The organism is Mycobacterium sp. (genome assembly GCF_039583805.1).
Lineage (GTDB): Bacteria > Actinomycetota > Actinomycetes > Mycobacteriales > Mycobacteriaceae > Mycobacterium.
This window is the reverse complement of sequence record NZ_JAVKSH010000010.1, coordinates 1-44,104: the sequence shown is the minus strand read 5'-3', so window position 1 is coordinate 44,104 and position 44,104 is coordinate 1. Positions and strand designations below refer to the sequence as shown.

Genomic DNA, 44,104 nt, shown 5'->3' with positions numbered 1-44,104 from the left:
AGTTATTCGTCGAGTGTGCGGTTTGCTACGCCAGCACCGGCGTGTCGCGTACGAAACCGCACACTCGACAGATTTTCCGGTGCTCACACCGGGGCGCAGCCCCTTGAACGCTCCGAGCGACAGCTGTGGCGGCGCGGTGCCGCGAAGGAGGTTGTCGCGCAGAGGCGGGCACTGCGCACATCGCCTCTTCCAGCGGCCGGTGGTGCTGATGTGGCCAGACAGCAATATCGGGATCGGGAGGTCTTCGGGTGCACGGCGCCGCGACAATGCCCCGGGTGCCGGTCGGCTCGGGACGGCACCAACGGGGTTTGAGGTGTGTTGCGCGGCAACGTAGTTACGACGCGTCGCTTCGCGTGCAGGTGCTGCCGGCTGATCGGCCGCCCAGCAGGCTCAACGGTGCGGTCATGCCCTTCGGCTCAGTGGGCTGCAGCTACCACCAACCGCGAATCGTGAGCCAAGTCAGGTTCCGCCGAGCCGCCTTTGGCGCCGTCGCAGCCGGCGGTGAGCACCAGCTCGCCGTTCCTGGCGATGAACCACGCCGGAGCCACCGGAGGTCGGCCGTCGGAGGCGGTGAATCCGAGCATGCCGGTACGGGTGCCCGCCGACAGGAACTCGACGACTTCGCGGGACAATTCCGCCGTATCTCTACAGGGTTATATCGCTACAGGGTCACGACGTCGTAGTCGCCGAGGCGGTTCATCAAGACGTGCAACTGGTCCTGCGACGAGCCCAGCGTGTGCTCGATCGCGGTCAGCCGGGCCGCGTAGTGGCCCACCGGATACTCGGCGGTCACGCCGATGCCGCCGTGCAGCTGGATCGCCTCCTGACTGATGTGGCGCGCCGAGCGGCCGATCTGCAGCTTGGCCCGTGCCGCGATCACCGGGTCGAAGGTGCCGTCGGCTATCGACATCGCGGCGTAGTCGCTCATGCTCTGCGCCAGCTCCAGCGACACGTACATGTCGGCGGCGCGTTGCGTCAGCGTCTGGAACTGGTTCAGCGTGACCCCGAACTGCTTGCGCGTCTTGAGGTATTCGGTGGTCAGCCGCAACGCTTCCGCCATCGCCCCGACGGCTTCGGCGCACAACGCCGACTGCACGCCGATGATCGCTGCCTGCACGGCCGCGGACGCGTCCACGGTCGTGCCGAGTGGTTCGGCCGGCGTGTTGTCCAGGTCGATCTGCGCGCCGCGCTGACCGTCGAAGGTCCGGTATCGGTGGCGGGTGACGGCGTCGGCGTCGACCAGAAACAGCCCGGTCCCGCCGTCGGGCAGCGCGGCGCTGACCACCAGCGTGTCGGCGCAGTCGCCGGCCAGCACCGGATTTTTGCGTCCGTTCACAGTCCACGAATCACCCTGTTGCACAGCGGTTGTCGCGACATTGGTCGCGGCGGCACGCATCCCGGGCTCGACGTGGGCGAAGGCCAGCAGCGTGTGGCCGGCGGCAACGTCGTCGAGCAGGCGCTGCTGGGCTGCGGTGCCCAGCCGGGCGATCAGCGCACCCGGTCCCAGCGCGGCGTGCAGCACGGGTTCGGGGGCCAACCGTCGCCCGAACTCGGCGAGCACCACCATGATCTCGATCTGACCTGACTCGGCCGGGTCGAATCCCAGGCCGAGAATACCGATATCGGCGAGCTGGCTCCACACGTCGCGGCTCCAGCCCAGATCGGTGGCGATCACTTTGTTGCGGCTCTCCGGGTCGTAGGTGCCGGCCAGTAGGTCACGGGTGGTGTCGCGAAGCAGCACCTGCTCGTCGGTCAACTGAAAGTCCATGGCGTTCCTCACAATCCCAGAATGGTCGACGCAATGATGCTGCGCTGTATTTCGTTGCTACCGCCGTAGATCGACGTCTTGCGGTAATTGAGGTAGTGCGGCGCGCTGTCTTGAGCCCACCGCGGCGAGACGATACCGTCGCCGGCGTCGACGGGCAGCGCGTCCGGTCCAGCCACCTCGACGAGCAGTTCGGTGACGGTCTGCTGCAGCTGGCTGCCCCGCAGCTTTAGCACCGACGAGGCCGGGTCGGGCTTACCGTTCTTGGAGCCGGACGCCACCCGCATCTGCGTGAGCTCCAACGCGAGCAGATCGTTTTCGGCCTCGGCGAGCCGAGCCGCGAACAGTGGATCGCCGAGCAGGCCGGAGTCGGTGGCACGCTGCTTGACTTCGGAGAGACGAACCTTGGTTCGGGCGACTCCCGCGATGCCGGTCCGCTCGTTGGCCAACAGGAACTTTGCGTACGTCCAGCCCTGATTCTCCTCTCCGACAAGCTGATCGGCGGGTACCCGGACGTCGGAGAAGAACACCTCGTTGACCTCGTAGCTGCCGTCGACCAGCTTGATCGGCCGCACGGTGATACCGGGGGTGTCCATGTCGATGAGCAGAAACGAAATGCCGGCCTGCCGTTTCGGCGCCTGCGGATCGGTACGGACCAGGCAGAAAATCCAGTCGGCGTACTGGCCCAGAGTGGTCCAGGTCTTTTGCCCGTTGACGACGTAGCTGTCCCCGTCGCGTACCGCGGCCGTGCGCAGCGAGGCCAGATCGGACCCGGCTTCCGGCTCGGAGAACCCTTGGCACCACCAGATGTCCAGCGCCGCCGTCGGCGGCAGGAATCGCTCCTTGATCTCCTGGGACCCGAACTCGGCGATCACCGGGCCGACCATCTTGGTGTTGAAGTTCAGCGGCTCGGGCACGCTGGCCAGTTGCAGCTCGTCGAGCCAGATCTGCTGCTGAGCTGCCGTCCAGTCCTTGCCGCCCCACTCCACCGGCCAGTTGGGCACCGCCAGTCCGTGGTCGTTGAGGATCTTTTGGCAGCGCACGACGTCCTCGCGGCTCAACCGCAGTTCCAGGCGGACTCGTTCCCGGACGTCGGCGGGAATCTGCGTCGTGAAGAACGTCCGCAACTCGTCCCGGAATGCTGCTTCGTCTGCGCTGAGCGCAAGTTGCATGACAGTGTCTCCTTGATGCCGATCCCAACGGTGCTGTCCTGCACGTTAGGCGCCGCCGGGGCGGCGGGTGGCAGGACCCCACCTGGAACGGATTTCCGGGGCGGGGCCGGCGCCCGCATAAGACGGCGATCGCACCGGCCCGCGGCGTTGTCCACAGTTGCGGGTTGCTCCACAGTCGGCCTCGGGACGTCATCCGATGGCTCCGCGATGGCCGGGGGCGCGGCTACGGTCGGCGCATGCGAACCGAACTGCCCGCCCGGCGGCTGCACCGACGGCTCGGGGCCCAACCGGAGTCCGACAGCGACGACGCCGGTGACCCGGACGGTGACCCGAACTCGCTGCTGCCGCGCTGGCTCCCCGATGCGCCGGCCCGGGACGGCGGCTGGCTGGCCAAGGTGCGTGCCGATCCGGGTCGCGCCGGCGCCGTCGCTTTGGCGGGGATCGCCCTGATCGCCGTGTTGGTGACGGTGTTCACCCTGGTGCGCGGCCAGCCCGCGCCGGTGGTGTCGGCCAAGCTGCCGCCGGTGCAGACGGCGTCGTCGGCAAGCCCCGGTCCGAGCCCGTCGGCGGCGCCCGGCCAGCCGGTGGTGGTCAGCGTGGTGGGCCTGGTGCGAAACCCGGGACTGGTCACCCTGGCACCCGGTGCGCGGATCGCCGACGCGCTGACGGCGGCGGGCGGCACGCTCAACGGCGCGGACACCATCGGGTTGAACATGGCCCGCCCGCTTGGCGACGGCGAACAGATCGTGGTGGGGGTCGCGCCGCCGCGAGGGCAGCCGACCGTGCTGGGCAGTTCGGTGACCTCCGGCGGCGCCTCCGCCGCCACACCTGGCCCGGTCGGGCCTGCACACCGCGAAGCGATCGACCTCAACAGGGCAACAGCGCAGCAGCTGGACGCCCTGCCCGGCGTCGGCCCGGTGACGGCGGCCGCGATCGTGGCATGGCGCGACGCCCACGGCAAGTTCACCAGCGTCGATCAGCTCGCGGAGGTGGACGGCATCGGCCCGGCGCGGCTGGACAAACTGCGCCCGCTGGTCCGTGTCTGAGACCGGTGTACCAGCCCAGTGGGGTCAAGCCCAGTGGGGTCAAGCCCAGTGGGGTCGAGCCCAGTGGGGTCAAGCCCAGTGAGGTCAAGCCCAGTGAGGTCAAGCCCAGTGAGGTCAAGCCCAGTGGGGTCAAGCCCAGTGGGGTCGAGCCCAGTGGGGTCGAACCGGCGGCGCCGCGGCTGGATGCCCGGCTGGTGCCCGCCGCCCTCGTCGGATGGGCGGTCACCGCGGCCGGAATCGTCTGGCCTATCGGTCACCTGCTCGGGGCGTCGTCGCTGGTGCTCGTCGTGTGTGGCGGGCTGGCGCGGTGCGGACGACACCGCCGGCCACAGCTCCGCGCGATCGGCGTCGGCCTGGTCGCCGTGGGTGTGGTGGGGGCGGGGTTCGGTTTCGCGATTGCGTTGCGCGCCCGCGCGACCGCGCACCACCCGGTCACGGCCGCCTTCGGAACCACCACGCCAGCAACGGTCACGCCCACCCAAAGCGCGGTGTCGGTGGGCCGCGGTCGGCTGATGTTCCGTGCCAGGCTGGTGCGGCTGGGGGACGACGGCGTATCAGGACGCGTCACGGTGTTCGCCCCGGCCCGCGATTTCGCCGGGCTGATGGCGGGTCAGCCGGTGCGGTTCCGTGCGCGGATCACCCGGCCCACCCGCCATGACCTGACCGTCGCGGTGCTCAACGCGACCGGCGCGCCCGCCCTGGGCGAGGCCGCTCCGACGTATCGAGCAGCCCACGCCGTTCGCGCCCGGTTCGCCGCCGCGGCTCGTCGGGTGCTGCCCGGCGAGCAGGCGGCGATGCTGCCCGCCCTGGTCCTCGGGGACACCTCGGCGGTCACCGCCGTCACCGGCCAGGAATTTCGAGCGGCCGGGCTGACGCACCTGACAGCGGTGTCGGGGGCGAATGTCACGATCGTCTGCGGGGCGGTGCTGTTCGTGTCGCGGCTGATCGGACTGCGGGCGGCCGCGGTGCTGGCGGCGATCGCCCTGGTGGTGTTCGTCGTCGTGGTGCAGCCGACGGCCAGTGTGCTGCGCGCCGCGGTGATGGGTGCGATCGCGCTGGCCGCTGTGGTGTCGTCGCGTCGGCGGCAGGCGATTCCGGCGTTGTCGGCCACCGTCCTGGTGCTGCTGGTGGCTGCTCCCCAGTTGGCTGTCGACGTCGGATTCGCGTTGTCGGTGGTGGCTACGGCAGCCCTGGTCGTCGTCGCACCGGTGTGGTCACGGCGCATGGTGTCGGTCGGCTGGCCCAGGCCGCTCGCCGACGCCGTCTGTGTGGCATGCGCGGCGCAGCTGGTGACGGCGCCGCTGATCGCCGGCATCTCCGGGCGCGTCAGCCTGGTCGCCGCCGCGGCCAACTGCGCGGTCGCGGGGCTGATTGCTCCGATCACCGTGTTGGGCAGCGCAGCGGCGGCACTGTGCTCGGTCTGGCCGGCGGCGGCGCACCTGTTGATCCGGTTCATCGGCCCCGAGCTGTGGTGGGTGCTCAGCGTCGCGCACTGGGCGGCCAAGGTGCCGGCCGCCGCCGCACCGGTTCCCTCGGGTGCTGCCGGCGTCATGTCGGTGGGAGCGGCCGCGGTGCTGGCGGCGGTGCTGTGGCGCCGGCGATGGTTCCGGGTGGTGTCGGCGGTGACCGTCGCCGTCCTGCTGGCCTGGTCGCTGTCGGGATTACTGGCGGGAGCAGCCGGAGTCCCCGGCGGGCCTGTCGGCCGCGCATGACACCATCGAACGGTGAGCCAACCGGTTCCGGCGTTGCACCTCGTGCTGGGCGATGAGGCGCTGCTGGTCGAGCGCGCCGTCGCCGACGTCGTGCGGTCGGCGCGACGGCGTGCGGGCACCACCGACATCCCGGTGAACCGGCTGCGGGCCGGCGACGTCAGTACCTACGAGCTCGCCGAACTGCTGAGTCCGTCGCTGTTCGCCGACGAGCGGATCGTCGTGCTGGAAGCCGCGGGTGAGGCCGGCAAAGAGGCGGCCGAGTTGATCGCCGCCACCGCCGCGGACATCCCGGCGGGCACTGAACTCGTCGTCGTGCATGCGGGCGGCGGACGCGCCAAAGCGCTGGCCGGCCAACTCCGAGCGCTGGGTGCGCAGGTGCACCTGTGCAGCGGGATCACCAAACCCGGCGAACGTGCCGACTTCGTCCGCGCCGAGTTTCGTTCGCTGCAGGTCACAGTCGACCAGGACACCGTCACTGCCCTGCTGGAAGCGGTGGGCTCCGATGTGCGTGAACTCGCCTCGGTGTGTGCCCAACTGGCGGCCGACACCAGCGGACGGGTCGACGCCGCCGCGGTGCGCCGCTATCACAGCGGCAAGGCTGACGTGAAGGGTTTCGAGATCGCCGACAAAGCCGTGGCCGGTGATCTCGAAGGTGCCGTGGAGGCGTTGCGTTGGGCGATGACGCGCGGCGAACCGCACGTGGTGCTCGCCGACGCGCTGGCCGAGGCGATTCACACGATCGGCCGGGTGGGCCCGATGCGGGGTGATCCGCACCGACTGGCCGGGGAGCTCGGGATGCCGCCCTGGCGGGTGCAGAAGGCGCAGAAGCAGGCCCGCGGCTGGTCGGCGGACATGGTGGCGACGGCGATGCGGGTGGCCGCGGCGCTGAACGCCGACGTCAAGGGCGCGGCGGCGGACGCGGACTACGCGCTGGAAGCCGCGGTCCGCACGGTCGCCGAGTTGGCCGCCGACGGCCGTTAGCGCAGGTCCGCAGGTCTCAGAGCGTGTTGAAGGCCCGCGCCAGCGCCGACTTCTTGTTCGCGGCCTGGTGTTTGTGGATCACGCCCTTGCCGGCGGCCTTGTCCAGCTTGCGGCTTGTCGATGCCAGCAGCTCCGCGGCCTTGTCCTTCTCACCGGACGCGGCGGCGTCCCGGAATGCCCGGACCGCGGTGCGAAGCGACGATTTGACCGCCTTGTTGCGCAGTCGACGGCGCTCGTTGGTGCGGTTGCGCTTCTGCTGGCTCTTGATGTTGGCCACGCGTGTCGTTCCTTCGTCGATTGGGTATCCCCGCGGCGCGGGCGTTTGGGCACCGGTTCGCGAACAGCGTGCCGGACGCTATACCGGGCAGTGATTGCCCAGGTTAGCAGCCTGTTACGTTTCCGCCCAAAGTGGCGCTTCCGGGCCGACGGGAACGGGCCGGTGGTGCAGCATGTGACAGGTGGCCCTCGGAACGATGCCCGGCGAGACCAAGAAGCGGTCGCACACCCGGTCGCGTCCGGCTACGCAGCACGGCCACATCTTCGGCGGATACGACAACTCGGACGTCTACTCGTCGGCGTTCGACGAGATGTTCGACGGTCAGGGCAATGTCCGCGGCCCCTACAAAGGCATCTACGCCGAGCTTGCTCCGTCGGATGCCTCCGAGCTCCAGGCCCGGGCTGAGGCGCTGGGCCGTGCGTTCATCGACCAGGGCATAACGTTCTCGCTGTCGGGTCAGGAGCGGCCGTTTCCGCTCGATCTGGTCCCGCGGGTCATCTCGGCCGCCGAGTGGAGCCGTTTGGAGCGGGGCATCATCCAGCGGGTCAAGGCCCTCGAGCTGTACCTCGACGATGTCTACGGCGATCAGGAGATCCTGCGCGACGGCGTGATCCCGCGCCGCTTGGTGACCTCGTGTGAGCACTTCTACCGCCAGGCCGCCGGCATCAATCCACCGAACGGCGTGCGCATCCACGTCGCGGGCATCGACGTGATCCGCGACGACCGGGGCAACTTCCGAGTCCTCGAGGACAACCTGCGCTCGCCGTCAGGGGTGTCATATGTGATGGAGAACCGGCGCACTATGGCGCGGGTTTTCCCGAACCTGTTCGCCACCCACCGGGTGCGCGCGGTCGACGACTACCCCGCTCACCTGCTGCGGGCGTTGCGCAACTGCGCGGCCACCAACGAGGCCGACCCGACGATCGTCGTGCTCACTCCCGGGCTGGCCAATTCGGCGTATTTCGAGCACTCGCTGCTGGCCCGCCAGATGGGTGTCGAGCTCGTCGAAGGCCGTGACCTGTTCTGCCGTGACAACCAGGTGTACATGCGCACCACCGAGGGGGAACGTCAGGTCGACGTCATCTACCGGCGCATCGACGACGCCTTTCTCGACCCGATGCAGTTCCGCGCGGACTCGGTGCTCGGGGTGGCCGGTCTGCTCAACGCGGCCCGCGCGGGCACTGTCGTCATCTCCAGCGCGGTCGGTAACGGTGTCGGCGACGACAAACTCGTCTACACCTATGTGCCGACCATGATCGAGTACTACCTCGGCGAGAAGCCGCTGCTGGCCAACGTCCAGACCTGGCGGTGCTGGCTGGACGACGACCGCGAAGAGGTGCTCGATCGGGTCCATGAGCTGGTTGTCAAGCCGGTCGAAGGCTCTGGCGGATACGGCATCGTCTTCGGCCCGGAAGCCTCGGACAAAGAACTCGCCGCGGTCCGCAACAAGATCCGCGACAATCCACGCAGCTGGATCGCGCAGCCGATGATGGAACTGTCGACCGTGCCGACCCAGGTCGGAAACACGTTGGCGCCCCGCTACGTCGACCTGCGGCCGTTCGCCGTCAACGACGGCGAGCACATATGGGTGCTGCCCGGCGGCCTGACCCGCGTGGCGCTGGACCAGGGGTCGCGGGTGGTCAATTCCAGCCAGGGCGGCGGCTCCAAGGACACCTGGGTGCTGGCGCCGCGCGCCTCGGCAGGCAACCGGGAGCTGGGTGCTGCTGAGATCGTGCGTTCGCGCCCCACGCCGATCCGGGCCGGCGACCCGGCGACCGACGGGTCATCGCAGCGACAACAGCAGCCGCAGGAGCAGCACCAGCAACAGGCGGGGATGCACTGATGTTGGCCCGCAACGCCGAGGCGCTGTATTGGATCGGCCGTTACGTCGAACGCGCCGACGACACGGCGCGCATTCTCGACATCGGCGTGCACCAGTTGCTCGAAGACTCCAGCGTGGACCCCGACCATGCCTCCCGGGTACTGCTGCACGTGCTGGGCATCGAGCCGCCCGACACCGAGTTGGACGTCTGGTCGCTGACCGACCTGGTGGCCTTCAGCCGGGGGGCTGCGGGCGGCTGCTCGATCGTCGACGCGATTTCGGCCGCACGCGAAAACGCGAGGTCGGCCCGGGAAGTGACGTCCACCGAGATGTGGGAGTCCCTCAACACCACCTACCATGCACTTGCCGAACGCGAACGTGCCGCGAAGCGCTTTGGGCCGCATGAATTTCTGTCCTTCATCGAAGGCCGGGCGGCGATGTTCGCCGGACTGGCCGACTCGACGCTCTCACGTGACGACGGCTACCGTTTCATGGTGCTGGGCCGCGCGATCGAGCGGGTCGATATGACGGTGCGGCTGTTGTTGTCGAGAGTCGGCGACAGCGCGTCCTCGCCGGCGTGGGTGACGGCGCTGCGCTCTGCCGGAGCACACGACACCTACCTGCGCACCTATCGCGGTGTGCTGGACGCCAATCGGGTGGTCGAGTTCATGCTGCTCGACCGGCTGTTCCCGCGCTCGATCTTCTACTCACTGAGGCTGGCCGAGCACAGCCTCGAAGAACTGCAGCTTAATCCGCACAGCCGGGTCGGGGCCACCGCGGAAGCCCAGCGGATGCTCGGCCGGGCTCGCAGTGAACTGGAATTCCTGCCGCCGGGCGCACTGCTCGAGTCGCTGGAGATCCGGCTGGCGGGTCTACAGAAAACCTGCCGGGATGTCGGAGAAGCGCTGGCGCTGCAGTACTTCCACGCTGCACCGTGGGTGGCGTGGTCGGGCGCCGGCCAGAACGGCTCATCGGTTGTCGAACAAGGGAAGACGTGATGTGGCGGATGCGGGTGGTGCATTTCACCGGATACGCCTACAAGTCACCGGTGACGGCTTCCTTCAACGAAGCCCGGCTGACTCCGCGATCGGATTCGCGACAGAACGTGATTCTCAGCCGTGTCGAGACGCAGCCTGCCACCCGCTCGTACCGCTACGTCGATTACTGGGGCACCGCGGTGACGGCGTTCGACTTGCACGCGCCGCACACCCAATTGGAGGTGACGTCCTCGTCGGTAGTCGAGACCGACCGGCCAGATCCGCCGGCAGCGAAGCTGACCTGGACCGACCTGCAAGCCGAGGCGGTGATCGATCGCTTCGCCGAAGTGCTCAGCCCGACGGGATACGCCCCGGCAAGCCGGCGCGTTGCGGCCGTGGGCAGGCGGATCGCCAGATACCACGAGCCCGCCGAAGCCGTCGCCGCCGCCGCACGGTGGGTGCGCGGCGAACTGGACTACGTTGTCGGCACCACCGGCGTCCACTCTTCAGGGCTGGATGCGCTGCGCAAAGGCAAAGGCGTCTGCCAGGACTTTGCCCACCTGACATTGATTGTGTTGCGCAGCATGGGAATTCCTGCACGCTACGTCTCCGGCTACCTGCATCCAAAACGCGCTGCGGTGGTCGGGAAAACCGTCTACGGCCATAGCCACGCCTGGATTCAGGCGTGGACCGGCAGTTGGTGGGACTACGACCCCACCACTGACACCGACATCAACGAGCGGTACGTCAGCGTGGGCGCCGGCCGCGACTACGCCGACGTGCCCCCGCTGAAAGGGATCTACTCCGGGGAAGGGTCGACGGACCTCGACGTGGCCGTAGAAGTTACCCGGCTGGCATAGCCGCGGTGCGGCGGTCCGGCGCTTGTGATGTGATCAGCTGTGATGGGTATCAAAGTCGGGCTGGAGCACCGCACCAACTACACCTTCGACCGGCTGGTCGAGGTGTATCCGCACGTCGTGCGGCTGCGCCCGGCGCCCCACTGCCGCACACCCATCGAGGCGTACTCGCTGCGGGTCGAGCCGGCCGAGCACTTCATCAACTGGCAGCAGGACGCGGTGGGCAACTTCCTGGCCCGGCTGGTCTTTCCGAATCGCACGCGCCGGCTGAGCATCACCGTCGGGCTCATCGCCGACCTCACGGTGATCAACCCGTTCGATTTCTTCATCGAGGACTGGGCGCAGACATGGCGTCCTCTCCCTCGCTCCGGTCCTCGCCCGAGCGGCACAGGCGGCGTCAGCCCCGGGTTCGCCTACCCTAAGGCGCTGGTCGATGACCTCGAGCCGTACCTGAGGCCGGTCGACGAGAACGGCCCCGGCTCTGCCGGTGCCGCCGGTGCCGGCGAGCTCGTCCAGGCGTGGGTGCGCGACTTCTCGGTGCCGGACGGCACCCGAACCATCGACTTCCTGGTGGCGCTCAACCGTGCGATCAACACCGACGTCCGCTATACCGTGCGCCTGGAACCCGGCGTGCAGACACCGGATTTCACCCTGCGCACCGGCATCGGATCGTGCCGGGACTCGGCGTGGCTGCTGGTGTCGATCCTGCGTGAAATGGGACTGGCCGCCCGATTTGTCTCCGGCTACCTGGTACAGCTGGCCACCGACGTCGAGGCCCTCGACGGGCCGTCCGGGCCCGCCGCCGACTTCACCGACCTGCACGCGTGGGCCGAGGTGTACATCCCGGGTGCTGGCTGGATCGGGCTGGACCCGACGTCGGGGCTGCTCGCCGGCGAGGGCCACATCCCGCTGGCGGCAACAGCGCACCCCGCGGGTGCGGCACCGATCAGCGGGGCCACCGAGGCCTGCCACACGGTGCTGGACTTCTCGAACACCGTCACCCGCGTCCACGAAGACCCGCGCGTCACGCTGCCCTATACCGCCGCGGCGTGGCAGGCGATCTGCGAGGTCGGCCGGGGAGTCGACGACCGGCTGGCCGCCGGCGACGTTCGGCTGACCGTCGGCGGCGAGCCGACCTTCGTGTCAGTGGACAACCAGGTCGACGAGCAATGGACGACGGCCGCCGACGGCCCGGACAAGCGCCAACGGGCATCCGACCTGGCCGCCCGGCTCAAAGCGGTGTGGGCGCCGCAGGGGCTGATCCAGCGCGAGCAGGGCAAGTGGTATCCAGGAGAGCCGTTGCCGCGCTGGCAGATTGGGCTGTACTGGCGCAGCGACGGGCAGCCGCTGTGGACCAATGACGCGCTGCTGGCCGACCCGTGGAGCGGCGAGACGACCGGCGTCGCCGCCGAGCCCGTCGACAGCGAGGCGGCCTACCGGGTGCTCGCCCGCATCGCCGACGGTCTCGGTCTGCCGCTCTCCCAGGTGCGGCCGGCCTACGAAGATCCACTGTCCCAGCTGGCCGCCGCAGTACGCATGCCCGGCGGTGACGCGGTGCAACCGGGTGACGACCTCGGCCCCGAAACCGGCCCCGAAACCGGCCGGGACACCGCGGCGGGCCGTGCCGCGCTGCTGGCGCGTCTCGACGAATCCGTCAGGTCCCCGGCGGCGTTCGTGCTGCCGCTGCACCGCCGCGACGACGACCTCGGCTGGGCCAGCGCGAACTGGCGGCTGCGCCGTGGCCGCATCGTGCTGACCGACGGGGATTCGCCTGCGGGCCTGCGGCTCCCGCTGGATTCGATCAGTTGGCGGCCGGCACGCGTCTCCTTCGACATCGACCCGACGTCCGTCGGGCATGCGCTGTCGGCGGAGCCCGGCACTGTCAAGCAAGCAGCGGCGGTGATCGAGGACCTCGAGACGGCGCCGAGAACCGCGATGGTCGCCGAGGTTCGCGATGGGCTGCTGCACATCTTCATGCCGCCCACCGAGGCGTTCGAGCACTTCGTCGACCTCGTCGACCGGGTCGAGGCCGCGGCCGCTGACGCCGACTGCCCGGTCGTTCTCGAGGGCTACGGCCCGCCGCCGGACCCGCGGCTGACCTCGGTGACGATCACCCCCGACCCCGGAGTCATCGAGGTCAACATCGCGCCCACCGCCACCTTCGCCGAACAGCGGCAGCAGCTGGAAACCCTCTACGAGCAGGCAAGGTTGGCCCGGCTCACGACCGAGTCGTTCGACATCGACGGCACCCACGGCGGCACCGGCGGCGGCAACCACATCACCCTCGGCGGCATTACGCCCGCCGACTCTCCGTTGCTGCGCCGCCCGGACCTGCTGGTTTCGCTGCTGACCTACTGGCAGCGCCACCCGTCGCTGTCCTACCTGTTCGCGGGGCGGTTCGTCGGCACCACGTCACAGGCGCCGCGAGTCGACGAGGGCCGCGCCGAGGCACTCTACGAACTCGAGATCGCGTTCGCCGAGATCGCCCGGCTGGCTCCGTCGTCCGGGGATGCGCGCCCACGGCCGTGGGTGGCCGACCGCGCGCTGCGGCACCTGCTGAGCGACATCACCGGGAACACGCACCGCGCCGAGTTCTGCATCGACAAGCTCTACAACCCCGACAGCGCCCGCGGCCGGCTGGGCCTGGTGGAGCTGCGCGGGTTCGAGATGCCCCCGCACCTGCGCATGGCGATGGTGCAGTCACTGTTGGTGCGCGCGCTGGTGGCGTGGCTGTGGGAGGAGCCGCTGCGCGCCCCGCTGATCCGCCACGGCGCGAACTTACACGGCCGATACCTGTTGCCGCACTTCGTGATCCAGGACATTGCCGAGGTGGCCGCCGACCTGCGCGCACACGGCATCGACTTCCGGACCAGCTGGCTGGACCCGTTCACCGAATTCCGCTTCCCGCGCATCGGCACCGCCGTCTTCGACGGCGTGGAAATCGAATTGCGCGGCGCGATCGAGCCGTGGAACACCCTCGGCGAGGAGTCCACCGCCGGCGGCACCGCCCGCTACGTCGACTCGTCGGTGGAGCGCCTCCAGGTTCGTACCATCGGCGCCGACCGGCACCGCCACGTGGTGACGTGCAACGGCCACCCGGTGCCGCTGCTGGCCACCGACAACCCCGACATCCAGGTGGGTGGCGTGCGATTTCGGGCCTGGCAGCCGCCCAGCGCGCTGCACCCGACCATCACCGTCGACGGCCCGCTGCGGTTCGAGCTCGTCGACGTCGGCACCGCCACGTCGCGCGGTGGCTGCACCTACCATGTCGCCCATCCCGGTGGCCGCGCCTATGACGATCCACCCGTCAACGCGGTCGAGGCCGAGGCGCGGCGCAGCCGCCGTTTCGAGGCCACCGGCTTCACCCCCGGCAAGCTCGACATGTCCGACATCCAAGAAAAGCAGGCCCGGCTGTGCACCGACGTCGGCGCGCCGGGCATCCTCGACCTGCGACGCGTGCGGACGGTGCTGCAGTAGTCGCAGAAGTTCATCTGGCCGTCGGTGAAGGGTTTCGCCGGCTACGCTGGATGCGACGTCACCTCGTCGATGACGGTGTGGATGAACTGCATCTTCTCCAGCACGGCGGCCGGCAGCACGAACGGGTACAGGTCGTCGTGGCCCATCGAACGGTTAATCATGTTCAGCGACCACGACAACGGCAGCCACATGTCGATGATGGTGGAAAACGCGCTGGGGCCCAGCACCCTCCGCTCGAATATCGCCGCGGCCGGCGCGATACCGCACGCAGCCGACGTGTCCAGGGCGTCGCGGATGTGCAAGTAGTGCGCGAAGGTCTCCGCCCAATCCTCGGCCGGGTGCATGGTCGCATACGACGACACGAACCCCTCCTCCCAGCCCGCCGGCGCGCCGTCGCGGTAATGACGGTCCAGCGCCTGCTGATAGTCGGCATCCGGGTCACCGAACAGTTCCCGAAATCGCGCGAGGTAATCCGGCGACGGCGCGATCAGCAGGTAGAAGTAGTAGTGCCCGATTTCGTGACGGAAGTGCCCGAGCAGCGTGCGGTACGGCTCCGCCATCGCCACCCGCAGCTGCGCGCGATGCACGTCGTCACCCTCGGCCAAATCCAAAGTGATGACGCCGTTGTGGTGTCCGGTGAAGACTTTCTCGCGCTCACTGGACAGCAGCTCGAATGCCAATCCGTAGTCGGGGTCCGCGTCGCGGCCGACGATCGGCAACTTCAGCTCACACAGCTCGGCGATCAGCCGCCGCTTGGCTCGTTCAGCCTGCGCGAACGCCGCCAATCCCTTGGTGTCGGCGTCGTCGGGCCTTTGCCGGGTGAGCCCGCACGATGCGCAGAGCTGACCAACCTGGCCCGTCTTGGCCAGCCAATTGCATTCGGCGAGATAGAGATTGGCACACAGCTGATAATCGCCCGCGCGAACCGCGCCGGCGTGGCCGGGCTCGGAGTCGGAGATCACCAGCAGCGCCATGTCGTCAAGCGAGAAACCCAGTGCGGCATCACAAGACAGACACACCGAGTTCTCGAACGCCAGACGCTGACCGCAGTTGGGACACAGGAAGTCACGCATGCAACACTTCGCCTTCACAGGGCGCCACGTCGACGGCGACGTCGATCACGCTGCTCTCGGAGTTGGTGTAGATGATGCCGCGCAGCGGCGGCACGTCGGCGTAGTCGCGGCCCCGGCCCACAACGATGTAGCGCTCGTCGACCATCTGGTCGTTGGTGGGGTCCAGCCCGAGCCACTGGTTCTGCGGTGTCCACACCGCCGCCCACGCGTGGCTGGCGTCGGCACCGATCATCCGGTGCTTACCCGGTGGCGGGTCGGTGGCCAGATAGCCGGACACATAGCTGGCGGCCAGGCCGTTGGCGCGTAGGCAAGCGATCGCCAGCCGGGCGAAATCTTGGCAGACGCCCGCACGGGCGGCCAGCACCTCGTGGACTGCGGTGGACACCGTCGTCGACCCGGAGCGGTAGGTGAAGTCGGCGTGGATGCGCGACGCCAGTTCGTGCAGCACCTCGATCAGCGGGCGCCCGGGAGTGAAGCTGGGCGCTGCGTAGTCACGCACCGCATCGGTGATTTCGGGCGGGTCGAGGTCGAGGGTGAACTCGGCGGCGAGCGCCCCGTGAGGGCCGGCGGGGCGCGCGTCCTCCCACGGGGCGCGTGCCGATCCGCTGCCGTAGAGCTCGGCGGGTGGCGGGTCCACCTCGACGATGGCGTCGCTGGTGATCGTCAGGCTGCGGTGTGGCTCGGTGACGTGAAAATAGGAGCTGACGTTGCCGTAGGTGTCGCGGCTGATGGAGCTGTCGGCGGCTGCCGGCTGGGTCCGCAACTCGTGGGCAAGACACCGCTGCCGCTCGCAGTCACACGGCGTGAGGAACCCGCGGCCGTAGGAGCTCGTCACGAAGTCAGAGTAGCGGTATTCGGTGCGGTGGGTGACGCGATAGCGGCGGGTCCGCGGCTGGCTGGAACAGTCGGTCATGGCGTCGTCCGGCGGCGGTCGAGTCCCCACAGCGGCTGCATCGCGCCGGGCACCGAAAGCTGGGTCGTGTTGATGATGCCGGACAGGTCGAGCAGCCCGTGGTGCACGGCATCCAGCAATTCGGTCAGCTCGGCGCGCTGCCCCGCCGAGCTGACAACGTCGAGTTCAGCCGGGTCGAGCCGGCGCAGCCGGGTGTTGAGCTCGTCGACCAACCGTTCGGCCTTCGACGAGCCGGACGCCCCCGGCAGCGCCTTCAGATCGGCGCCGAGCCGCTCCAGCTGGTACTCCAGCGACCGCGGGTTCTCGGCTTCGAACAGCACCAGTTCGGCCACCGCGGCCACGTTCCCCGCGCCCAGGTTGCGCCGCAGGTAGATCACCGACGACTCGCAGGCGACCAGTACGGACTCGATGATCGCCTGCTCGGCGTCAGGATCGCGCGCCTGCCCCAATGTGACGCGCAGCAGCGCGGTCAGCCACAGCCCGCGCTCGATCCGTTTGCCGATATCGGTCATGGTCCAGTCGACGTCACGCACCATCGATTCGGCGGCGACCCCGGACAACGCCAGCATTCCTGCCAGCGTCAGTGCGTGCGCGGAGCCCAAAGTGGTGTCGTCGGCCGGAGGTTCGGCACCCGGAGCCGGGCGTCGGCTCGCGAGCTGCGCCAGTGCCCGTTCGACGCCACCGATCACCATCCAGGTGTCCTTGGACATCTGGTCGCGCACCGCCCGGGCCGCCAAACCCAGCCGTTCCACCGATTGGGCCAGCGAACCGGGGCGCTCCCGGTCGACGGTCAGCGACCACAGGGTGCGCGGTGCGGCGGTGACCCTCTCGGCGTCGGAGCCCCCCGTGTCGGTGCCGGTGACCTGTTCGAGAGCGGCGAGCAGCACCGGCACGCATTCGCCGCCCGCCACCTCGTGGCCGTGGCGGAATTCGTGGTAGCGCTCGCGGGTGATGGTCAGCAGCCGGGCCATGCTCTCGGCGCGTTCGGCGTAGCGGCCCAGCCAGAAGAGGTCGGACAGCACCCGCGGCGAGCTGACACCGCGGGTGCCGCTGGGCCGCACCGCGGGCAGCTCCACGGCGGGCGCCGTGACCTGAGCCTGGGCCCGCGTCGGCGGTCTGACCCAGATATCTTTAGCGGCAACGGTATTCAGTGCGTACGCAGCATTTCCGGGAGCCAGGACATAGCCGAGCCCGCCGCTCATCGTCGCGTAGCCGCCCCGCTGTGCGACGGTGAACAACCGCATCCCGACGCCGGCGGCCGTCAGCCCGCCCGGGTAGTGGTCGGTCGGCGCCGACGAGAACTGAGGCAGCTCCTGGCCCACCCACTGCCACGGGGTTGCCTGGATGCATGCCGCCAGTTCCTCGCGTTGCCCCGACGCCAGCGACGGACCGACGATGGTCCGCCCACCGGTGATCGGCCGGACCAGCAGTGACGAGACTCGCGCGAGCAGGTGCGAACGCTCGGCCTCGATACCGCCCCAATACAGCGGAGCCGTTGGCAGCAAAGGGGTTTCGTCGAACAACTGCCGGGCCAGCTCGGGCAGGAACCTCAGCAGTCCCGGACTTTCCAGGATGCCGCTGCCGAGTGTGTTGACCACGGTCACCGCCCCGCGTCGGAGCACCTCGACCAGCCCGACCACGCCCAGCTGCGAATCGGCTCGCAGATCGAGCGGATCGGCATACTCGGCGTCGACGCGGCGCAACACGACATCGACCTGCTTGAGCGTGCCCAGCGACCGCATCCACAGCTTGCCGTCGCGGACCACTAAATCAGTGCTCTCCACCAGCGGGAACCCCAGCACCGACGCCAGATAGGCCTGGTCGAAGGCCGTCTCGGAGTGGATGCCGGCGCTGAGGACCACCACCACCGGATCCTCGGCGGCCTCGGGTGCCACGTTGATCAGCGCCAGCCGCAACGTCTGGGCGAACGGCGAGATCGGACGGGGCCCGAACCGCTCGTAGAGAACCGGTGCCGCGTGGGCGACCACGCGACGGCCGGCCAGCGCGTATCCGGCTCCCGACGGCGCCTGCGTCCAATCCGCGTTGACCAGAAACCCCCCCGAACGGTCCCGGCTGACGTCGCAGGCGTACAGGAAAAGCTGGTGCCGCCCGGGGATTTCGATCCCACTGGCCGCCCGGATATAGCCGGGATGGGCGAACAGCAGCTCAGGCGGTAACACCCCGCTGGTGATCGCCTGCCGTGGCCCGTAGATGTCGGCCAGCACCCCGTTGAGCAGCCGGCTGCGTTGTACCACACCGGATTCCAGAGTGTCCCAATCGTCCACCGATACGAGCAGCGGCAATCCGTCCAGGCGCCACGGGGTCGGGGCGGCCATGCCGTGACCGTCGGCGGCGACGTCGTCGCTGTGGTCGATGGCGATGTAGGTGATGCCGTCGTTGTCGACGAGCGCCCGCACCGTCTCACGCAGCCGGTCCAGACCCGCGCGTCCCCGCTCACCGACGACCTCGGCCAGCTGCGACCAGCCCGGCCGGATGTCACCGGCGTCGTCGACGAACTCGTCGTACCCCAGCGCAGTTGCCCGCCCGCCGCGGGGGTCGAACAGTGTTTCCTGGGCCCAGGCAGTGCGGTAGCCGGCGAGAAGCCGGTCGGGGTCGTCATGCGCGGTGGGCGGCACGGGACCGGACGGCGGCGGCGACAACGAGCTACCTCCTGAGGTCTACCACGGCCGGTGGCGTCTGATCTGGACGGTCTGCACCGGGCGCGAATCGAGGCTGGCCGATGTCCACACCACTGATCTCATCACAGTGACCCAAAGGACGGCACCCGAAGGACCGCAGCGCCGAGTGGTCGGGGTGGTTCCCGCGAGCTGAGCGCCACGAGCGGCATCGTCGACACCGACCTGGCGGGCCTGTTGAGCGGACTCGCGGGCGTCCTCCAGGTCTGAGCAGATGACGAGCGGGTCACAGTCGGTAGCGTTCATCCGGCCAAGTATTACGCCGCGGCCGTGTTACCCGTAGCCTAGGCTGGACCCGATCTCAACAGGCGGGAGGCCTCGATGCGCATTGCGGACGTGCTGCGGAACAAGGGCGCGGCGGTGGTGACGATCAACCCCGACGCGACGGTGGCCGAGCTACTCGCCGGTCTCGCGAAGCACAACATCGGCGCGATGGTGGTCGCCGAATCGGACGGCCCGGTGGGCATCGTCTCGGAGCGCGACGTGGTCCGGGCGCTGCATGCGCACGGCGCGGGTGTGCTGGCCCGGCCGGTTCGGAAAATCATGACCGCCGTCATCTCGACCTGCGTCAGAGCCGACACTGTGGACAGCATCAGCGTGCTGATGACCGAGAACCGGGTGCGGCACGTGCCGGTGGTCGAAAACGGGAAACTGCTCGGCATCGTCAGCATCGGCGACGTCGTCAAGACCCGCATGGAAGAACTCGAAGCCGAGCACAAACAGCTGCAGTCCTACATAAACCAGGGCTAGGCATAAACCAGGGCTAGGCATAAACCAGGGCTAGGCATCACCTAGGGCTGACGGCTCAACTCCACGAATAGTCGGCGCGCAGCCGGGCTGCCACCCGGTCGAAGATCTCCGGGTCCAGAATCGCTCCTTCGCGGCGGATGCCCTCCTCGGGGACGTCGAGCACTCGATCCAACCGCACCCAGCCGGGCCTGCCGCCGTCGTCCCAGCCGCCCGAGCCGATCCCGATCCAATCCCGGTCGTGATCGTCGCGCACCTGGCTGGACACCAGCAGACCGAGCAAGGTGCGACGGTCGCGTCCCACCACCAGCACGGGCCTGTCTTCACCGCGGGTGGGGTGGTCCTCGTAGACGACCCATGTCCACACGATCTCGCCCGGATCAGCCCGGCCGTCGAGGTCGGGCGCGTACACCAGTGTGCGCGCCCGGTGCGCGGTGGGGACGCTGCTGCGGGTCACCGGTCGCCCGGCGGTGATCTCCGCTTGTGGTGGCGACATGCCGCCGACGATGACGTCCAAACCGATCTGGATTCCCCGCTGCATCGTCGGCGAGTTCTGCAGCTGCCGGACGAACCGGGGCGCGTCGTGGAACACCAGGTTCGCGGCGAAGCGCTGCAACGTCTTCCACTGTGTCTTCCGCGGGGAAGCCATGGTCGCAGCATAGGCCCGGCGCGATGGTGTCCGGCCGACGCCGCCCCGATACCCTGGACGTACTCGCGGATACCTGGGTGCCGCGCAGCAGACGTCGACCAGGAGATTCCCATCAGCGCTGACCAGACCTTCACCGCACCGGCGCAGATTCGGAACTTCTGCATCATCGCCCACATCGACCACGGCAAGTCCACGCTGGCGGATCGGATGCTGCAGCTGACCGGCGTCGTCGACGAGCGGTCCATGCGCGCGCAGTACCTGGACCGGATGGACATCGAACGCGAACGCGGCATCACCATCAAGGCGCAGAACGTGCGGCTGCCCTGGCGAGCGGGGGAGTGTGACTACGTCCTGCACCTCATCGACACCCCGGGCCACGTCGACTTCACCTACGAGGTGTCCCGGGCACTGGCCGCCTGCGAGGGCGCGGTGCTGCTGGTCGACGCCGCGCAGGGTATCGAAGCTCAAACCCTGGCCAACCTGTATCTGGCGCTGGAGCGCGACCTGGCGATCATCCCGGTGCTCAACAAGATCGACCTGCCCGCCGCCGACCCGGACCGCTACGCCGGCGAGATCGCCCACATCATCGGCTGCGAGCCCGGCGACGTGCTGCGGGTGTCCGGCAAGACCGGCGAGGGGGTGGCCGACCTGCTCGACGAGGTGGTCAAGCAGGTGCCCTCGCCGACCGGAGATCCTGACGCGCCCACCCGGGCGATGATCTTCGACTCCGTCTACGACACCTACCGCGGTGTGGTGACCTACGTGCGCGTGATCGACGGCAAGATCACCCCCCGCGAGAAGATCGCAATGATGTCCACCGGCGCCACCCACGAGCTGCTGGAGGTGGGCGTCGTCTCCCCGGAGCCGAAGGCCGCCCCCGGATTGGGCGTCGGGGAGGTGGGCTACCTGATCACCGGCGTGAAGGACGTGCGCCAGTCGAAAGTCGGCGACACCGTGACCACCGCCCGCCACGGCGCCACCGAGCCGTTGATCGGCTATCGCGAACCCAAGCCGATGGTGTATTCCGGGCTGTATCCCGTCGACGGCTCGGACTACCCGGACCTGCGTGACGCGCTGGAGAAGCTCCAGCTCAACGACGCGGCGCTCACCTACGAGCCGGAAACCTCGGTGGCGCTGGGTTTCGGGTTCCGGTGCGGGTTTTTGGGCCTGCTGCACATGGAGATCACCCGCGAGCGCCTGGAGCGCGAATTCGACCTCGACCTGATCTCCACCTCACCCAACGTGGTTTACCGCGTGGTGTTGGAAGGCGGCGCGGCCGGGGGAATTATCGTCACCAACCCGTCGGACTGGCCGTCGGGCAAGATCGGCGCCGTCTACGAGCCCGTCGTCACAACCACCGTTATCGCGCCGAGCGAGTTCATCGGCACCATCATGGAGCTGTGCCAGTCGCGGCGCGGCGAGCTGGGCGGCATGGACTATCTTTCGCCGGAGCGGGTGGAGCTGCGCTACACCATGCCGCTGGGCGAGATCATCTTCGGCTTCTTCGATTCGCTGAAATCCCGCACCCGCGGCTACGCCAGCCTGGACTACGAGGCGGCCGGCGAGCAGGAGGCCGACCTGGTCAAGGTCGACATCCTGCTGCAGGGTGAGCCGGTCGACGCGTTCAGCGCGATCGTGCACCGCGAGGCCGCCGCCGCCTACGGCCACACCATGACCGCCAAACTCAAGGAGCTGATCCCGCGTCAGCAGTTCGAAGTGCCGGTGCAGGCCGCGATCGGCTCGAAAATCATTGCGCGGGAGAACATCCGGGCTATACGCAAAGATGTGCTGTCCAAGTGCTACGGCGGTGACATCACCCGCAAGCGCAAGCTGCTGGAAAAGCAGAAGGAAGGCAAGAAGCGGATGAAGACGATCGGGCGGGTCGAGGTGCCGCAGGAGGCGTTCGTCGCAGCGTTGTCCGCCGACAGCGGGGACAAGGCGAAGAAGTAGCGCCGGGCTACACCTGGTTGTTGGAGATCAGGTCGCCGGACGCCGCATTGATCGTGACTATGTGGTCGACCAGGTAGGTGTCCCACACGTCGGCCCGCCACGTGGTGACGTTGTCGGTGTCAACCAGGCTGAGCTTGGTGATCGAGCCATTCGGGACCGCTGCCAGCATCTTGCCCACGGCGGCCTGGTAGTCCAGGTGCGCGGCGTGCACCAGGGCCCGATGTTCGGCCTTGTCGGCGTCGCTGTCGTTGGTCGGGGTCGGCCCGACCATCACCGTGATGCCGTCGACGCCGATTTTCATCTCCTGCTCGGTGCCGTCCGGGGTGACCACCAAGACTTTCCAGGTTCCCGTGTCGTCGGTTTCGCTCTCGATGAAGATCAGGGTGCTGTCGGGTACCTGCCCGACCGCCGCGGCACCGGCGCGCACCAGCGTGCGCGGGTCGGGCGGGGCGTCCGGACGCTCCCACGAGGAATGGGACGTCGTGGTGGTCGGGGTGGCGCCGGGCGTTCCGCTGTGACCGCACCCGGTCAGGGCTGCGATCACCACACCGATCGACATGGTCAGAATCCACGAACGATTTGTCACAGTCGCCATCAGCCCACCGTAGCGTGCACGTCCTGGCTCGCTCTGCTGCGCTCCTGTGCGCCCGCTTTCGGCGTGGCGGGTGCCGGTCTGGACCGTCGACCCGGTCGCTGAAGTTATAAAGTGAGCGCGGTGGGCGGCTTCCTGGGCTGGTGGGACGGCGTCGAGCTGTGGTTGTCCGGGCTGGGCTTTGTGCTGCAGACCCTGGTGGTCATGCCGGTGGTGCTGGCGCTGGCGTTCCTCATCGCGGCCGCGCTGGACGCTCTGCTCGGCCGCGGCATCGGGCTGATGCGTCGTGTGCGCCACGACGACCAGGCCCCGCGGTGACCGGCATGCCGCGCTCGCAGGTGACGCTGGTGCTGGTCACGCTGCTGGTGCTGGTCCTCGTCAGCTGGCTGCTGACGCACTGAGGCGCGCAGGCCGCCAGCCGATTCTGTTACGCTCCGCCACATGCACGCGGCGTCCGGCAATCGGGAGCGGTATGTTCTGGCGCTCATTGCCGTGGGGAATTGCGCTGTGGCCGACGTGCACTGTCGCCGCTGACTGCGTGCCCGCGCGCGGTCTGGTGTCGGCGCCGGTGAAACTCGGCGGATACTGATTGATCGCCTTTCCGCAGCGACGGGATCTCGTTTCTGCCCGTCCACGGAAAGGTTCCTCATGTTCCTCATGCGAAACGATGCCGGCGGTGCGCCGCGGTGGCGACGCGTCGCCGCGTGCGCCGTCACCGCGGGCTCCGTCGCGGCATGTCACGGCGGCGCCAGCGACGTCGTCGGCGAGGGCGGGCCGGCCGGCTCCCACACCAGCATCACCCTGGTCGCGTACTCGGCTCCAGAACCGGGCTGGAGCACGGTGATTCCGGCGTTCAACGCCACCGAGCAAGGCAAAGGTGTGCAGGTCGTCACCTCCTACGGGGCTTCCAGCGACCAGTCGCGCAGCGTCGCCGACGGCAAGCCCGCCGACGTCGTGAACTTCTCCGTCGAACCCGACATCACCCGACTGGTCAAGGCCGGCAAGGTTTCCAAGGACTGGGACAAAGACGCCACCAAAGGCGTCCCTTTCAGTTCTGTTGTCACGTTGGTTGTACGACAAGGGAACCCGAAGAACATCCATGACTGGGAGGACCTACTGCGGCCCGGGGTAGAGGTCGTCACACCCAGTCCGCTCAGTTCGGGGTCGGCGAAATGGAATCTCCTCGCCCCCTACGCCGTCAAGAGCGACGGCGGCCGGAATCCTGCGGCGGGGATCGACTTCGTCAACCAGTTGGTGAGCCGGCACGTCACACTGCGTCCGGGTTCCGGGCGGGAGGCCACCGACGTCTTCGTCCAGGGCAGCGGCGACGTCTTGATCAGCTACGAGAACGAGGCCATCGCCACCGAACGGCAGGGCAAGCCGGTCACCCATGTCAATCCGGCGCACACCTTCAAAATCGAGAACCCGCTGGCGGTCGTGATCACCAGCGGCCAGCTGGCGACGGCTACCGCGTTCAGGAACTTCCAATACACCGCGCAGGCGCAGAAGTTGTGGGCGCAGGCCGGTTTTCGCCCTGTGGACCCGGCCGTTGCCGCCGGCGTCCGCGGGCGGTTCCCGGTACCGCAGAAGCTGTGGACCATCGCCGACCTGGGCGGCTGGGACACCGTGGACACGCGACTGTTCGACAAGAACACCGGCAGCATCACCAAGATCTACATGCAGGCCACCGGATGACGGCGGTGCTGACACCGGCCGAGGCGCGCCGCGGCACCGTGTCGCTGCGGGTCGGCGTCGCGATGAGCTGGCTGTCGGTGATCGTGCTGCTGCCGCTGGCCGCCATCGGGTGGCAGGCCGTCGGCGGCGGCTGGCGGGCGTTCTGGCTGGCGGTGACCTCGCGCGCGGCGCTGGAGTCGCTGCGGGTGACGCTGACGATTTCGGCGGGCATCACCGTGCTCAACCTGGTGTTCGGCCTGATGGTCGCCTGGGTGCTGGTGCGCGACGATTTCGCCGGCAAGCGGCTGATGGACACGATCATCGATCTGCCGTTCGCGTTGCCGACCATTGTCGCCAGCCTGGTGATGCTGGCCCTCTACGGGCCCGACAGCCCCGTCGGCCTGCATCTGCAACACACCGCGTGGGGTGTCGCGGTGGCGTTGGCCTTCGTCACGCTGCCCTTCGTGGTGCGCGCCGTGCAGCCGGTGCTGCTCGAAATCGACCGCGAGGCCGAAGAAGCGGCCGCGTCGCTGGGTGCCGACAACGCGACGATCTTCACCGCCGTGGTGCTGCCGTCGCTGACGCCGGCCTTGTTGTCCGGTGCCGGCCTGTCTTTTTCACGAGCCATCGGCGAGTTCGGGTCGGTGGTGCTGATTGGTGGGGCGGTGCCGGGCAGGACCGAAGTGTCCTCACAGTGGATCCGCACCTTGATCGAAAACGACGACCGCACCGGGGCCGCAGCGATTTCGGTTGTGTTGCTGGCTATCTCGTTCATGGTTCTGTTCGTCCTGCGCACGTTCGGATCGCGGGTGGCCAAGCGCGAGGAGCTGTCCGCATGACGACCGCGCCGGCGACGATGCAGAGCGAAGCGATGAGGAGGAGCGGCGCATGACGACCGCGCCGCGAGTGCGCTATCTCATCCGCTGGGTCGCGCTGGGATATGTCTTCGCTCTGCTCGCGGTCCCGGTGACGCTCATCGTGTGGCGGACGTTCTCGCCCGGGCTGCGCCAGTTCTTCGCCTACGTGAGCACCCCGGCAGCGGTGTCGGCGCTGAACCTGTCGCTGCTGGTGGTGGCGATCGTGGTGCCGCTGAACGTGATCTTCGGTATTCCGACGGCGTTGATGTTGGCGCGCAACCGGTTCCGCGGAAAAGGCGTGCTGCAGGCGATCGTCGACCTGCCGTTCGCGGTCTCCCCCGTCATCGTCGGGGTGGCACTGGTTGTGCTCTGGGGATCGGGCGGCGCCCTGGGATTCGTGGAGAAAGACTTCGGACTCAAGATCATCTTCGGCCTGCCGGGTATCGTGCTGGCGAGCATTTTCGTCACCCTGCCGTTCGTGGTCCGCGAGGTCGAACCGGTGCTGCACGAGCTGGGAACCGATCAGGAGGAGGCGGCGGCGACGCTGGGTTCGTCAGGGTGGCAAACGTTTTGGCGCATAACGCTGCCGTCGATTCGGTGGGGCCTGACGTACGGCATCGTGCTGACCATCGCGCGCACTCTCGGTGAGTACGGCGCGGTGCTGATCGTGTCGTCGAACCTGCCGGGCACCTCGCAGACGTTGACGCTGCTGGTCTCCGACCGCTACAACCGCGGCGACGAGTACGGCGCGTATGCGCTGTCGACGCTGCTGATGGCGGTATCAATGGTGGTTTTGGTCGTGCAGGTGGCGCTCGACGCGCGGCGGCCGCACAAGGAGGTGGTATGAGACCGAGGCAGATTGAGTCTGAGGCGATTATCGTGACCGGCGCCAACAAGCGCTACGGGGATTTCGTCGCGCTGGACAACGTCGACTTCTCGGTGCCGGCAGGCTCGTTGACGGCGTTGCTGGGGCCCAGCGGCTCGGGCAAGTCCACGCTGCTTCGGGCGATCGCGGGCCTGGATGAGCCAGACACCGGCTCCGTGACGATCTACGGCCGCGACGTCACCCGGGTGCCGCCGCAACGGCGCGGCATCGGCTTCGTGTTCCAGCACTACGCGGCGTTCAAACACCTGACCGTGCGCGACAATGTCGCGTTCGGGCTGAAGATCCGCCGCCGTCCCAAGCCCGAGATCGCCGCGAAGGTCGACAACCTGCTGGAGGTGATGGGGTTGAGCGGTTTTCAGAACCGCTACCCCAACCAGCTCTCCGGAGGCCAGCGCCAACGGATGGCGCTGGCCCGCGCGCTGGCGGTGGATCCCCAGGTGCTGCTGCTCGACGAGCCGTTCGGCGCGTTGGACGCCAAGGTGCGCGAGGAGCTGCGGGCCTGGCTGCGCCGGTTGCACGACGAGGTGCACGTCACCACCCTGCTGGTCACCCACGACCAGGCCGAAGCGCTGGACGTGGCGGACCGGATCGCCGTGCTCAACCAGGGACGTATCGAGCAAATCGGTTCTCCGACAGATGTTTACGACACACCCGCGAACGCTTTCGTGATGTCGTTCCTGGGCGCGGTGTCCTCGTTGAACGGAACCCTGGTCCGTCCGCACGACATCCGGGTGGGCCGTACGCCGGAGATGGCGACCGCCGCCGGCGACGTGACCGCGCAGTCCACCGGTGTGCTGCGCGCCACCGTCGAGCGGGTGGTGGTGCTGGGCTTCGAGGTGCGGGTGGAGCTGACCAGCGCGGCCACCCGCGGGTCGTTCACCGCCCAGATCACCCGCGGTGACGCTGCGGCGCTGGCCTTGCGCGAGGGGGACACCGTCTACGTGCGGGCCACCCAGGTGCCGCCGATGACCGGCGAAGTCAACGCACCGACAGCCGTCACGCAGATGTCGCCGGAGCCGACGACGCGGGGACGTTGATCACGCCCTGGCCGATCAGCGTCAGTGAGCAGTGCGAGTGGCCGGCTGGTGGGGACGAACCGGGCAGCACCAGGGAGCTCGCGGTCCCGGGTGCCTGCCACCGGTCGGCCGGCCTGTCGCCATCGCCAAGTGGTGTCGCGGGTAAGGCCGTCGGGGGTCATCCGGCGGGACCGGTCGACACCAGGTCACAGAAGCCACGCAGAAGCCACACGGATCACTTGTCGCTCACCATGAGGCGGTCACCACGACACCGGTTCTCCCGCGCGGACTGACGAGGCAGATGTGACCAGTGCGACGTGAGGTCCAACCGTGCCCACCCCACGCTCACCGAACGTGAAACTGTTGCGAGATTCGGCCCCGATTTTCGCAATGGCTTCACGTTCGGCGGGCGGACCCGGCGTACGACGACAATCCCCGACGAACGTGCCAGCACGACCATCGCTGAGCGGCGTGTTCCCCACCGGGGGATCACCGGGGGATCACCGGGGGATCACCGGGCGATGCCGAACTGGCTGCGGCGCGCGTAGGTCACCAAGCCCGTCGCCCGGTACAGCGTGTCGTTCCCCGGGCTCGTCGCCCGCGGGGAGGAAAATATGCGCGAGCTCACGGCGCCGGTCCGTGGGAACACAGCGCGAAAAGACAGGTGATCGAGTTGGATTCTCCCGCACATCCCACCTCGGGCGACGAGCGCGACGAGCGCAAGACGGAGGCCAGCGGCGGCAGGCCGCGCGGCCGCCGCATCCGTCGGCTCGCTGTCGCGGCGCTGATCGCTGTCCTGGCGACGACGGGGGCATACCTCGGCTGGCTGCACATCGAGCACCACCGCGAGGAAGTCGCCGCCGCGCAGGCGATCGACGCGGCCACGCGCTACGCTCTGACGCTGTCCAACATCGACGCCGGCACCATCGACAAGAACTTCGCGGACATCGCCAACGGCGCGACGGGCGAGTTCAAGAACCTGCACGCCAAGTCCGCCGGGCAGCTGCGCCAGATTCTGATCGACAACCAGGCGAGCGCGCGCGGGACTGTCGTAGACGCGGCGGCCAAGTCCGTCACGCCGGACAAAGTCGTGGTGTTGCTGGCGGTCACCCAGGCGGTGAACAACTCGTCCGACTCCAACCCCCACGTGGACCGCAGCCGACTCAGGATGACCATGGAAAAGGTCGACGGCCAGTGGCTGGCCAGCAAGGTGGAAGTGGTATGAGACGCGGTGTTGGTGTGGCGGCGGCAGGGGTCCCGATCGCGGCAAGGGTCCCGCTCGCGGCAGGGGTCGTGCTCGCGGCGATGGGCGTGGCGAGCGATGTCGCGACGGCGGACCCGATCAACTGGGAGGCGATCGCGCAATGCGAATCCGGGGGCAACTGGGCGGCCGACACCGGCAACGGTGACTACGGCGGCCTGCAGATCACCGAGGCGACGTGGCTCGCCAACGGCGGGCAGGGTTATCCCTTCCAGGCGTCCCCGGAGCAGCAGATAGCCGTGGGCAATCAGATCATGTCGACCCAGGGACCCGGCGCGTGGCCGACGTGCGCGTCGCGGGGCGATGGCGAGGCCCCGGTCGGGTCGCTGACCAACTTCCTGACCTTCCTGACCGATCACGCCTGACGACCGGTTGGGCGGGACTTGACCGGGCGCCCGTGGGATGATCCGTGGTCATGGCGGGGGTTACCGCGCCGGCCGTGCTGCCCGAGCTGCGGCTCGAACCCGGCGGCACGTTCGGGGTGTACGTGCACGTGCCGTTCTGCTTGACCCGCTGTGGGTATTGCGACTTCAACACCTACACCCCGGCCGAGCTGGGCGGCGTCAATCCCGACCGGTGGCTGCAGGTGCTGCGGTCGGAGCTGGAGCTGGCTGCCGCGCGTCTGGGCGGGCCGACGGTGCACACGGTGTTCGTCGGCGGGGGGACGCCGTCGCTGTTGGGTGGCGAGCGACTGGCCGCGTTGCTGGACATGGTGCGACAAGAGTTCGTGCTGGCGGCCGGCGCCGAAGTCACCTGCGAAGCCAACCCCGAGTCGACGTGGCCCGAGCTGTTCGAGGCGCTGCGTTCGGCGGGCTACACCCGGATCTCGCTGGGCATGCAGTCGGTGGCGCCGCGGGTGCTGGCCACCCTGGACCGGGTGCACTCGCCGGGCCGTTCGGCAGCCGCGGCCGCTGAGGCGCTGGCCGCCGGTTTCGAGCACGTCAACCTCGACTTGATCTACGGCACCCCGGGCGAGTCCGACGACGACGTGTGCCGCTCGGTGGACGCGGCGATCGGGGCCGGCGTCGACCACGTGTCGGCGTATGCGCTGATCGTCGAAGTAGGCACCGCTTTGGCGCGCCGGATTCGCAGCGGAGACCTGACCGTTCCCGACGACGACATGCTGGCGCAACGCTACGAGCTCGTCGACGCGCGGCTGCGCGCGGCGGGATTCGACTGGTACGAGGTGTCCAACTGGTGCCGCCCCGGGGGGTCGTGCCGGCACAACCTCGGCTACTGGGACGGCGGTCACTGGTGGGGAGCCGGCCCGGGAGCGCACAGCTTCGTCGGCGCGACGCGCTGGTGGAATGTCAAGCACCCCAACACCTATGCCCAGATGTTGGCGGCCGGCGCGCTTCCTGTGGCCGGCTGCGAACAGCTGGGGTCCGACCAACGTCACACCGAGGACGTCATGCTGGGCCTCCGGCTACGCCGAGGGCTGGCGGTGAGCATGCTCGACGCGGCCGAACGCCGGCGCGCCGAGGTCGCCGTCGACGACGGCGTGCTGAGGTGCGACGGCGACCGGCTGGTGCTGACCGACCGGGGTCGGTTGCTTGCTGACGGCGTGGTGTGCACGCTGCTGGGGTGACGACGCGGGTGCTTTCCCGGCGTCGTCGCACGGCCGGGCGCCGCCGCCGCCGGATATCGATGTAGCCGGGTTAGCAGCCGTGGCCGCCAGCGAAGCCGCGGCCGCCGGTGTGACGTCGATGGTGCGCCAACGCGTGACCACCCGCGGCTACGCCTGGTAGGCCACCGCGTCCATATCCAGCAGCCGCGCGTGCAGTACGGTCCGGTTGCGCAGCGCGGCGCGCACCGCCCGGTGCAGCCCGTCCTCGAGGTAGAGGACGCCCTTCCATTTCACCGCGTGCGGGAACAGGTCGCCGTAGAACGTCGAATCCTCCGACAGCAACCGATCCAGCGCCAGCACCGTCGTGGTGGTGACCAACTCGTCGAGCCGGATCTGCCGAGGCGGGATCTGCGACCAGTCGCGATAGGACAGGCCGTGCTCGGGATACGGCTTGCCGTCGCGGACGCCCTTGAAAATCAGCGGCCGACCGTCCCCGGTGCGTCGTGGGTGCCCGGCGTGAGCATGGTTGCCAAGGTTAGCGCGCCAACGCCGGTGGTGTGTCTGCCGATCCCCGTAAACTGGACCCGGCCAGGGAGGTGGACCGGATGGGAAGTGCTGACGAGCGGCGCTTCGAGGTGCTGCGCGCCATCGTCGCCGACTTCGTCGCCACCAAAGAGCCGATCGGCTCGAAGTTACTGGTCGAGCGTCACAACCTCGGCGTCTCGCCGGCCACGGTGCGCAACGACATGGCGGTGCTGGAGGCCGAGGGCTACATCGCCCAGCCGCACACCAGCTCCGGGCGGGTGCCCACCGAGAAGGGATATCGCGAGTTCGTCGACCGGCTCGACGACGTCAAGCCGCTGTCGGCGGCCGAACGGCGGGCCATCCAGCGCTTCCTGGAGTCCGGCGTCGATCTCGACGACGTGCTGCGCCGCGCGGTGCGGCTGCTGGCCCAGCTGACCCGTCAGGTGGCCGTCGTGCAATATCCGACGCTGTCGACGTCGACGGTCCGGCACCTGGAGGTGATCGCGCTGACCCCGGCGCGGCTGCTGATGGTGGTCATCACCGACTCCGGCCGGGTGGACCAGCGCATCGTCGAACTCGGCGACGTCATCGACGACCATCAGCTTTCCCAGCTGCGCGAGATGCTCGGCCAGGCGCTGGAGGGCAAGAAGCTGTCGGCCGCGTCGGTCGCGGTCGCCGAACTCGCCGGACATTTCGACGCGTGCACCAGCCTGTCCGACGCCGTGGGCCGCTCAGCGACGGTGCTGCTGGAGTCGCTGGTCGAGCACAGCGAGGAGCGGCTGCTGTTGGGCGGCACTGCTAACCTGACCCGCAACACCGCCGACTTCGGCGGTTCGCTGCGGTCGATCCTGGAAGCGCTCGAGGAGCAGGTCGTGGTGCTGCGGCTGCTGGCCGCCCAGCAGGAGGCGGGCAAGGTGACGGTGCGTATCGGGCACGAGACCCAGGCCGAGCAGATGGCGGGCACGTCGGTGGTGTCGACCGTGTACGGCACCAGCGACACCGTCTACGGCGGTATGGGTGTGCTGGGCCCCACCCGGATGGACTATCCGGGAACTATCGCCAGCGTCGCTGCGGTTGCGGTGTACATCGGCGAAGTGCTGGGTGCCCGATGACCGCGCACCCGCAGAGCGCGGCGCAAGAGGCACGCCCGCAGACCGCGGCGCAAGAGGCACGCCCGCAGACCGCGGCGCAAGAGGCATAAGAAAGGTCAGGCGTGGCACGCGACTACTACGGGCTGCTCGGTGTGGGCAAGAACGCCAGCGAGGCAGAGATCAAACGCGCCTACCGCAAGCTGGCGCGCGAGCTGCATCCCGACGTCAACCCCGACGAGGCGGCGCAGGCGAAGTTCGCGGAGATCAGCGCCGCTTACGAGGTGCTGTCCGACCCGGAGAAGCGCCGCATCGTCGACCTGGGCGGGGACCCGCTGGAAGGCGCTGCGTCGGCCAACGGGTTTCCCGGCTTCGGTGGTCTCGGCGACGTGTTCGAGGCATTCTTCGGCGGCGGTTTCGGCGGCGGCTCGGGGTCACGGGGTCCGGTCGGCCGGGTGCGGCCCGGCTCGGATTCGCTGCTGCGGATGCGGCTGGATCTTGCCGAGTGCGCCAGCGGCGTCACCAAGCAGGTCACCGTCGACACCGCGGTGCTGTGCGACCGCTGCCAGGGCCGGGGCACGAACGGCACGTCCACCCCGGTGGCCTGCGACACGTGCGGTGGCCGCGGCGAGGTGCAAACCGTGCAGCGCTCGCTGCTGGGCCAGGTGATGACGTCGCGGCCGTGCCCGGTGTGCCGCGGCGTCGGCGAGGTCATCCCCGACCCCTGTTACCAGTGCGGCGGCGACGGCCGGGTGCGTGCCCGCCGGGACATCAGCGTGAAGATCCCGGCCGGCGTCGGAGACGGCATGCGTGTCCGGCTGGCCGCGCAGGGCGAGGTCGGGCCGGGCGGTGGGCCGGCCGGCGACCTGTACGTCGAGGTGCACGAACAACCACACGACTTCTTCGTCCGCGACGGCGACGACCTGCACTGCACGATTTCGGTGCCGATGGTCGACGCGGCCCTGGGCACCACGGTGACGGTGGAGGCGATCCTCGACGGGCTCGTCGAGATCACGGTTCCGCCCGGAACCCAACCCGGTTCGGTGGTCACGATGCGCGGCCACGGCATGCCGCACCTGCGCTCCGGGGTGCGCGGCGACCTGCACGTGCACGTCGAGGTGGTGGTGCCGGAGCGGCTCGACCACCGCGACGCCGAGTTGTTGCGGGAATTGAAGAAGCGCCGCACCCGCGACGTTGCCGAGGTCCGCTCGACGCACGCGGCAGCCGCCGCGGGCGGGCTGTTCAGTCGGTTACGCGAGACGTTCACCGGGCGCTGACGGGCCCTCGTTGCGGTGGCCGGCTTGTTCTACGTCGACGCGCTGCCCGATCCCGGCGGGCTCGCCGTCGTCGGCGGTGACGACGGCTTCCACGCCGCGACCGTTCGGCGCATCCGCCCCGGGGAGCAGGTGACGCTCGGCGACGGCGCGGGCGGGCTCGCCCGCGCCGTCGCCGAGCAGGCCAGCCGCGCCGGGGTGCGGGCCCGGGTGCTGGACCGCTGGAGCGTCGCACCCGTACAGCCGCCGGTGACCGTGGTGCAGGCGCTGCCCAAAGCCGAGCGTTCCGAGTTGGCGATCGAGCTGGCCACCGAGGCCGGAGCCGACGCGTTCGTGGCCTGGCAGGCGGCGCGTTGCGTGGCGCGCTGGGACGACGCCCCCCGCGCCGAGAAGGGGCTGCGCCGCTGGCGGGCGGCCGCACGGGCGGCGGCGGCGCAATCCCGTCGCGCGCACATCCCCGGCGTCGACGGCGTGGTATCGACGCCGGGCCTCGCGCAGCTGATCCGCAGCGAGTCGGCAGCCGGCGCCGTGGCCTTGGCCCTGCACGAGTCGGCGACCGATCAACTGGCGGATATCGCTGAGCCGCAAGCGAAGTCGCTGATGCTGATCGTCGGCCCGGAAGGTGGTGTCGCCGAGGACGAGCTTGCTTTGTTGGCCGACGCCGGCGCGGTCGCGGTCCGGCTGGGTCCAACCGTGCTGCGCACGTCCAGCGCGGCGGCGGTCGCGCTGGGCGCGCTGGGGGTGCTGACGCCGCGGTGGGACGCGTGACCGGTCGCGAGCGCGCCCCGGCGGCCAAGCGTCGTTGAGATTGCGCCCAAGGCTGTTGATCCACAGCGGTGATCCACAACCCTGCGCGCAATCTCACTGCGGTACCGCAAGCAATTCCTGCTCGCGACGGTAGCCAGCATGCCAATCTCGACGTGACGCGTCGGAAGGATCGGGCACTGGCTCGACGACACCGCGATCATCCCCGTCTGCCGCACCGTCTGCGCCGACCGGACGGGCGGTCCTGCTCGCGGTCGTGGTGGTCACGGGTATCCAGGCCGGCAAAGTCGCCTACGAGCGGATCTACCGGGACCAGGCGTCGTTGCCGGCCCAAATCGGTCTGCTCGACGACGCCACGCTGCCGATCACCGGCACGGCACAGGCGCAGAAAGTACTCGATCAGCAGCTGCCGGCGAACATCGTGCCGCAGCGTTGACCGTGAAACTCCACCCGGCGGTAGACTGAGCCTCCGAACACCGTCGCCCGAGCACTCAGAAAGCAGGCACCAGAGACCACGTGACGCCCCGCGAGACCAACGCTGCCGATCCTGTTCGCTGCAGCATCGACGTTCCGCCCGACCTCGTGGTGGGTCTGTTGGGTTCCGCTGACGAAAACCTGCGCACCCTCGAGGGCGTGCTGGCCGCCGACGTGCATGTTCGCGGCAACGCCGTCACCCTCTCGGGCGAGCCCGGCGACGTCGCACTGGGCGAACGGGTGCTCTCCGAACTGATCGCCATCGTGGCCAGCGGGCAGCCTCTGACATCCGAGTCGGTGCGCCACAGTGTGGCCATGATTGTCGGCACCGGCAACGAATCACCGGCCGAGGTGCTCACCCTCGACATCTTGTCGCGGCGCGGCAAGACGATCCGGCCCAAGACGCTCAACCAGAAGCACTACGTCGACGCCATCGACGCCAACACGATCGTCTTCGGCATCGGCCCGGCCGGCACCGGCAAGACGTATCTGGCGATGGCCAAAGCCGTCAACGCGCTGCAGACCAAACAGGTCAACCGGATCATCTTGACCCGGCCCGCGGTGGAAGCCGGTGAGCGCCTTGGTTTTCTGCCCGGCACGCTGAGCGAGAAGATCGACCCGTATCTGCGCCCGCTCTACGACGCGCTCTACGACATGATGGATCCCGAGCTGATCCCCAAGCTGATGGCGTCGGGTGTGATCGAGGTCGCGCCGCTGGCGTATATGCGGGGGCGCACCCTCAACGACGCCTTCATCATTCTCGACGAGGCGCAGAACACCACCGTCGAGCAGATGAAGATGTTCCTGACTCGGCTTGGCTTCGGGTCGAAAGTCGTTGTCACCGGCGATGTTACGCAGATCGACCTGCCGGGCGGCGCACGTTCCGGGCTGCGTGCCGTCGTCGAGATCCTGGAGGGCATCGACGACATCCACTTTGCGGAGCTCACCAGCGTGGACGTGGTGCGCCATCGGCTGGTGTCCGAGATCGTGGACGCCTATGAGCGACACGAGGCCCGATACACCGAGCCCGGGCTGGCCATGAACCGGGCCGGTCGGCGGGCGTCGGGTGTCCGTCATCGCCGGTGAGCGCGCCATGAGTATCGAGGTCGCCAACGAGTCGGGCGTCGACGTCTCCGAAGCCGAATTGATCAGCGTCGCAAGGTTCGTCCTCGCCGAGATGGACGTCAACCCGGCTGCCGAGCTGTCGATGGTGTTGCTGGACATCGCCGCAATGGCCGACCTGCACATGCGCTGGATGGATCTGCCCGGACCGACCGACGTGATGAGCTTCCCGATCGACGAGCTAGAACCGGGCGGCCGCCCCGACGCCCCCGAGCCCGGGCCGGCGATGCTCGGCGACATCGTGCTGTGCCCGGAATTCGCCGCCGAGCAGGCCACCGCGGCGGGGCACAGCCTGGGCCACGAGCTGGCGCTGCTGACCATCCACGGTGTGCTGCACCTGCTGGGCTACGACCACGCCGAGCCGGACGAGGAAAAGGAGATGTTCGCCCTGCAGCGACGGCTGCTCGAAGATTGGGTCGCCGATCAGGTCGAGGTCTACCGGCAGGACCGGCAGAGCGAGAAAGACCGCCGATTGCTCGACAAGTCAAGGTTTTTCGACAATTGAGCAGCTTCATTCCGCTGCTGTGCGCGATCGTGCTGGTATGTCTGGGCGGGTTGTTCGCGGCGGTCGACGCTGCCATCAACACGGTGTCGACGGCCAGGGTGCAGGAGTTGGTGCGCGATGAGCGGCCCGGCGCGGTGCGGCTGGCAGCGCTGGTGGCCGAACGGCCCCGCTACATCAACTTGGTTGTGCTGCTGCGGATCACCTGCGAGATCAGCGCGACGGTGTGCCTGGTGGCTTTCCTGCACGGCGAACTCGGATGGGAGTGGGGGCGTTACGTCACCGCAGCGATCATGGTGGTGAGCAGCTTCGTCGTGGTCGGCGTGGGTCCACGCACCCTCGGCCGCCAACACGCCTACTCCATCTCGTTGGCGGCGGCCTTTCCGCTGCAGCTCATTTCGTGGTTGTTGATGCCGATCAGCCGGCTGCTCGTGGTCGTCGGCAACGCGCTGACGCCGGGTCGCGGATTTCGCAACGGGCCGTTCGCGTCCGAGATCGAGCTACGCGAAATGGTGGACCTGGCGCAGCAGCGGGGCGTGGTGGCTCCAGACGAGCGCCGGATGATCCAGTCGGTCTTCGAACTCGGCGACACCCCGGCTCGTGAGGTGATGGTGCCGCGCACCGAGATGATCTGGATCGAGCGTGACAAATCGGCCGGCCAGGCGACCTCGCTGGCGGTGCGCAGCGGGCATTCCCGCATCCCGGTGATCGGTGACAACGTCGACGACGTCGTCGGCGTGGTATACCTGAAAGACCTTGTGCAGCAGACGTATTACTCTGTCAACGGTGGTCGCGACACCACGGTGGTGCAGGTGATGCGGCCGCCCGTGTTCGTGCCGGACTCCAAACCGCTGGACGCGCTGCTGGCGGAAATGCAGCGCGACCGCTACCACATGGCGCTGCTGGTCGACGAGTACGGCGCGATCGCGGGGCTGGTGACCATCGAGGACGTGTTGGAGGAGATCGTCGGCGAGATCGCCGACGAGTACGACGAAGCGGAGGTGGCCCCGGTCGAGGATCTGGGCGACGGCAGGTTTCGGGTGTCGGCGCGGCTCCCGATTGAGCACGCCGGCGAACTGTGCGGCGTGGAATTCGACAAGGACTTCGACGTCGACACCGTGGGCGGCCTGCTGGCGCTGGAACTGGGCCGGGTTCCGCTGCCCGGCGCCGAGGTGATCTCGCACGGGTTGTTGTTGCACGCGGAGGGTGGCCCCGACCAACGCGGGCGGCTGCGCATCGGCACGGTCCTTTTGAGCCGCGTCGCCGCCGGCGGGCACAAGGAGGCCACTCGTGCCGGCTGAGCAACTCGACGACGAGGACGCCAAGCTGGTGGTGCTGGCGCGTTCGGCGATGGCCCGCGCCGACGCCACGAGCGGCGCGGCCGTTCGGGACGTCGACGGGCGCACCTACGCCGGAGCCCCGGTGGGTTTGGCGGCGCTGCAGTTGACTGCCCTCCAGACGGCGGTGGCGGCGGCGGTGTCCAGCGGCGCGGCCGGGTTGGAGGCGGCGGTGCTGGTGGCCGGCTCCGCCGACGACGCCGGGATCGCCGCCGTCCGCGAGCTCGCTCCGACGGCGGCCGTCATCGTGACCGACGTGGCAGGCCGCCCCCTGTGACCGCGCCGAGCGTGAACCCATTGCGAAAAATCACCGGAAATCTCGCAACAGTTTCACGTTCGGCGACCCGACGCATATGACCGAATTCCGTTCCGGCTTCGTGTGTTTGGTCGGCCGCCCCAATACCGGGAAGTCGACCCTGACCAACGCAATGGTCGGCGCCAAGGTGGCGATCACCTCGAATCGGCCCCAGACCACTCGGCACGCGATTCGCGGCATGGTAAATCGGGAGAACGCCCAGATCGTCCTGGTCGACACGCCGGGGCTGCACCGGCCGCGCACTCTGCTGGGTCAACGGCTGGGCGACGTGGTCCGCGACGCCTACAGCGGGGTCGACGTCATCGGGCTGTGCATCCCCGCCGACGAGAAGATCGGCCCGGGGGACACCTGGATCGTGGGCCAGATCCGCTCCGTCGCGCCCACCACGACACTGGTGGTCGTCGTCACCAAAATCGACACGGTGCGCAAGGACCACCTGGCGACACAGCTTGTCGCTGTCAGCGAATTGGCACCCGACGCGGAGGTCGTCCCGGTGTCGGCGGTCACCGGGGAGCAGATCGACGTGCTGACCGCTGTGCTCGCCGCGGCGCTGCCGCCCGGGCCCGCGCTCTATCCCGACGGCGAGCTGACTGACGAGCCCGAGGAGGTGCTGATGGCCGAGTTCATCCGCGAGGCGGCGCTGGAAGGGGTGCGCGACGAGCTGCCGCATTCGCTGGCGGTGGTGATCGACGAGGTCAGCCCGCGCGAGGGGCGCGACGACCTGATCGACGTTCACGCCGTCCTCTACGTCGAGCGTGACAGCCAGAAGGGCATTGTGATCGGCCGCAACGGCGCCCGGCTGCGCGAGGTGGGCACCGCCGCGCGCAGCCAGATCGAGCAGTTACTGGGCGCCAAGGTGTACCTCGACCTGAGGGTCAAGGTCGCCAAGAACTGGCAGCGAGACCCCAAACAGCTTGACCGCCTGGGCTTTTGAGCTATCGAGCCGGCCGCGTGTCGGTGCGGGTGTTCCACCAGATCTCGGGCTGCTTGGCCGCCCAGCCGCTGACCCCCTCCAGTTCGGCGGCCAGCGACACCAGCAGGGGTTCGCTGTTGGCCGGCCCCATCAGCTGCACCCCGATCGGCAGGCCCTGCGAGGTGAAGCCCGCCGGGACGTTGATCGAGGGCCAGCCCAGCAGGTTCCACGGCCAGGTGACCGGGCAGGCTGCGATCATCGTGCGGTCGGTGGCCAGGCCGCCCAGCTGGTCGAAGGTGTGCAGCAGCGGCGGCGGCTGGGCGGTCGTCGGCGCCAGCACCACGTCGACGATGGAAAAGATCGACCCCACCCGGCGCTGGTCGGCGGCCTCGTGCGCGCGGGCGGCCTTCAGTGGCGACTGCGCGAGCACTCGCCCCATCCGCATGTTGGACAGCGTGCGCGGATCCCAATCGACGTCGTCGCCCAGCCGGTCCGCCCAGTCCACCAGGCCGGAAGTGGACCGGGCCAGGAAGTTCCACGACAACCGCAGCCCGTAGTCCGGGTTGCCCGGCACCACGGTGTGGCCGAGCAGCCGAAGCTGTTCGGCCACCGCCTCCAGCGCCGCCCTGATCTCCGGGTGCAGCCGGGCGCGGAACGCGGTGAACGGAAACCGGGTCGACATCGCGATCGTCAGCGGCCCGGGTGCGGCGCCGACGTGGTCGGACACCGTCACCGGCGGGGGTTTGTGCCGGTCGCCGTCGGCGTTGCCGGAGACGGCGTCGAGCACCAGGGCGGCATCGGCGACGGTGCGGGCCAGCACGCCGTTGACGGTGATGCCGTTGAACGCCTCCGGCAACGGCCAGGTCGAGATGCGGCCGCGTTGCGGCTTGATGCCCACCAGATGGGTCCAGGCTGCCGGGATGCGGACGCTGCCGGCCCCGTCCGAGCCGATCGCGGCCGCGACCAGGCCGGCGGCCACCGCTGCCGCGCTGCCGCCCGACGACCCGCCCGGTGTGTGTTTGCGTGACCACGGGTTGCGGGTGTGCCCGAACCCGGGCCCGCTGGTGAACGGCCACTGCCCCAGCTCGCAGGCGTTGGTCTTGCCGACGATCACCGCCCCGGCGGCCTTCAGCCGGCGCACCAGCTCGCAGTCGGCGGCGGCGGGCCTGACCGGCCCGGACGTGCCGAACGCCGTTGGCACTCCGGCGACGTCGACGTCGTCTTTGACGGCGATCGGGATTCCCAACAGCGGCGCCTCCTGCCCGGCGGCCCGGCGGCGGTCGGCCTCGGCGGCGTCGGCCAGCGCCGACTCGGTGAGCACCACCCGGAAGGCGTTCAGCGTGGACTGGCTGAGGTCGATGGCGTGCAGCGAGCGGCGGACCAGCTGCTGCGACGTCACCTCGCCGCTGGCCAGCTGGTAGAGCTGGTCGGTCAGGGTGGGGAAGCGAGATGCGGGAGATGATGCGGGAGATTCAGTCATCGGTCACGAGCCTATCGGCGCGCATGAAAGGTGATGTCGCGGCGTGATGCCACACTGATGTCATGCGGCTGTACCGGGACCGGGCGGTGGTGCTGCGCCAGCACAAGCTCGGCGAAGCCGACCGGATCGTCACCCTTCTGACCCGCGAGCACGGGCTGGTCCGCGCGGTGGCCAAGGGGGTGCGCCGCACCCGCAGCCGCTTCGGCGCGCGGCTGGAGCCGTTCGCCCACGTCGACGTGCAGCTGCACCCGGGCCGCAACCTCGACATCGTCACCCAGGTCGTCGCGATCGACGCGTTCGCCACCGACATCGTCAGCGACTACGGCCGCTACACCTGCGCGTGCGCGATGCTGGAAACCGCCGAACGCCTCGCCGGTGAGGAGCGGGCGCCGGCCCCGGAGCTGCATCGGCTCACGGTGGCCGCGTTGCGGGCGGTGGCCGACGGGCAGCGGCCCCGCGAGCTGGTGCTGGACGCGTATCTGTTGCGCGCCATGACCATCGCCGGCTGGGCGCCGGCGCTGACCGAGTGCGCCCGCTGCGCCAACCCCGGTCCGCACCGCGCGTTTCATGTCGCCGCCGGCGGCAGCGTGTGCGCGTACTGCCGCCCGGCCGGTGCGACGACACCGCCGCTGGGTGTGCTGGAGTTGATGTCGGCGTTGCGCGACGGCGACTGGGCGGCCGCGGAGGCCGCACCGGTGTCGGCCCGCAGCCGCGCCAGCGGGTTGGTGGCCGCCCACCTGCAGTGGCATCTGGAGCGCCAGCTGCGGACGCTGCCGTTGGTCGAGCGCAGGCAGGAGGTGGCCCATGGTGCGCACCCGCAAGTCGGCTGACTTTCGGCAGCCGGCCCCGGCGCCGCGCGACTACCCGACGTTTCCCGACACGTCGACGTGGCCGGCGGTCTTCCCCGAGCTGCCGCCGTCGCCCGGCGGCGGTCCGCGCCGTCCACCGCAGCACCCGTCGAAAGCGGCCGCGCCGCGGATACCGGCCGACCAGCTGCCCGCCCATGTCGCCATCGTGATGGACGGCAACGGGCGCTGGGCGACCCAGCGCGGGCTTCCCCGCACCGAGGGGCACAAGATGGGCGAGGCTGTTGTGATCGATATCGCCTGCGGTGCAATAGAACTCGGTATCAAATGGCTCAGCCTGTACGCTTTTTCCACCGAGAACTGGAAACGCTCGGCCGACGAAGTGCGCTTCCTGATGGGGTTCAACCGCGACGTGGTGCGCCGGCGACGGGACAGCCTCAACGCGATGGGGGTGCGGATCCGGTGGGTGGGTGCCCGGCAACGCCTGTGGCGCAGTGTCATCAAGGAACTCGAGATCGCCGAGCAGATGACGGCGGGCAACGACGTCATCACGGTGAACTACTGCGTCAACTACGGCGGCCGCACCGAAATCGCTGAAGCGGCAAGGAGTATCGCCCGCAAAGCAGCGGCGGGCACACTGGACCCCGACCGGGTCGGCGAGGCGACCGTGGCCCGGCACCTGTACCGTCCCGACATCCCCGACGTCGACCTGTTCCTGCGCACCTCGGGCGAGCAGCGGTCCAGCAACTTCATGCTGTGGCAGGCGGCCTACGCGGAGTACATCTTCTCCGAGAAGCTGTGGCCCGACTGCGACCGCCGCGACCTGTGGTCGGCCTGCGCGGAGTACGCGTCGCGGCACCGACGGTTCGGGACGGCGTGATGCCGTCGTTGCAGGATCGGCTGGCGTCGGTGCTCGGCGAGGTGCTGCCGGTGCAGACGGAGCCCGACGGCTCGCTGATGGTGCGTCATGACGACACGTTCGTCTCGCTGCGGGTGGTGACCATCGTCGAGGACCTCGACCTGGTGTCGCTCACCCAAATCCTGGCGTGGGATCTGCCGCTGAGCAAGAAGATTCGCGACCTGGTCGCCGACCAGGCGCGCACCAGCCTGATCGGGGCGGTGGCGCTGGTGGAGAAGCCCGGCGCCGGGACGTCGGGACGCAACTCCGGCAAAACCGCGGACGTGATGCTGCGCTATAACTTTCCCGGCGCCGGCCTGACCGACGACGCGCTGCGCACCCTGATCTTGATGGTGCTCGACACGGGTGCCGAGATCCGCCGCGCGCTGATCGGCTGCGGCTAGAACGCCGATCCGACCACGTCCGCCAGCGAGGTCAGCCACGACGGGTCCACCAGCTCGGACGCTGCGGCCGGCGACGCCGCCCCGGCGACGTCGGCGACGGCGGCCACCTCGGCCACCGAGTTCACCGCGGGGTAGGTGGTGGCCAGGTCGGTCGAGGGCAGCAGCCCGATCTGCACCAGGAAGTCCTGCACTCCCTGGACGGCGCCGGTGGCCAGCTGCGCAAGTATGACCAGCAGGTTGAAGTCCGGGCCGGGGACGCTGGGGTACTGCGGCAGGTAGACGCCGAGCCCGTTGAGCAGCGGCTGGGCCAGCTTCAAAAGGTCCTGAAACGGGGCGAAGCCGGGCAACAGCTGCGCCGGGGTGGGCACGTTGGCGTACCCGTTGGGGTTGTAGCCCAAGTTAACCAGCACGGTCAGGTCCGGCTGCAGCAGCGCGGCCAGCGGATTGCCGACGAGCGGAATCGCCCGCAGCGGTTCCAGCAGCGGCAGGTTCTGGGTCGGGATCATGAAGTAGTGCGTGACGCCGCCGTCCTCGTAGTATCCCGGCGACGTTGCCAGCGGCACCGCGTCTTTGACCTCGGCGGCGGTGAGCTTGGGGTACGAGGTGTGCACATAATCGGCGCCGAGCACGGCGTTCAGGTCGGCCAGCAGGTTGGCCGGGTACTGCGGGAAGTCGGCGACCCCGTCGTACTGGCCGCTGTAGATGTCGGTGGGATAGGGCGTGTCCGGCGGGGTCGGCCCGTAGAACGGGATACCCACGATCGGGATGTTCAGCGCGAAGCGTTCGAAGAGGCCGCCGTCGGGGTTGTCCAGGTCGCCGATCATCATGAAGGACAGGTCGCTGGGGCTGGGCCGCTCGTCGGCGGGCAGGGCGTCCAGCGCGTTCATTTCCAGGGTGACGATCGCCGCGCTCTGGGAGTAGCCGAACGCCAGGGTGTCAGCGCCCGCGGGCCGACCCAGAATCGCGTTGTTCAGGATGATCTCGCCCTGGGTGACCGACTCCGAGAGGGTCAGGCCGTTGATGCCGGGGATGTTGACGCCCTCGGGGGTGTAGAGGCCGAACGGGGTGTAGCCCGTGAACGCGGGGTTGGGCTGGATGTAGGCGTCGTTGATGGCCGTGACGTAGCTGGGGTCGGGTTGCGGGTTCAACGTGCCGCCCATGATGAACGCCAGGCCGCCGTCGTCACCGTGCGCGAGCGCTGCCGTCGTCGCCGAGGTCGCGGCCAGGAACGCGGCGCCGGCGGTTGCCAGCAGTGCGACGCCGAGCCGACGGTGGTTGCGGTGTGTCATAGAAGTCTCCCCGAGGTGCTGCAGACCAGGGCTCAACATATCCTGCGCGCGCCACGACGGCGACAGCTGGGAGCGTCAGCCGATCCGACACGCCCTGGTAACGGCGTGTCGGATGTCCGAAGCGAGGTGGCTGTGGTGCCTGGTCAGGGCAGGGGAACGCCGAAGACACCGGCGAAGATGGCAGCGATGTCGGTGACGTTTTGTTCGATTCCGGCTGGGATTATCTGGGTGAGGTCGACGGTGAGCACATCGAGTTGGTTCGTCAGGGAGCCGGGGTCGGCGGCCAGGGTTTTATCGGCGTTGGCCAAGTCGGTGTAGGCGGTGAGCAGCTCCTGGTCGGCGGCGAGCACCCCGGGGCTGGTTTGTTCCACCGGCTTCAACATGTCCTGGAGGGGTTCGGCCCCGTCGACAAGATGCGAGGATAATTCCTGGAAGAATGATTGTTCGCCGGTGAAGAACAATATCTCGGGCGAGTCGGCCTGAACCGAGTTTTCTCCGGCCGCGTGGACATAGTCCAATGCGTCGGTAGCCTCTGTGGAGGCGCCGTTGAGTAGATCGCTGTAGGTGTCGGCGTCGGCGTGGGCAGGGAAGCCGCTGATCGTCGCGAGTGCGGCGGCCGCGACTGCACCGCCCACGGTGATGCCGATACCGGCAACCCATTTGCGGCCGACTGGGCGTGTGATCCGGTGGGTCGTGGTCATGTCGATTTCCTCATCTTTGATGCTGTCCGGCTGCAGTTGGCGGAACCGGGGCGGCCGCGTCGTAGCACTGTCACCGGCGCGGTTCGTCGGCGTATTTTACTGGCACTGTGCGCAGGTGCCGAAGATTTCGATGGTGTGGCCGACATCGGAGAACCCGTGCTCGGCGGCGACTTTGGCGGCCCAGGTCTCGACTTGGCGGCCGCCCACCTCGACGGTGGTGCCGCAGTTGCGGCACACCAGGTG

General features: G+C 68.9%; 42 protein-coding genes and 1 pseudogene. 29 read left to right on the top strand and 14 right to left on the bottom strand.

Features of this window, described 5'->3' with window-relative positions; translation table 11 throughout:
- Positions 1–509: 509 nt before the first annotated feature.
- The 3 genes and pseudogenes from ABDW21_RS02460 to ABDW21_RS02450 all read right to left on the bottom strand — a co-directional run.
- Positions 510–584, bottom strand: a pseudogene (locus tag ABDW21_RS02460) (PPOX class F420-dependent oxidoreductase); the annotation flags it as partial.
- A gap of 77 nt (positions 585–661) precedes the next feature.
- Positions 662–1,768 carry an acyl-CoA dehydrogenase family protein gene (locus ABDW21_RS02455; RefSeq protein WP_343710022.1) on the bottom strand — a complete coding sequence of 369 codons (1,107 nt, stop codon included), beginning with the start codon at positions 1,766–1,768 and terminating at the stop codon, positions 662–664.
- A gap of 8 nt (positions 1,769–1,776) precedes the next feature.
- A complete protein-coding gene (locus ABDW21_RS02450; RefSeq protein ID WP_343601514.1) occupies positions 1,777–2,937 on the bottom strand; it encodes an acyl-CoA dehydrogenase family protein in 1,161 nt (386 codons plus the stop codon).
- Between the two features lie 236 nt (positions 2,938–3,173).
- On the opposite strand from ABDW21_RS02450, the gene ABDW21_RS02445 reads away from it, so the two are divergent.
- The 3 genes from ABDW21_RS02445 to holA all read left to right on the top strand — a co-directional run bounded on the left by ABDW21_RS02445 (position 3,174) and on the right by holA (position 6,676).
- The gene (locus tag ABDW21_RS02445; protein WP_343601513.1) at positions 3,174–3,983 is read left to right on the top strand and encodes a ComEA family DNA-binding protein; all 810 of its coding nucleotides are present in this window, start codon (positions 3,174–3,176) and stop codon (positions 3,981–3,983) included.
- A 179-nt stretch (positions 3,984–4,162) separates the two neighbouring features.
- Entirely contained in the window at positions 4,163–5,695 is a 1,533-nt protein-coding gene (locus tag ABDW21_RS02440) for a ComEC/Rec2 family competence protein (protein ID WP_343710021.1), read from the top strand.
- A 33-nt stretch (positions 5,696–5,728) separates the two neighbouring features.
- Complete coding sequence (gene holA, locus ABDW21_RS02435) at positions 5,729–6,676, top strand: DNA polymerase III subunit delta (protein WP_343601517.1); 948 nt, start codon at positions 5,729–5,731, stop codon at positions 6,674–6,676.
- Positions 6,677–6,692: 16 nt separating this feature from the next.
- Here holA and rpsT read toward each other — a convergent pair whose 3' ends face one another.
- Positions 6,693–6,953: a 30S ribosomal protein S20 gene (rpsT, locus tag ABDW21_RS02430; protein ID WP_343601509.1), complete on the bottom strand. Its 261-nt coding sequence runs from the start codon at positions 6,951–6,953 to the stop codon at positions 6,693–6,695.
- A 196-nt stretch (positions 6,954–7,149) separates the two neighbouring features.
- On the opposite strand from rpsT, the gene ABDW21_RS02425 reads away from it, so the two are divergent.
- Genes ABDW21_RS02425 through ABDW21_RS02410 form a run of 4 tightly spaced genes read left to right on the top strand, consistent with a single transcriptional unit; the run spans position 7,150 to position 14,086 of the window.
- On the top strand, positions 7,150–8,796 hold the full coding sequence (locus ABDW21_RS02425; protein ID WP_343601515.1) for a circularly permuted type 2 ATP-grasp protein: 1,647 nt from the start codon (positions 7,150–7,152) through the stop codon (positions 8,794–8,796).
- The gene (locus ABDW21_RS02420) at positions 8,796–9,773 is read left to right on the top strand and encodes an alpha-E domain-containing protein (RefSeq protein WP_343601508.1); all 978 of its coding nucleotides are present in this window, start codon (positions 8,796–8,798) and stop codon (positions 9,771–9,773) included. Before ABDW21_RS02425 ends, ABDW21_RS02420 begins: the two co-directional genes overlap by 1 nt.
- Positions 9,773–10,612, top strand: a complete 840-nt coding sequence (locus tag ABDW21_RS02415) for a transglutaminase family protein (RefSeq protein WP_343601507.1) — start codon at positions 9,773–9,775, stop codon at positions 10,610–10,612. Before ABDW21_RS02420 ends, ABDW21_RS02415 begins: the two co-directional genes overlap by 1 nt.
- Before the next feature lie 42 nt (positions 10,613–10,654).
- Positions 10,655–14,086, top strand: a complete 3,432-nt coding sequence (locus ABDW21_RS02410; RefSeq protein ID WP_343710019.1) for a transglutaminase family protein — start codon at positions 10,655–10,657, stop codon at positions 14,084–14,086.
- Positions 14,087–14,127: 41 nt separating this feature from the next.
- Here ABDW21_RS02410 and ABDW21_RS02405 read toward each other — a convergent pair whose 3' ends face one another.
- From ABDW21_RS02405 to ABDW21_RS02395, 3 genes are read right to left on the bottom strand one after another with little or no spacing between them, the layout of a single operon-like run.
- Positions 14,128–15,159 (bottom strand): putative zinc-binding metallopeptidase, encoded by a 1,032-nt coding sequence (locus tag ABDW21_RS02405; RefSeq protein WP_343601503.1) that lies wholly within the window; start codon positions 15,157–15,159, stop codon positions 14,128–14,130.
- Complete coding sequence (locus tag ABDW21_RS02400; RefSeq protein ID WP_343601501.1) at positions 15,152–16,072, bottom strand: transglutaminase family protein; 921 nt, start codon at positions 16,070–16,072, stop codon at positions 15,152–15,154. Before ABDW21_RS02400 ends, ABDW21_RS02405 begins: the two co-directional genes overlap by 8 nt.
- Positions 16,069–18,732 carry a circularly permuted type 2 ATP-grasp protein gene (locus ABDW21_RS02395; protein ID WP_343601499.1) on the bottom strand — a complete coding sequence of 888 codons (2,664 nt, stop codon included), beginning with the start codon at positions 18,730–18,732 and terminating at the stop codon, positions 16,069–16,071. Before ABDW21_RS02395 ends, ABDW21_RS02400 begins: the two co-directional genes overlap by 4 nt.
- A gap of 357 nt (positions 18,733–19,089) precedes the next feature.
- Here ABDW21_RS02395 and ABDW21_RS02390 point away from each other — a divergent pair, with 357 nt between their 5' ends.
- Positions 19,090–19,518 (top strand): CBS domain-containing protein, encoded by a 429-nt coding sequence (locus tag ABDW21_RS02390; RefSeq protein ID WP_343601498.1) that lies wholly within the window; start codon positions 19,090–19,092, stop codon positions 19,516–19,518.
- Positions 19,519–19,573: 55 nt separating this feature from the next.
- Here ABDW21_RS02390 and ABDW21_RS02385 read toward each other — a convergent pair whose 3' ends face one another.
- On the bottom strand, positions 19,574–20,164 hold the full coding sequence (locus tag ABDW21_RS02385) for a type II toxin-antitoxin system PemK/MazF family toxin (RefSeq protein ID WP_343601496.1): 591 nt from the start codon (positions 20,162–20,164) through the stop codon (positions 19,574–19,576).
- 48 nt (positions 20,165–20,212) lie between these two features.
- Here ABDW21_RS02385 and lepA point away from each other — a divergent pair, with 48 nt between their 5' ends.
- Positions 20,213–22,114 carry a translation elongation factor 4 gene (gene lepA / locus ABDW21_RS02380; RefSeq protein WP_343602359.1) on the top strand — a complete coding sequence of 634 codons (1,902 nt, stop codon included), beginning with the start codon at positions 20,213–20,215 and terminating at the stop codon, positions 22,112–22,114.
- 7 nt (positions 22,115–22,121) lie between these two features.
- Here the strand turns inward: lepA and ABDW21_RS02375 are convergent, their stop codons facing one another.
- Positions 22,122–22,709, bottom strand: coding sequence for a metallopeptidase (locus ABDW21_RS02375; protein WP_343602345.1), 588 nt, complete (start codon positions 22,707–22,709; stop codon positions 22,122–22,124).
- 111 nt (positions 22,710–22,820) lie between these two features.
- Between ABDW21_RS02375 and ABDW21_RS02370 the strand changes: the two genes are divergently transcribed.
- From ABDW21_RS02370 to hemW, 8 genes are all read left to right on the top strand, one after another.
- Positions 22,821–23,024: a hypothetical protein gene (locus ABDW21_RS02370; RefSeq protein ID WP_343602347.1), complete on the top strand. Its 204-nt coding sequence runs from the start codon at positions 22,821–22,823 to the stop codon at positions 23,022–23,024.
- A gap of 330 nt (positions 23,025–23,354) precedes the next feature.
- Positions 23,355–24,401, top strand: a complete 1,047-nt coding sequence (locus ABDW21_RS02365) for a sulfate ABC transporter substrate-binding protein (RefSeq protein WP_343602349.1) — start codon at positions 23,355–23,357, stop codon at positions 24,399–24,401.
- Positions 24,398–25,219 (top strand): sulfate ABC transporter permease subunit CysT, encoded by an 822-nt coding sequence (cysT, locus tag ABDW21_RS02360; protein WP_343602351.1) that lies wholly within the window; start codon positions 24,398–24,400, stop codon positions 25,217–25,219. Before ABDW21_RS02365 ends, cysT begins: the two co-directional genes overlap by 4 nt.
- A gap of 49 nt (positions 25,220–25,268) precedes the next feature.
- Positions 25,269–26,084, top strand: coding sequence for a sulfate ABC transporter permease subunit CysW (gene cysW, locus ABDW21_RS02355; RefSeq protein WP_343602352.1), 816 nt, complete (start codon positions 25,269–25,271; stop codon positions 26,082–26,084).
- The gene (locus ABDW21_RS02350; RefSeq protein ID WP_343602353.1) at positions 26,081–27,160 is read left to right on the top strand and encodes a TOBE-like domain-containing protein; all 1,080 of its coding nucleotides are present in this window, start codon (positions 26,081–26,083) and stop codon (positions 27,158–27,160) included. The genes cysW and ABDW21_RS02350 overlap by 4 nt, the downstream gene beginning before the upstream one ends.
- A gap of 652 nt (positions 27,161–27,812) precedes the next feature.
- Positions 27,813–28,364, top strand: a complete 552-nt coding sequence (locus ABDW21_RS02345) for an Mce protein (RefSeq protein ID WP_343602355.1) — start codon at positions 27,813–27,815, stop codon at positions 28,362–28,364.
- Between the two features lie 80 nt (positions 28,365–28,444).
- Positions 28,445–28,765 (top strand): transglycosylase family protein, encoded by a 321-nt coding sequence (locus ABDW21_RS02340; RefSeq protein WP_343602361.1) that lies wholly within the window; start codon positions 28,445–28,447, stop codon positions 28,763–28,765.
- Positions 28,766–28,815: 50 nt separating this feature from the next.
- On the top strand, positions 28,816–29,988 hold the full coding sequence (gene hemW, locus ABDW21_RS02335; RefSeq protein WP_343602356.1) for a radical SAM family heme chaperone HemW: 1,173 nt from the start codon (positions 28,816–28,818) through the stop codon (positions 29,986–29,988).
- 147 nt (positions 29,989–30,135) lie between these two features.
- Here the strand turns inward: hemW and ABDW21_RS02330 are convergent, their stop codons facing one another.
- Positions 30,136–30,447, bottom strand: a complete 312-nt coding sequence (locus tag ABDW21_RS02330; protein ID WP_343602362.1) for a type II toxin-antitoxin system VapB family antitoxin — start codon at positions 30,445–30,447, stop codon at positions 30,136–30,138.
- 125 nt (positions 30,448–30,572) lie between these two features.
- On the opposite strand from ABDW21_RS02330, the gene hrcA reads away from it, so the two are divergent.
- From hrcA to era, 9 genes are all read left to right on the top strand, one after another.
- Positions 30,573–31,604, top strand: coding sequence for a heat-inducible transcriptional repressor HrcA (gene hrcA / locus ABDW21_RS02325; protein ID WP_343602357.1), 1,032 nt, complete (start codon positions 30,573–30,575; stop codon positions 31,602–31,604).
- Positions 31,605–31,705: 101 nt separating this feature from the next.
- On the top strand, positions 31,706–32,857 hold the full coding sequence (gene dnaJ, locus ABDW21_RS02320; RefSeq protein ID WP_343602358.1) for a molecular chaperone DnaJ: 1,152 nt from the start codon (positions 31,706–31,708) through the stop codon (positions 32,855–32,857).
- Between the two features lie 15 nt (positions 32,858–32,872).
- On the top strand, positions 32,873–33,622 hold the full coding sequence (locus ABDW21_RS02315) for a 16S rRNA (uracil(1498)-N(3))-methyltransferase (RefSeq protein ID WP_343710018.1): 750 nt from the start codon (positions 32,873–32,875) through the stop codon (positions 33,620–33,622).
- Between the two features lie 253 nt (positions 33,623–33,875).
- Positions 33,876–34,055 (top strand): hypothetical protein, encoded by a 180-nt coding sequence (locus tag ABDW21_RS02310; protein ID WP_343600493.1) that lies wholly within the window; start codon positions 33,876–33,878, stop codon positions 34,053–34,055.
- An 80-nt stretch (positions 34,056–34,135) separates the two neighbouring features.
- Positions 34,136–35,179, top strand: a complete 1,044-nt coding sequence (locus ABDW21_RS02305) for a PhoH family protein (RefSeq protein ID WP_343600492.1) — start codon at positions 34,136–34,138, stop codon at positions 35,177–35,179.
- Between the two features lie 7 nt (positions 35,180–35,186).
- Positions 35,187–35,720, top strand: a complete 534-nt coding sequence (gene ybeY / locus ABDW21_RS02300; RefSeq protein WP_343600491.1) for an rRNA maturation RNase YbeY — start codon at positions 35,187–35,189, stop codon at positions 35,718–35,720.
- A complete protein-coding gene (locus ABDW21_RS02295; RefSeq protein ID WP_343600490.1) occupies positions 35,717–37,018 on the top strand; it encodes a hemolysin family protein in 1,302 nt (433 codons plus the stop codon). The genes ybeY and ABDW21_RS02295 overlap by 4 nt, the downstream gene beginning before the upstream one ends.
- Positions 37,019–37,067: 49 nt before the next feature.
- Positions 37,068–37,331 (top strand): cytidine deaminase, encoded by a 264-nt coding sequence (locus ABDW21_RS02290; protein WP_343600495.1) that lies wholly within the window; start codon positions 37,068–37,070, stop codon positions 37,329–37,331.
- A gap of 76 nt (positions 37,332–37,407) precedes the next feature.
- Entirely contained in the window at positions 37,408–38,304 is an 897-nt protein-coding gene (era, locus tag ABDW21_RS02285; protein ID WP_343600489.1) for a GTPase Era, read from the top strand.
- A 1-nt stretch (position 38,305) separates the two neighbouring features.
- Here the strand turns inward: era and ABDW21_RS02280 are convergent, their stop codons facing one another.
- The gene (locus ABDW21_RS02280; protein ID WP_343600488.1) at positions 38,306–39,763 is read right to left on the bottom strand and encodes an amidase; all 1,458 of its coding nucleotides are present in this window, start codon (positions 39,761–39,763) and stop codon (positions 38,306–38,308) included.
- A 62-nt stretch (positions 39,764–39,825) separates the two neighbouring features.
- Here ABDW21_RS02280 and recO point away from each other — a divergent pair, with 62 nt between their 5' ends.
- Genes recO through ABDW21_RS02265 form a run of 3 tightly spaced genes read left to right on the top strand, consistent with a single transcriptional unit; the run spans position 39,826 to position 41,871 of the window.
- Entirely contained in the window at positions 39,826–40,593 is a 768-nt protein-coding gene (gene recO, locus ABDW21_RS02275; protein ID WP_343600487.1) for a DNA repair protein RecO, read from the top strand.
- Positions 40,568–41,449, top strand: a complete 882-nt coding sequence (locus ABDW21_RS02270) for a decaprenyl diphosphate synthase (RefSeq protein WP_343600486.1) — start codon at positions 40,568–40,570, stop codon at positions 41,447–41,449. The genes recO and ABDW21_RS02270 overlap by 26 nt, the downstream gene beginning before the upstream one ends.
- Positions 41,449–41,871: a hypothetical protein gene (locus ABDW21_RS02265; RefSeq protein WP_343600485.1), complete on the top strand. Its 423-nt coding sequence runs from the start codon at positions 41,449–41,451 to the stop codon at positions 41,869–41,871. Before ABDW21_RS02270 ends, ABDW21_RS02265 begins: the two co-directional genes overlap by 1 nt.
- Here ABDW21_RS02265 and ABDW21_RS02260 read toward each other — a convergent pair.
- From ABDW21_RS02260 to ABDW21_RS02250, 3 genes are all read right to left on the bottom strand, one after another.
- Positions 41,868–43,160 carry a PE-PPE domain-containing protein gene (locus ABDW21_RS02260; RefSeq protein ID WP_343600484.1) on the bottom strand — a complete coding sequence of 431 codons (1,293 nt, stop codon included), beginning with the start codon at positions 43,158–43,160 and terminating at the stop codon, positions 41,868–41,870. The genes ABDW21_RS02265 and ABDW21_RS02260 overlap by 4 nt on opposite strands.
- Positions 43,161–43,303: 143 nt before the next feature.
- Entirely contained in the window at positions 43,304–43,861 is a 558-nt protein-coding gene (locus ABDW21_RS02255) for a hypothetical protein (RefSeq protein WP_343600483.1), read from the bottom strand.
- A 96-nt stretch (positions 43,862–43,957) separates the two neighbouring features.
- On the bottom strand, positions 43,958–44,104 hold a 147-nt coding region (locus ABDW21_RS02250), incomplete at its 5' end, for a transcriptional repressor (protein ID WP_343710020.1).

What these genes read in the sequence shown, in the direction of transcription:
- cysT (WP_343602351.1), top strand. Translation starts at nt 24,398, where the DNA reads ATGACGGCGGTGCTGACACCGGCCGAGGCGCGCCGCGGCACCGTGTCG.
- ABDW21_RS02455 (WP_343710022.1), bottom strand. Translation starts at nt 1,768, where the DNA reads ATGGACTTTCAGTTGACCGACGAGCAGGTGCTGCTTCGCGACACCACC.
- ABDW21_RS02425 (WP_343601515.1), top strand. Translation starts at nt 7,150, where the DNA reads ATGCCCGGCGAGACCAAGAAGCGGTCGCACACCCGGTCGCGTCCGGCT.
- ABDW21_RS02410 (WP_343710019.1), top strand. Translation starts at nt 10,655, where the DNA reads ATGGGTATCAAAGTCGGGCTGGAGCACCGCACCAACTACACCTTCGAC.
- ABDW21_RS02385 (WP_343601496.1), bottom strand. Translation starts at nt 20,164, where the DNA reads ATGGCTTCCCCGCGGAAGACACAGTGGAAGACGTTGCAGCGCTTCGCC.
- era (WP_343600489.1), top strand. Translation starts at nt 37,408, where the DNA reads ATGACCGAATTCCGTTCCGGCTTCGTGTGTTTGGTCGGCCGCCCCAAT.
- ABDW21_RS02365 (WP_343602349.1), top strand. Translation starts at nt 23,355, where the DNA reads ATGTTCCTCATGCGAAACGATGCCGGCGGTGCGCCGCGGTGGCGACGC.
- ABDW21_RS02265 (WP_343600485.1), top strand. Translation starts at nt 41,449, where the DNA reads ATGCCGTCGTTGCAGGATCGGCTGGCGTCGGTGCTCGGCGAGGTGCTG.
- cysW (WP_343602352.1), top strand. Translation starts at nt 25,269, where the DNA reads ATGACGACCGCGCCGCGAGTGCGCTATCTCATCCGCTGGGTCGCGCTG.
- ABDW21_RS02290 (WP_343600495.1), top strand. Translation starts at nt 37,068, where the DNA reads ATGGCCCGCGCCGACGCCACGAGCGGCGCGGCCGTTCGGGACGTCGAC.
- ybeY (WP_343600491.1), top strand. Translation starts at nt 35,187, where the DNA reads ATGAGTATCGAGGTCGCCAACGAGTCGGGCGTCGACGTCTCCGAAGCC.
- ABDW21_RS02340 (WP_343602361.1), top strand. Translation starts at nt 28,445, where the DNA reads ATGGGCGTGGCGAGCGATGTCGCGACGGCGGACCCGATCAACTGGGAG.
- ABDW21_RS02420 (WP_343601508.1), top strand. Translation starts at nt 8,796, where the DNA reads ATGTTGGCCCGCAACGCCGAGGCGCTGTATTGGATCGGCCGTTACGTC.
- ABDW21_RS02390 (WP_343601498.1), top strand. Translation starts at nt 19,090, where the DNA reads ATGCGCATTGCGGACGTGCTGCGGAACAAGGGCGCGGCGGTGGTGACG.
- ABDW21_RS02405 (WP_343601503.1), bottom strand. Translation starts at nt 15,159, where the DNA reads ATGCGTGACTTCCTGTGTCCCAACTGCGGTCAGCGTCTGGCGTTCGAG.
- ABDW21_RS02450 (WP_343601514.1), bottom strand. Translation starts at nt 2,937, where the DNA reads ATGCAACTTGCGCTCAGCGCAGACGAAGCAGCATTCCGGGACGAGTTG.
- ABDW21_RS02350 (WP_343602353.1), top strand. Translation starts at nt 26,081, where the DNA reads ATGAGACCGAGGCAGATTGAGTCTGAGGCGATTATCGTGACCGGCGCC.
- ABDW21_RS02375 (WP_343602345.1), bottom strand. Translation starts at nt 22,709, where the DNA reads ATGGCGACTGTGACAAATCGTTCGTGGATTCTGACCATGTCGATCGGT.
- recO (WP_343600487.1), top strand. Translation starts at nt 39,826, where the DNA reads ATGCGGCTGTACCGGGACCGGGCGGTGGTGCTGCGCCAGCACAAGCTC.
- ABDW21_RS02415 (WP_343601507.1), top strand. Translation starts at nt 9,773, where the DNA reads ATGTGGCGGATGCGGGTGGTGCATTTCACCGGATACGCCTACAAGTCA.
- hrcA (WP_343602357.1), top strand. Translation starts at nt 30,573, where the DNA reads ATGGGAAGTGCTGACGAGCGGCGCTTCGAGGTGCTGCGCGCCATCGTC.
- ABDW21_RS02260 (WP_343600484.1), bottom strand. Translation starts at nt 43,160, where the DNA reads ATGACACACCGCAACCACCGTCGGCTCGGCGTCGCACTGCTGGCAACC.
- ABDW21_RS02445 (WP_343601513.1), top strand. Translation starts at nt 3,174, where the DNA reads ATGCGAACCGAACTGCCCGCCCGGCGGCTGCACCGACGGCTCGGGGCC.
- hemW (WP_343602356.1), top strand. Translation starts at nt 28,816, where the DNA reads ATGGCGGGGGTTACCGCGCCGGCCGTGCTGCCCGAGCTGCGGCTCGAA.
- ABDW21_RS02270 (WP_343600486.1), top strand. Translation starts at nt 40,568, where the DNA reads ATGGTGCGCACCCGCAAGTCGGCTGACTTTCGGCAGCCGGCCCCGGCG.
- ABDW21_RS02400 (WP_343601501.1), bottom strand. Translation starts at nt 16,072, where the DNA reads ATGACCGACTGTTCCAGCCAGCCGCGGACCCGCCGCTATCGCGTCACC.
- ABDW21_RS02255 (WP_343600483.1), bottom strand. Translation starts at nt 43,861, where the DNA reads ATGACCACGACCCACCGGATCACACGCCCAGTCGGCCGCAAATGGGTT.
- ABDW21_RS02280 (WP_343600488.1), bottom strand. Translation starts at nt 39,763, where the DNA reads ATGACTGAATCTCCCGCATCATCTCCCGCATCTCGCTTCCCCACCCTG.